The organism is Rhodoplanes sp. SY1 (assembly GCF_046000175.1).
In the GTDB taxonomy this organism is placed as follows: Bacteria; Pseudomonadota; Alphaproteobacteria; order Rhizobiales; family Xanthobacteraceae; genus Rhodoplanes.
In genome coordinates this window covers 1-56,310 of record NZ_JBEOMB010000023.1, presented here as the reverse complement: position 1 = coordinate 56,310, position 56,310 = coordinate 1, and the positions used below count along the sequence as shown (strand labels likewise).

Genomic DNA, 56,310 nt, shown 5'->3' with positions numbered 1-56,310 from the left:
CGACGAGGGATCGGCCCCCTCGCAGGAGTAAGGCGCGCCTGCTTTCGACCCGCGCTTCGCGAGCCTCTTCCGAACAGAAAGACGTTCGACAAGAGCAACGCCGTCACCCCCCGAGGTGACGGCGTTTTTTTGATGCTTCCGCTGGAGGGCGAGCGCGCGGAGCTTCGGCGCCCTGCCCTCAGCGCCGGCGCGCCGGCAGCAGCCGCAGCAGCAGCAGCGAGCGCGCCGTCACCTCGTAGTCGTGGCCGAAGTCGAAGCGCTCGAGATCGTCCTCCTCCGGCTCGATCGTCTCGACATTGGTGTCGATCAGGCGGAGCCAGCCGCGACCGCCCGCGACCTCCGGCAGCGTGAACTTCACCGGGATCTCGGCGGCGTTGACGATCAGCAGCATGGTCGCGTCGTGGCCGAGCCGGCGGATGCCGGTCTCCTGGGCGCGGCCGTCGAAGATCACCCCCATGCACTTGGCGTAAGGATCGTCCCACTGCTCGGATCCCATCTCGGTGCCGGCCGGCGTGAGCCAGGTCACGTCGCGGATGCCGAGATCCTCGTTCCACTCGCCGGTGAGGAAGCGATTGCGGCGCAGGATCGCGTAGTCTCTCCGGATCGCGATGACGCGCGACGTGAAGTCGAAGAGGGCCTGCCCTTCCGGCGTGAGATTCCAGTCGACCCAGCTGATCTCGTTGTCTTGGCAGTAGGCGTTGTTGTTGCCGTGCTGGGTGCGGCCGAACTCGTCGCCGGCCGTGATCATCGGCGTGCCCTGGCTGAGCAGCAGGGTCGCCAGCAGATTGCGCTTCTGGCGCTCGCGCAACGCCTTGATGTCGGGATCGTCGGTCGGGCCTTCGGCGCCGTGATTCCAGGTGTAGTTGGCGTTGTGGCCGTCGCGGTTGTCCTCGCCGTTCGCCTCGTTGTGCTTGTCGTTGTAGCTGACCACGTCGTTCAGCGTGAATCCGTCGTGTGCCGTGATGAAGTTGACGCTCGCCCACGGCTTGCGGCCGCGGCGATTGAACAGATCGGCCGAGCCGGTGAGCCGGCCGGCGAACTCGCCGATCTGCCCTTCGTCACCCTTCCAGAACTTTCGCATCGTGTCGCGATAGCGGTCGTTCCACTCCGCCCAGCCGGGCGGGAAGCGGCCGACCTGATAGCCGCCCGGCCCGCAGTCCCACGGCTCGGTGATCAGCTTGACCGAAGAGAGCACCGGGTCCTGCCGGCACGAATCGAGGAAGCCACCCCCCTCGTCGAAGCCGTAGGGCTCGCGCGCCAGGATGGTGCCGAGATCGAAGCGGAAGCCGTCGACCCGCATCTCCGCCACCCAGTAGCGCAGCGAGTCGGTGACCATCTGCAGCACGCGCTGGTGCGAGAGGTTCAGCGTGTTGCCGGTGCCGGTGTCGTTGATGTAGTAGCGCGGCTGGTCGGGCAGCAGGCGATAGTAGGCGGCGTTGTCGATGCCCTTGAACGACAGCGTCGGGCCGCGCTCGTTGCCTTCCGCCGTGTGATTGTAGACGACGTCCAGGATCACCTCGATGCCGGCGTCGTTGAGCCGTGCCACCATTTCCTTGAACTCGGAGAAGGCGAAGTCCGGCACGGCGGCGTAGCGGCGCGCCGGCGCGAAAAACGCGATGGTGTTGTAGCCCCAGTAGTTCACCAGGCCCTTTTCAGTCAGATAGGTGTCGTCGACGAAGGTGTGGATCGGCAGGAGCTCGACGGCGGTGACGCCCAGATCGCGCAGATGCCGGATCACGCTCGGCTGGCACAGGCCTCGGAAGGTGCCGCGCAGCGGCTCCGGCACGTCAGGATGCAGCTTGGTGAAGCCCTTGACGTGCATCTCGTAGACGATGGTGCGGTCCCACGGCACTTTGGGCGAGCGCACGTCGCCCCAGGTGAAGGCGGGATCGACGACCCGACCTTTCAGATTGTTCGGAGCGCTGTCGCGCTCGTCGAACGTGGTGTCGTCGCCGCTCTCGAGCTGATAGCCGAACAGCTCGGGGCCCCACTTGATCTGGCCGAACACCGCCTTGGCGTAGGGGTCGAGCACCAGCTTGTTAGGATTGAAGCGATGCCCGTTCTGCGGCTCGTAGGGGCCGTGCACCCGGTAGCCGTAGATGGTGCCGGGCCGCGCGTCGGGCAGGAAGCCGTGCCACACCTCGTCGGTGAACTCCGGCAGCTCGATCCGCTCGAGCTCCGTCTCGCCGGCGTCGTCGAACAGGCAGAGCTCGACCTTGGTGGCGTGCGCCGAGAACAGCGCGAAGTTGACGCCGAGCCCGGTCCAGGTGGCGCCGAGCGGATGCGGCGAGCCTTCGCGAATGCGCGTCGCGCCGGCGCTGGAGCGCGGCTTCACGGGCGTCGCCGCGGTCGGCGGGGTGACGTGCTGGGTCATCGCTTTCGGTCTCCACCGGAGGATCGAGGGCGTCCGGCGGCTCGGCGACGCACCGCCCTCCGCGGCCCCGATCGGGGCGCGAGAGCGCTTCGCGTCTGAACGCCGGGAAGTTCGGACGACGGCCACGGAGGAGCATGATGATGCTCCCCGGCCGGCGACTCTCAACCGGCCCGCTCCCGGAAAGTTCCATCCGGCGATCTCGCGGCGCAGCGACCTCCCCTTGCGCACGACCGCACGGCACGGCGGCACCGTTTCGGCCGCGGCGCGTTGTCTTGCGCGGCGCCCCTCCGGTCCTCCGACCGCGGGCGGACCACGAAGGAGCGAGACGACATGGCCGACCGTGTGGCCGACAACGGGCGCGGCGCTGCGCAGATCCCCTCGGCCGATAGCCCGACGCTGGCGGAGCTTCTGACCCTCGCGGTCGGCGTCGTGGTGGTCGCCGCGCTCTATCTGGGCCGCGACGTGCTGGTGCCGATCACGCTCGCGGTGCTGCTCACTTTCGTGCTCGCGCCGCTGGTGCGGGCGCTGCGCTGGATGCGGCTCGGGCGGGTGCCGGCCGTCATCGTCGCCGTCATCGTCGCGCTCGCCGTGTTGTCGGCGATCGGCGCCGTGATCGCCAGCCAGATCGCGAGCTTCGCCCAGGATCTGCCGCGCTACGAGACGACGATCCGGGACAAGGTCGAGGTGGTGCGCGAGCAGACGCTCGGGCGCGTGACGCGGCTGATCGCGCAGCTCGAGCACATGCGCCCCGACGCGGCCGGCGAGCCCGCCGGGGCGCCCACGCCCGCGCCGCAGGAGCAGAGCGGCCAGAAGCCTGCACAGAACGGCGGTCAGAACGGCGGGGAGTCGGCCCAGCAATCGCCACTGGCCCTCGCGCAGCAGTGGGTGTCGCCGGTGCTCAGCCCGCTCGCGACGCTCGGCATCGTGCTCGTCTTCGCCACCTTCATCCTGCTGCAGAAGGAGGATCTGCGCGATCGCTTCATCCGGCTGTTCGGCTCGCGCGATCTCCACCGCACCACGGTGGCGCTCAACGATGCGGGGCGGCGGCTCAGCAAGTTCTTTCTCACACAGCTCGCGCTCAACACCGGCTTCGGCGTGCTGGTGACGGTCGGGCTCTGGTTCATCGGCCTGCCGAGCCCGGTCCTGTGGGGCATCGTCGCCGCCCTGTGCCGCTTCGTCCCCTATGTCGGCGCCTGGATCTCGACCCTGCTGCCGCTCGCGGTCGCAGCCGCGGTCGATCCCGGCTGGACCATGTTCTTCTGGGTGCTGGCGCTGTTCCTCGCCACCGAGCCGTTGCTGGGCCAGGTCGTCGAGCCGGTCGCCTACGGCCACTCGACCGGCCTGTCGCCCGTGTCGGTGCTGATCGCGACCGTGTTCTGGACCTGGCTGTGGGGCCCGATCGGCCTCGTCCTGGCGACGCCGCTGACGCTCTGCCTTGTCGTGCTCGGCCGTCACGTCGAGCGACTCGAGTTTCTCGACGTGCTGCTCGGCGACCGGCCGGCCCTGACCGCGACCGAGACGTTCTACCAGCGCATGCTCGCCGCCGATCCGGACGAGGTGCAGGACCAGGCCGAGATCCTGCTGAAGACACGATCGCTGTCCGCCTATTACGACGAGGTGGCGTTGCGCGGCCTCGCGCTCGCCGCCGAGGATTCGTCACGCGGCGTGCTCGGGCCGGCACGCATCCGTGCCATCGCCGACGCCGTGACCGAGCTGGTCGAGGAGCTCGACGACTATCAGGATCGCGCACCGGCCCCCGCCGTCGAGGGCGCGAGCCCCGTCCCGGTCGAGCCGGAGGGCGAGGACGACGCGCCGCCCGGTCGGTTCGCCCCGCCCCCGGAGGAACGCACTGGCGCCTGGGCCTGCCCGTCGCCGGTGCTGTGCATCGCCGGCGCGACGCCGCTCGACGAGGCGGCGACCGCCATGCTGATGCAGCTGCTCGGCAAGCACGGGCTCGGCGCGCGCCCGCTGGCGAGCGACCGCCTGTCACGCACCCACGTCGCCGCCCTGAACCCGGACGGGATCGCGTTCGTCTGCATCTCGCTCGTCGACTCGACCGGCCATCTCGCCCGCACCCGCTATCTGATCCGGCGCCTGCGGCGACAGCTCCCCGGCGTACGGATCCTGGTCGGCCTGTGGCCGGAGCGCGACGATTCCGCCGAAGGCGAGAGCATCCGCGCCACCATGGGCGCCGATTTCTACGTCGACTCGCTCACCGACGCCGTGAACGCCTGCGTCGACGCCGCAGCGGCGTCCGCTCCGACGCGGTCGGACGAGGCCGCAGACCGTCCACAGCCCGATGCGGAACGGCCCGTCACGCCGGTCCTGTCGATGGCGCCGGCCGCACCGGCGTGAAGCTCAGCCGAGATAGAGGATCCCGGGCAGCCAGGTCGCGAGGCCGGGCACGAGCCACAGGCCGACGAGCGCGAGGAGCTGGATCAGCACGAACGGGATCGCGCCGACATAGATGTGGGCCGTGGTGATCTCCTTCGGCGCGACGCCGCGCAAGAAGAACAAGGTGGGGCCGAGCGGCGGGTGGATGTAGGAGGTCTGCAGGTTCAGCGCGATCATCACGGCGAGCCACACCGGGTCGACGCCGGGCAGCTGCAGCAGCGCCGGGGCGACGATCGGCACGACGACGAAGATGATCTCGAAGGCGTCCATCACGAAGCCGAGCAGGAAGATCGCCAGCATCACGGTGAGCAGCGCTCCGGCCGTACCGCCCGGCAGGTCGGCGAGCGCGCGGTGGACGAGATCGTCGCCGCCGAGCCCGCGGAAGACCAGGCTGAACAGCGTCGCGCCGATCAGGATGAGAAAGATCATGCTGGTCACCTCGGCCGTGCGGGCCAGCACCGGCACGAGATAGTTTTCACGATGGACCCGCAGCACGGGCTGCAGCAGCAAGGCTGCCGCGACGACGAGCAGCGCAGCCGGCACGAGAGCCACGGGGTCGCCGGCGAGTAGGCCGCGCGGATCGAAGCCGCGCTCCGAGACGAACCGCAACGCGGCAATCACGACCGCGATCAGGACGAGCCACGGCACCCAGGCGCGCGGATCGGGCCGCGCCGCGAGCAGCATCGCCCCGAAAGCACCGACCGCGGCCGCCTCGGTCGGCGTCGCGAGACCGCCGAGGATCGAGCCCAGCACGGCGACGATCAGCAGGATCGGCGCGACCAGGACGGCGAGCGTCCGGCGCGCCAGCGCGAGGCCGCGCGGCGCATCGGGATCGGGCGGGATGGCCGGCGAGGATTTCGGCGCGACGATCGCGACGCCGATCAGGAAGACGAGATAGAGCGCGACGAGCCCGAAGGCGGGCACGATGGCGCCGGCGAACAGATCCGCGACCGTGACGGACTGCGGCGCGAAGTTGCCCTGCGCGAGCTGGGCCGCCTGATAGGCGTTGCTCATCTGGTCGCCGAGCAGCACCAGCACGGTCGCGGGCGGGAAGATCTGGGCGAGCGTCGCGGTCGCCGCCACGGTGCCGGCGGCGAGGCGCTTGTCGTAGCCGTGCCGCAGCATGGTCGGCAGCACGATCAGGCCCATCGTGACCGTGGTGGCGCCGACGATGCCCTTGGCGGCGGCGAGCAGCACGCCGACGATCACGACCGCGACGGCGAGCCCGCCGCGCAGCGCGCCGAACAGGCGGCCCATCGCCTCCAGGAGATCCTCGGCGACGCGCGAACGCTCCAGCATCACGCCCATGAAGACGAACAGCGGGATGGCCAGCAGCACTTCGTTGGTCATCACGCCAAAAATGCGCTGGGGCAGGGCGCCGAGCAGGCTCGGCGCCATCACGCCCAGGACGTCGCCGATGGCGACGAAGATCAACGCGACGCCGGCGAGTGTCAGCGCCACCGGGAAGCCGATCATCAGCAACGCGACGGCGGTGACGACCATGGCGATCGCGACGAGGCTCTGGAGGTCCATGGTCACGCGTCCACCGCCGCGTCGGTGTCGCCGCGCAGCACCGCGAGCGCGCGGCAGAGCTGGGCGACGCCCTGACAGAACATCAGCACGGCGAAGAGCGGGATCAGCGTCTTGAGCAGAAACACCAGCGGCAGGCCGCTCGCCTCGCGCGAGCGTTCCATCAACGCCCAGGAGCGCGCCGCATAGGGCACCGACAGCCACAGCAGCACGATCGCGAACGGCACCAGGAAGACGAGCGTGCCGAGCGCGTCGACCCAGGCACGGCGCCGCGGCGCCATCGTCGCGTAGAAGATGTCGACCCGCACATGGCCGCCACGCGCCAGCGTGAAGGCGGCGGCCAGCAGGAACAGTCCGGCGTGGGCGTAGACGGCCGTCTCCTGCAGCCACAGCGAGCCGAGGCCGAGGGCGTAGCGCAGCAGCACAACGGCGAGCTGGACGAGCACGACGACGAGCGCGCCCCAGGCGGCGAGCCGGAACACGCCGCCGGTGACTCGGTCGATCACGTCGGCGACCGCGATCAGGCGGCCGCCCGCCGGCGCGCCGCGCGGCGCGGGCGGCGGAAACAGAACGGGTGAAACGAAACCGGGACCGGACATGGCGCCTTATACGCCGGTCCGGCCCCGGGACAGAAGGCCGCGCCGCGTGGCGCGGCCGTGCGTCGCGTCAGAGCAGCCCGCAGCCGCAGCCGAGCGTCCAGCTGCGGCCGTCGTCGCCGACCACGGTCGGCATCGCGTCGGCGATCATGGCGGCGGCGAGCGCGCGGCCGTCGTCGGGTCCCGACCCGAGCCCCGCGTGGCGCGGCCCGAAGTCCGCCGAAGCCTGCCGGCCATAGCCCGCATAGTGCTTGATCGGCAGCCAGTCGGGGGCGACCGCGAGCGCCGTCGGCGCGAGGCTCGCGAACGCGCCTTCGCCGTGGACGATCTTGCCACCCACCATGGTCATGGCCGCGCTCATCTGCGAGATGCGGTTCTCCGGCACCGCGAAGTAGTCCTCGTTGAGCACCGCGATATCGGCCCACTTGCCGACCGAGATCGTGCCCTTCTTGTCCTCCTCACGGGTGATCCAGGCGCCGTTCGCCGTGTAGGCCTTCAGCGCTTCCTCGCGGCTGAGCAGATTGCGGTCCGAGGCGTGGCGCAGCCCGCCGACCGTCTTGCCGGTGACCAGCCACTCGATGCCGACCCACGGATTGTGGCTCGCGGCGCGGTTGCCGTCGGTGCCGAGGGCGTAGGGGATGCCCATCTCGCGGATGCGGGCGAAGGCCGGCGCGTCGGCGGCCGCGTCCATGCCCCACTTCTCGACATAGGCCTCGCCGTCGAGCGACATGCGGTTCTGGATGCCGAGGCTGCCGCCGAGCGCCTGCAGCCGCTCGAGCGAGCGCGCCGAGATGCCCTCGCAATGCTCGAGGCCCCAGCGCAGCTTGTCGACCGGCACCTCCTTGTGGACCTTCTCGACCACGCCGAGGATGCGGCTCGCCGTGAAGTCGAACGAGGCGTGCATGCGGAACGGCCAGCCGTTCTGCGCCACGAAGGTGAGAACCTCGGCGAGCTTCTCCTCCATGATCGGCGGCTGGCGGATCGGATCCTTGGCGAAGTTGGTGTTGTCGCCGGCCGCCCACACCGTGTACTCGCCGGCGCCGGAGAGCCGGAAGTAGTCGTCGCCCTCGTAGAGCTTGGCGGTGGCGAGCCAGCCCTTGTAATCCTCGATCTCACGACCGGGGCGCTGCGCCATCAGGGTGTAGCCGATGCGCACGGTGAGCGCCTTGTCGGCGGCGAGCTTGGCGATCGCCTGATAGTGCTCGGGATAGTTCTGGCCGCCGCCGCCGGCGTCGATGAGGCTGGTCATGCCGAGCCGGTTCAGCTCGCGCATCATGTGGCGGGTCGAGGTGACCTGATCCTCGGGCGACAGCTTCGGGATCTTGCCAAACACCGAGAGCAGGCTCACGAGGCTCGTCGTGGCGATGACGAGGCCGGTCGGCATGCCGCTGCCGTCGCGGGCGATGACGCCGCCGAACGGATCCGGCGTGTCGCGGTTCCAGCCGAGCGCCCGCAGGCCCGCCTTGTTGACGAAGCCGCGGTCGTAGAGATGCATCACGTAGCACGGCACGTCGCCGGTCGCCGCGTTGATCTCGGCGAGCGTCGGCAGCCGCTTCTCCTTGAACTGGTGCGGCGTCCAGCCGCCCATCACCTGCACCCAGTGCGGCGCCGGCGTGCGGGCCGCCTGCTCCTTCAGCATCTGCAGGGCGAGCGCGAGCGAGGGCACGCCGTCCCAGCGGACCTCCTGCGAGTAGGTGAGGCCGCCGCGGATGAAATGCGTGTGGGCGTCGTTGAGGCCCGGGATGACGGTCCGGCCGCCGGCGTCGACGATCTTGGTCGCGGGGCCGCGGAACGTCTCGAGGTCACGCCGCGCCCCGACGCCGACGATCTTGTCGCCCGCCACTGCGATCGCTTCCGCACGCGGCGTCTTGGGATCGAGCGTCACCACCTTGGCGTTCTCGATGATGATGTCGGCCTTGCCGCCCTGCGCGCCGCTCTGCGCGACCGCGGCGGTCGGTTCGATCACCTTGGCGGCCGCATAGAGGCCGCCCATCGCGGCCGCGCCGCCCAAGAAATGGCGTCGCGACAACGAGGCCGCCGAGAAGCCGAACGGTTTTGTAGCGCAGAACAGGCACATGTTTCCTCTCCGGGTCGTCTTCGTTGCACGGACGCGAAAGCGGGGCGCGTCCGAATACGTTTGTTGGCGCGGAGAGTGCGTGAGCGCGGCGGCGCGGTCAACAGCGAGAATGCCGCGACGTGACAGATCACGATCGCGGCGCGCACGACAGGTCTGGATCGTGAAATAACGAAAGGCCCGCCGCGCGGAGCGCGACGGGCCGGAAAGAGACACGTAGGGAATGCGCGTGAAGCGCCGCTCAGCCGGCGGTCTTCAGCACGTGGTCGGCGATCTCGGCGCGGGTCGCGACATGGACGTCGTCGCGCTCCATCACGGTCTTGACGATCGCCTCGTAGGCCCAGGCGCCCGACGGGCGGCCGAAGACGTGACAATGTGCCGTCACGTCGATCACCAACGCCTGATCCTCGCTCGCCAGCACGTTCGCGAGCAGGTCGTCGAACATTGTAACAAAATCGCGCGGCGAGCGGCCGAATCGCATGGCGTGCGGGAGATCGTTGATCTCCATGGTGAGCGGGATCGCGACGATGCGGCCGTTTTCGCAGGTTTGAATATAAGGCCGCTCGTCGTCGAACACGTCGCCCTGCCACAGATAGCCGGCCTCGATCAGCAGGCGCGAGCCGTCGCGCGAGGGCGTGCCGCGCGGGCTGATCCAGCCGACCGGACGCTTGCCGGAGACGCTCTCGATCGCCTGCGTGGTCTTGTCGATGTCGGCCTTCGCCTGCTCGAGCGTCAGGGTCGCCGGGATCACGTCCTGGGCCCAGGCATGGGCGACGATCTCGTGGCCCTCCTCCACCATGCGCTTCAGCACGGCGGGGGTGCGCTCGGCGAGCACGCCGGACGTCATCACGCTGGCGCGGGCCTTGTGGCGCCCGAGGTTACGCAGCAACCGATCGATGCCGCGGGCGACGCCGTAGTGGCCCCAGGAGAGCGCGTTGGTGTCGAAGGCGCCGGCCGGCAGCGGGTTTCCCATCGGGCCGACGCCGGGCGCCTTGCCGTCCGACCACGCCTCGTAGGCGAGGTTGAGGATCACGGCGACGTGCCGGCCGCCAGGCCAGCGGAAGCCGGTGTCGAGACGGGTGACGCGCGTGTCGCGCGCGACGAAGTCGAGCTCGGCGGACATGGGATCTCTTCGATGGCGGGAACGGGGGGCGGAACCAGATCGGGTGGCCGAACTATAATGTGGCCCCGGCGCCCGTCCACCCCGCCCGCTGCATTGCTTCCGCGCCGTCCGGCCGCGCCGGTTCGCCTTCCGAAACGCGACGGACCGCGATCAGTCCCGCACCAGCGCGTGCACGGCGAACCACTTCTGCGGGTCCGTCCAGGTCGTCGCGACCCGCCAGCCGGCGCCGGAGGCCAGCGTGCGGAACAGATCGGGCGTGTACTTGTAGCTGTTCTCGGTGTGGATGGTCTCGCCGCGGCGGAAGTCGAAGCAGCGGCCGTCGACCCGGACGCGCTGGCGCGCCTTGCTGGCGAGATGCATCTCGATCCGGTGCTGCTCGCGGTTGTAGACGGCGCGATGCCAGAACGCCGAAAGATCGAAGTTGGCGCCGAGCTCGCGATTGATCCGGCGCAGCAGATTGAGATTGAACTCGGCCGTGACGCCGGCGGCGTCGTTGTAGGCGGCGACGAGGACGTCCGAGTCCTTCACCAGGTCGACGCCGAGGATCAGCCGCGCCCCCGGGCCGAGCAACGCGCCGGCGTGACGCAGGAAGGCGGTCGCCTCGTGCGGCTCGAAATTGCCGATGGTCGATCCCGGAAAGAAGCCGACCTTGGGGGCGGTCGCCACCTCGGCCGGGAGAGGAAACGATGCCGTGAAGTCGGCCACCACGGGCAGCACCTGCAGTCCGGGCATCTCGCGCGACAGCCGCGCCGCCTGACCGCGCAGGAACGCCTCGGAGATATCGACCGGCACGAAGGCGCGCACCGGAGCGGCGTCGAGCAGGATGCGCACCTTGGTCAAGGCGCCGGCGCCGAACTCGACCAGCACCGCATCCTGCGGGATGAAGGCGGCGATCTCGGCCGCCCGCGCGGTCAGGATGCTCGTCTCCGTGCGGGTCGGATAGTACTCGGGCGTCCTCGTGATCGCCTCGAACAGCTGAGAGCCGCGCTCGTCGTAGAAGTACTTCGGCGGAATGGTCTTCGGATCGGCCGAGAGGCCCGCGACGACGTCGGCCAGGAAGGCGCGGTGCGCCGTATCGTCGACGGGAAGCGTACGCGGCAGGCGAACATGGGCGGTCATCGGGGGTCCTCGATCGATCCGGGGCGCGGGCCGGTGACGCGCGCCGTTCAGGCCGGGAAGCTCGCCAGCCGCACGCCGGTGAACTGCCAGCGCGCCGACGGCGGGAAGAAGTTGCGATAGGTGGCGCGGGCGTGGCCCGGCGGCGTGGCGAGCGAGGAGCCGCGCAGCACCATCTGGTTCACCATGAACTTGCCGTTGTACTCGCCGAGCGCGCCGTCGGCGGCCCGATAGGCCGGATAGGGCGCGTAGGCGCTGCGGGTCCACTGCCAGACAACGCCGAACGCATCGGCGAGTTCGCCCGAGCGCGCCGCGACCTCCCACTCGAACTCGCTCGGCAGATGACGGCCGGACCAGCGCGCGAAGGCTTCGGCCTCGTAGTAGCTGACGTGACAGACGGGCGCGGCGGGATCGACCGGCACGAGGCCGCCGAGCGTCATCACCTGCCAGCGTCCGTCGTGCTCGCGCCAGTGGCCGGGCGCCCGCCAACCCTCGGCCTGCACGGCGGCGTACCCGTCGGAGAGCCACAGGGCGGCGTTGTCGTAGCCGCCGTCGCGCATGAAGGCGAGCCAGTCGTCATTGGTGACGAGCCCGCGCGCGATCGCGACGGGTCCGACCAGCACGCGATGGGCGGGGCTCTCGTTGTCATAGGCGAAGCCGCCACCCTGGTGGCCCACCGTATGGATCCCCTCCGGAATCATCAGCGTGCCGGGCGCGCGCGCGGCCGCGCGCCAGCGCCAGTCCGGATCGTAGGCGGGCAGGCACGGGTTCTCGGAGAAGGCGTGCAGGATGTCGGTGAGCAGAAGTTCCTGGTGCTGCTGCTCGTGGTTGAGGCCGATCTCCACGATGGTCGCGATCTCGGGCGTCAGCGCCGTCGCGTCGGCGAGCAGCGCGTCGATCGCCGCGTCGACATGGGCCCGGTAGGCCGTGACGGTCGCGACGTCGGGCCGCGTGATCATGCCGCGACGCGGCCGCGCGTGGCGCGGCCCGGCGGCGACGTAATACGAGTTGAACAGGAACGGAAAACGGTCGTCGAAACGCCGGTAGCCGGGCGCGTGCGGCTCCAGCAGGAACTGCTCGAAGAACCAGGTCGTGTGCGCGCGATGCCACTTGGTCGGGCTCGCGTCCGGCATCGACTGGATCACCTGGTCTTCGGCCGACAGGGGCGCCGCGAGCCGCTCGGTGTGCGACCGCACGGCCCGGACGGCGTCGCGCAGGTCGGACGGGCGCGCCCCGGCGGTCGCCGGCGCGTCACGGGTCGCCGCGTCGTCGGCCCCGACGCGGTCGGCGGGCCGGGGTCGGGTCGAGGCGCCGCGGCGCGGCGTGACGGCCGTCGTGCTCATTCTGGTGTCCGATCGCGGTGGGGCGGGTCGTGGCACAGTCGGGAGGCATGGCGAACCCGATACCGCCCGTTCACCGTGAACCCGCGCGGCGCGCAGGGGTTCCCGCCCGGCGCCAGCCCGACGCCGAGGTCTTCTCCATCTAGGCGCGAGGCGCGCCTCCGTCACCGCACGCTGCGATCACCGGCGGACACGAGACGGTGATCGGCGCGCGCGTTTCGGGGACACCGCCGGTTCCGGGCCGGGAGAGCATCGCGGCCGCCAGCCTCCATCCCGCGCCCCCTGGTCGCGCCGGGCCGCTTGTGCTCTATGACGGTGAACCGGCCGCCCCGCTGCGGCGGCCTCCTTCCTCCGGACCGTCCCGCCACGGTCCCGGCCAGACGAAATTCGCCCGATGCTCGACACCAAATCCCTGCCGCCCGGCCCCCCCGCGGCGGACGCCCACCTCCATCCCGAGACCCGCCTGGTGCACGGCGGCACCCTGCGATCGCAGTTCGGCGAGACGTCGGAGGCGTTGTTCCTCACCCAGGGCTTCGTCTACGACCGCGCCGAGACCTGCGAGGCGCGGTTCAAGAACGAGGACCCGGGCTACCAGTACACGCGCTACAGCAACCCGACGACGACAATGTTCGAGGACCGGCTGGCGGCGCTGGAGGGCGCGGAGGCGTGCCGCGCCGTCGCAACCGGCATGGCGGCCGTGAACGGCGCCATCATGGGGCTCGTGAGGGCCGGCGACCACGTGGTGGCGCCGCGCGCCATGTTCGGCTCGTGCCGGTGGATCATCGAGGAGATGCTGCCGCGCTTCGGTGTGACCTCGACACTGGTCGACGGCACCGATCTGGACCAGTGGCGGCGCGCGGCCGCGACGCCGAGCACCACCGTGTTCTTCCTCGAGACGCCGTGCAACCCGACGCTCGAAGTGCTCGACATCGCCGCGATCGCCGAGATCGCGCACGCGGTCGGGGCGCTGCTGATCGTCGACAACGTGTTCGCGACGCCGCTCTACCAGCGGCCGCTGGCCCTCGGCGCCGACGTCGTCGTCTATTCGGCGACCAAGCACATCGACGGCCAGGGCCGCTGCATGGGCGGCGCGATCCTCGCGTCGAAGGCGCTGATCGAGGAGCGCATCCAGCTCTATCTGCGGATGACCGGCCCGGCGATCTCGCCGTTCAACGCCTGGGTGCTGTTGAAGAGTCTCGAGCTGATGCCGGTGCGGCTCGCCCGCGAGACCGAGACGGCCGGCAGGCTCGCCGACGCGATGCTGTCGATTCCCGGCATCACCAAGGTGATCTATCCGGGCCGCGAGGACCATCCGCAGGCCGACGTGGTCGCCCGGCAGATGAGCGGCGCCTCCACCCTGATCGCCTTCGACGTGACGGGCGGCAAGGAAGGCGCCTTCCGGTTCCAGAACGCCCTGAAGCTCGTCTCGATCTCCAACAATCTCGGCGACGTGAAGAGCCTGATCACGCACCCGGCGACGACGACGCATTCGCGCTTCAAGCCGGAGGAGCGCGCCGCGCTCGGCATCGCCGACGGCACGCTGCGCCTCTCGGTCGGCCTCGAGCACATCGACGACCTGCTGGCCGATCTGAAGCAGGCGGCGACGGTGCTTTGAATGCACCGCGACAGCAACTCTCCGCCCTCATCCTGAGGAGCGGACCGCAGGTCCGCGTCTCGAAGGACGAGGGCGGCCGCTGAACCGGCCGCATGGTTCGAGACGCGCTCCTGCGGAGCGCTCCTCACCATGAGGGGCGAGGCGGAGCAAGTCCGCCCCGAGCCACCTGCCCTACCCCTACTCCACCAGACATCCGCGCAGGCCCGCCGTGACGGCTTCGCGGTCGAGCTTCTTGCCGATCAGCACGATGCGCGAGGCGCGCGGCTGCTTGCCCCACGGATCGGCGGAGCGGATTTCCATCAGGCGATGGACGCCCTGGATGACGTGACGCCGGGCGTCGCCCGCCATCGCGACGATGCCCTTGAGCCGGAACACGTCGTCGCCGTGCGCGGCCAGGAAATCCCGCAGCCACGCCTCGAGCTTGTCGCGATCGAACGACCCCGGATCGACGAACGACATCGTCTCCAGCCCGGGGTCGTGCTCGTGATGGTGATGATGGACGTCGAGGAACTGCTCGTCGGCGGCGAGCGTCTTCGAGAGGTCGAAGGCGCCGATGCCGAGAATCTTCTCCAGCTCGACCTTGGCGTAGCTCGACCGGATGATCTCGGCCGTCGCGTTGAGGCCGCGCATGCGGCTCTCGATCGTGGCGAGCTCAGGCTCGTCGACGAGATCGACCTTGTTGACGATCAGCCGGTCGGCCGCGACGATCTGATCGACGGCCTGGTTGTCGACGCCGTGCAGATCCGGGTCGTCGAGATGCCGGCCGATATGCATGGCATCGACCAGCGTGACGATGCCGTCGAGGCTGACCTGCTTCGCCACCTCGGCGTCGACGAAGAACGCCGCCGCGACCGGGGTCGGATCGGCGATGCCGGTCGTCTCGACCAGGATGTGATCGAACTTCTCGCGACGCGCCATCAGCTTCTGCAGCACCTCGATGAGGTCCTGGCGGACGCTCGCCGTGCAGCAGATGCAGCCGTTGGTCATCTCGTAGATCTCCTCCTCCGAGGTGAGGACGAGACCGGAGTCGATGTTCACCTCGCCGAACTCGTTCTCGATCACGGCGATGCGGTGGCCGTGCCGCTCGGTGAGGATGTAGTTCAGCAGCGTCGTCTTGCCGGCGCCGAGAAAGCCCGTGAGGATGGTGACGGGGACGGGCGTCTGATTGCTGGTGTCGGTCATTGTCTCACCCGGCAGGGCTGGAATTCTGTCGTTTCTGATTCAGACCCTCATCCTGAGGTGCTCGACCGCAGGTCGAGCCTCGAAGGATGCGGCCCCGGATCGGCGGGCCGTCGCCCTTCGAGGCCGCGCTTCGCGCGGCACCTCAGGGTGACGGAGAGAGACCGGTCACGCCGCCTGCGCGCCCTCGCGCTCGGCGAGCGCAGAGAGAATCTGCTCCGGCGTGATCGGATAGTGGCGGAAGCGCACGCCGATCGCGTCGTGGATGGCATTGGCGATGGCGGGGCCGATGGCGATGATCGGATCCTCGCCGACGCCCTTGGCGCCGAACGGCCCGCCGTCGGACGGCGCCGTCTCCAGGATGATGGTCCGGATCGGCGGCATGTCCATGGCGAGCGGCATCTTGTAGTCGACGAAGCTCGCATTGAGCGGCCGGCCGTCACGATGATCGACCACGAAGTCCTCGCTCAGCGTGTGGCCGATGCCCTGCTGGATGCCGCCCTCGATCTGGCCGGCCGCCGCGATCGGATGGATGATCTTGCCGATCTCGTGCACGGGCACGACCTGCAGCACGGTCACGTGGCCGGTCTCGGTGTCGACCTCGACCTCGACGAAATGCGCCGCGAACGAATACGACTTGGTCGGGTGATAGCTGCCCTCGCCGAGGAGCTGCGGCGCCGGGATGCCCTTCTCGGCCGCGATCGCGTCGCGCACCGTCATCGACAGTCCGGGCACGCCCTTCACAGTGATGACGCTGTCCTTGATCTCGAGATCCCCGGCCGCGACCTCCATCTTGTCGGCGGCGCGCGCCAGAACCTTCGCCTTCACCTGCGCGGCCGCCATCTGGCAGGCGCGACCGGCCATGAAGGTGGTGTGGCTGGCGAAGGCGCCGATGTCCCACGGCACCACGTCGGTGTCGCCGTGCACCACGGCGACGTCGTCGAACGTCACGCCGAGCTCCTCGGCCGTGATCTGGGCGAGCGCGGTGTGCGCGCCGGTGCCCAGCCCGGTGGTGCCGGTCATCAGCGTCACCGAGCCGTCCTCGTTCATGCGGACGACCGCGTTGCCCTGCTCCTTGATGCCCGGATAGGCGGAGGAGCCGTGCATCTCGCAGCCCATGCCCCAGCCGCGGCGCAGCCGGCTGGCCTTCGCCGAAGGCCGTGACGCGGACCGCGAGGCCCAGCCGGTCTCCTCCATGCCGCGGCGGATGCAGTCTTCCAGCCCATGGCCCGTGAGCGGATGATTGGAGGGCGCGACGTCGCCCTCGCGCACCGCGTTCTTCAGCTTCAGCTCCGCCGGATCCATCCCGAGCGTCTCGGCCGCCTCGTCCATCAGGATGTCGAGGGCGTAATAGGTCTGCACCACGCCGTAGCCCCTGAAGGCACCGGCGATCGGCGTGTTGGTGTAGACGCAGCGTCCTTCCAGCCGCACGTTCTCGCAGCGATAGAGCGAGGTCAGCGCCGCGGTGCCGACCGCCGTGACGCCCGGCCCGTGCGAGCCGTAGGCGCCGCTGTTGAACACCACCTTCGCTTCGCGCGCCGTGATGGTGCCGTCGCGCTTGAACCCTTGTCTGATCCATACGGTTCCAGGATGCCGCGTGCGGCCACCCAGAAACGTCTCCTTCCTCGAAAACTCCATGCGCACCGGGCGCCGCGTGCGTTGCGCCAGGAGCGCGCACAGGAACTCGTGCTGGAAAAGATCCTGCTTGGCGCCGAAGCCGCCGCCCATGTGATCGACCAGCACCCGCACCTTGTTGAGGGGCAGGCCCAGCACCTCGGCGAGCGTGCCGCGCACCATGAAGGGGCTCTGGGTCGACGTCCAGATGGTCAGCTTGCCGAGCGGATCCCACTGGCAGACGCAGACGTTCGGCTCCATGTAGGCCGGCGTCGGCCGGCCCATGCCGTACTCGCCCTCGACGATCACGTCGGCCTCGGCGAAGCCTTTTTCAACGTCGCCGCGCGTGACGACAAAGGGCGGCAGAACGAGATTTCCGCCGGGGCCGACGTCGTGGATCATCGGTGCGTCGGGCTTCAGCGCGTCCTCGACCGTGAACACGGCCGGCAGCGGCTCGTATGTGACCTCGATCAGCTCGCAGGCGAGCTCGGCGATCTCCTCGGAGGTCGCGGCGACCGCGGCGACGCCTTCCCCGTAGTAACGGACCTTGGTGTCGAGGATGTACTGGTCCTGCGTCACCGACGCGGAGCGCGGATGCGGCGAGCCGTAGTGCAGCACGCGCGGCACGTCGGCATGGGTGAGGATCGCTTTCACACCGGGCAGGGCCAGCGCCTTGCTGGTGTCGATCGACACGATGCGGGCATGCGCCACGGTGGCGCGCTTCATCTTGCCGTGCAGCTGGCCCGGCAGGACCACGTCGCCCGCATAGACGGCGCCGCCCGTCACCTTGCCGAGCGTGTCGGTGCGCTTGACGCTCTTGCCGATCACTGAAGTCATGGCCGCCCTGTTCCTCGCACCTCGTGTCCCGGGCGGAGCGCGTCACACCGTGACGCGCTCAGACCCGGGACCCAGTTCTCGCCCGTCCGCGCTCCTGGGCCCCTGGGTCCCGGCTCGGTGTCGCAGCGGACTGCTGGTCCGCTACGACACGTCCGGGACACGAGGCCCACGGACGTCACGTCCTCACAGCTTCCGGTCCGCCGCCGGCGGCAGGTACTTGTTGGTGAACACGTCGATCGCGAAGGGCTTGTTCTTGTACGCGTAGGTGACGCCGATCTGCTCCACCGACTTGGCGAGACGGGCCGGGTCGACGTCGCCGACGCCGTTCTGCTTCACCCACGGCGTGACCACGTGCTCGCGCAGCACCAGCTCGAGCCGCTCGCGCTCCGTCTTCTCGTCACCGGTCTCGTAGCGCTTCATCACCGCCTTCACGGCGGTCGCCGGATCCTTCACGGTGTCCTGCAGGCCCTTGATGGTGGCCCGGATGAAGCCCTTCACGGCCTCCGGATTGTTCTTGAGGAAGTCCGGATTGACGATGATGCCGTTGCCGTAGAGCGACAGGCCGTGGTCGGACATCACCAGCATCTGGATCTGGTCGGCCGGAATGCCCTTCTGCAGCAGGTTGAAGTGCATCGAGAACGTGAAGCCCGTGATGGCGTCGACCTTGCCGTCGGCGAGCATCGGCTCGCGCACCGGGAAGCCGATGTTCTCGATCTTCACCTTCGACTCGTCGATCGCATTGGCCTGGACGAAGGCCTTCCACTGCGCGAAGGCGCCGTCGGCCGCCGGCGCGCCGAGCACCTTGCCCTCGAGGTCTTTCGGCTTGGCGATTCCGGTCTTCTTCAGCGTCCCGATCGCGAAGGGCGGGCGATCGTACAGCATCATCACGACCTTGATGTCCTTCTCGGGATTCTGGTCGCGGAAGCGGACGACGGAGTTGAGGTCGAAGAACCCGAGCTGATGAGTGCCGACCGCGACGCGCGGAATGCCCGACACCGAGCCGGCGCCGGTGTCGATCGACACGTTGAGGCCCTCGGCCTTGTAGTAGCCCTTGTCGATGGCGACGAAATACGGCGCCGTCGGACCCTCGAACTTCCAGTCGAGGGCGAACTTGATGTCGGTGTCGGCCAAGGCGGGCACCGCCGCGACGGCGGCGAGCAGCGAGGCGACGGTTCCGGCAAGAACTGATCTGATCATGTCTGACGCTCCCGGGAATCCCGACGGGGATCCACTGCCGTCTTTGCAGGCAAACCACATGCCATTGTACGGGCCACGGTTCGCCTCGAATTCCGCGTTCCGGCGCCACGGCGTGCCGCGACCCGCGGCAGCGCCGTCGACGGCCTGCATGTTATTCAGGCGCCGTCCGGGCCGGCCGCGGCCATCTGCCGCGCCGTCACCTGGATGGCCTCGACGATCTTGGTGTAGCCGGTGCAGCGGCAGATGTTCCCGGCGAGGCCGAAGCGGATCTCCTCCTCGGTCGGGTTCGGGTTCTTGTCGAGCAGCGCCTTGGCCATCACGATGATGCCGGGCGTGCAGAAGCCGCATTGCGAGGCGCCGAGCGCCATGAAGTTCTCCTGCAGCGGGTGCAGGCGGTCGGGATCCGGGGCGATCCCCTCGATCGTCGTGACGCTGCGTCCGTCGGCCTCGACGGCCAGCACGAGACAGGAATTCACCGGCACGTCGTCGAGCAGCACCGTGCAGGCGCCGCAATCGCCGACGTCGCAGCCCTTCTTGGTGCCGGTGAGGCCGGCCTCGTTGCGCAGCACGTCGAGCAGCGTGCGCGACGGCGCGACGACGAGCTCGCGCGCTTCGCCGTTGATCGTGACGTTGATCGGAACGCTAGAGACGGTCGTGGTCGAGATGGTCATCACCGGGTCTCCCCGCAGGCCCGCGCCCACGCCGTCGCGACGGCGCGGCGCGTCAGCACCTCGACCATGGCGCGGCGATAGTCGGCGCTCGCCCGCACATTGCTGATCGGCCGCGAGTCCTCACGCGCCATGCGGCCCGCTGCGGCGATCGTCGTCTCGTCGGGAACGGCGCCCTCCAGCGCGGTCTCGGCGGCGCACGCCCGGATCGGCGTCGGCGCCACGGCACCGAGCACGATGCGCAGGTCGCGGCAGACGTCGCCGTCGCGGCGCAGCGACACCGCGACCCCGACGGTCGCCAGCTCCATGGCGCGGCGGCGGCCGTGCTTGATGTAGTCGGCACCGCTCGCGGCAGCCGGCGGCGGCAGCACGAGGGCGGTGACGATCTCGCTCGGACCGAGCGCGGTCTTGCCCGGACCGGTGAAGAACTCCTCGAGCGGCAGGCGGCGCGGCCCGCTCGGGCCCACCATCTCGATCGTCGCGCCGCAGGCGATCAGCGGCGGCAGCGTGTCGGCCGATGGCGAGGCGCGACAGACATTGCCGACGACGGTCGCCCGGTTCCTGATCTGGATCGAGCCGATTTCTTGCGCGGCCTGCGCTACAGCCGGATAGAGGCGCTGGACCGCGGGCGAGGTCTCGATGGCGCGTACCGTCACGAGCGCGCCGATGCGAAGCCCCTGCGTCGCGTCGCAGACGAGATCGCCGAGGCCCGGCACCTTCTTGATGTCGACGACGACGGCCGGCCGGCGAATGCTTTCCTTGATCTCCACGAGCAGATCGGTGCCGCCCGCCATCAGGTCGGCCGTGCGGCCGTGCTGCGACAGGAGCGCGATCGTCTCGTCGAGAGTCTTCGGTTGAAAAAAGGCGAAGGGATGCATGGGACGCCGCGCCGGACAAGGGAACGACGGGCGAGGATGTCTCCCCGCCCGCCGCATTGGACGATGACTCAGGCCGGAACCGTGGGACGCGGCTCGACCATCGCATAGGTGTCCTTCAGGCGGGCCAGCGCCTCTTCCTGGGTGCGCGGCGGCGGCGTCGTCGGGATACCGCAGATGCGAGCGATGTTGTTGCCCATGTAGTCCTCGAGGCCGTCCTCGTCGAGATTGATGCCGTGGGGCGGCGGCGAGCACAGCACCTCGAGCTCGCGCAGCCACATGCCGGGCTCGTTCGGCGGCGAGTCGGTGCCGAACACGATCTTGTGGCGGGGCAGCTCGCGGGCGAACTCGACGATGCGCGACTGGAAGCACCAGCCCGACTCGCAGACGACGTTCGGCGTGTCCATCGCCATCCAGAACGCCTCGAACGAGTAGTTGCCGCCGGTCTGGATGCCGAAGTGGCCGATGATGAAGTTCACCATCGGGAACTCGCGGATCACCGGATAGAACATGGTCGGGATCGTATAGGGGCCGTCACCCGTGTGGATCAGCACGACGACGCCCAGCTCGGCGCACTTCTTCATCGCCGGGCGCAGCCAGTCGAGCGCGCGGTCGGGCCGGTAGCCGTGCATGTTGGCGTGCAGCTTCAGCATCTTGAAGCCGTACTCCTTCACGTGGAACTCGAGCTCGGCGGCACCGTTCTCGGGGCCCCAGCGCGGGTTGAACGTGAAGTTGCCGATGAAGCGGTCCGGATACTTCTGGCACAGCTCCGCGATGTAGCTCATGTAGTCGCGGATGCCCTCGCGACCCATGCGATTGCCGTCGCGGTAGCCGGTGTTGCCGGGCGGCGGCTGGATGAAGCCCATGTCGATCCGGCGCGGCTTGCCGTTGATCATGTAGGGGCCGTCCATCATCTTCAGCAGGCGCTCGCCCGTGAAGGGCGTGCCGGTGTGGCGCCACGCCTCGTCGACCAGGTTGGTGGGATGCAGGTGGGTGTCGATGATCATCGGGCTCTCTCCGAAATGCGTCAGGCCGCTTCGCGCTGCTTGCAGGCGGCGAGATAGGCCTCGGCCTCCTCGCGGCTCTTCGGCGGGGCGGTCGGCTCGAGCCCGATCATCCGGGCGACGTTGTTGCCGAAGTAGTCCTCGAGCGTGTCCTCGTCGAGGTTGAGGCCCTGCGGCGGCTCGGTGCACAGCACCTCGAGATGGCGCAGCCACATGCCGGGCTCGTTCGGCGGCGTGTCGGTACCGAACAGGATCTTGTTCTTGGGCAGATCCTTGGAGAACTCGACGATGCGCGACTGCAGGCACCAGCCGGACTCGCAGAAGACGTTCGGGTTGTCCATGGCGAGCTGGAACGGCTCGAAGCAGTAGACGCCGCCGGTCTGCACACCGAAATGCGCCATGATGAAGTTCACGGTCTTGTACTTGTACATGATCGGCGTCCACTCGTTGGGGATCGAGTAGGGGCCGTCACCGGTGTGGAGCTTCACCAGCACGCCGAGCTCGGCGCACTTCTCCATCGCGGGCTGCAGCCAGTCCATGGCGCGGTCGGGACGATAGCAGTGCATGTTCGCCTGGAACTGCACCATCTTGAAACCGTGCTGCTTGACGTAGCGCTCGATCGCCTCGACGCCGTTCTTCACGCCGTAGCGCGGATTGTAGACGAAGCAGCCGATGAACCGGTCCGGATACTTGCGCACCAGCTCGAGCGTGTAGGCCATATACTCGTCGATGCCGTCGCGGCCGGCCTTCTCGAGCACGCCGTCGGTGTAGAGCGTGTTGCCCTGGGGCGGCTGGATGAACGCCTTGTCGACGCGGCGCGGCTTGCCGTTCACCCAGTAGGGGCCGTCCATCATCTTCAGCAGGCGCTCGCCCGTGAACGGCTCGCCGTCATGCCGCCAGGCGAGGTCGACGATGTTCGTCGGGTAGCAGCTGATATCGATGATCATCAGATCACTCCTTGCGGATCGCAGGGGTCGCAGGCGGGACGGGACGCGGGCCGTGTCGGGGCTGCGCCGCAGGCGGCCGTGCGGAGGCACGGCGGGTGCGGACGACTTGCACGACATTCACGTACGCGGAGATCACGCACGCGAAGATCACGAAACCGGGTGGACGGCACGGTGAGCGTCCGGTCGAGACGAGTTGCGACGAGATCGAAGTTCGGCAGCGCAAACAAGCAGCGCGAACTTCACGTGTCTGTCAGCAATCTCCGACCGAACCGGCACTCGCACGCGGGTGGCGCAAGTGTTATATTGTTCGGCTGACCGCTTCTACCGACGTTCGCGTTGCATAGACGAACGGTCCGGAGCGGTCAAGAACAGGCACAGTGCGGGACGACGGGGTCGCACGGGATTCGAAGCAGATGATGCCGCACGCCGGCGCCGCGCGGGTCGGAACAATGATGAACATCTCGTTACACGACACGGATCGTGTTGCGGGATGGGCCTCGCGCATCAGGATCGTGATGGTTCACCGCGGTGAAGCGCATCGACGTGAGAAGATCCGTCGCGCAGACCGTGACAATCATGTGTTGATCGGCCTCGGTGGTCTCCCGGATACCGAGAGATACGTGTTTCCTGTATTTCGACACTCGCAGATGCTGTCGTGTCTGCGGATTTTTTGTGCAGATGTGACGTGACCATGCGCTGCGGCAGATCCGCGACGCATGTGCGGTCGAAAGGACCGCGGGACGATCGGTGCCGAGGGCGAGCGCGGTCCGGATGCGGATCGCCCGAGCCGGTGTGGAGCAGACGCGGCCGGCGTAACGGCTGCTGCACTGCGAAACGAGACGGCGCGGACCGACGGACCAGCAGGGCAAGAAGCCGGACCCCTGCGACGGTGGTGCGCGACGTGACGGACCGCGAAGGCGCCGTCACCTCACGACATCGCCGCTCCGTGCCGCGGGCCGGAGTTGATCGGCGCGGCGCGCACCTTTTGTGTCAGGGAGCGGGTGCCGCAACGCGGCGTCCGACCGGTCGGGCCGGGTCGCCGAGACCCACCCCCGAGACCAAGACCGCACCGATGGAGCAGAACACGTGGAACATCTTCGTCCGAACTATCTGCGCGACGTCGCCTACATCTCCCGCGACTGGATCGAGCGGCACGGCCTGCATCCGGCCGTCGGCGTCGCCATCGAGGTCGCGGCCGAGATCGAACTGCCCGAGGATCGCTCGCCGAGCCAGATCGTCGAGGGGCCGACGCCCGAGGAGCAGGTGATCATCGAGCGCCTGGTGCGCGCCTATATCGCGAGCGGCGTGTTCCCGCCGTCCGACGAGAACACCTACGGCTTCGCGAACTGGGAGTTCACCATCGAGCAGTGAGGACGAGCCGCGGAATCCGCCGCGCCGTCGTCGGAAGCGAAGCAGACCCGAAGTGAAGCAGAACGCGGGATCGGGCGCGCCGGCAGAAGCCGGCGCACCCGCGATTGTTTCGGCGTGACCGTGATCACGGACGCTTTCGCGCGAGCGCGCCCGCGTGCGCGGTGCCGAGCGATCAGCCGGCGCGCCGGTACGACTCGTAGCGCGGCTCCCACATCTGTTCGCGCACCGCCTCCTCGGCCCGGGACGGGTCGAAGCCGGGCGCCAGCCCCTCCGCGTAGGCCTGCAGCGCGACCGCGACGCCGACCTTGGCCGACACCTCCCGCAGCGCGCTCACCGGCGGCAGCAGCGTGCCGTTCGGATCGCTGCGCGCCGGCGACATGTCGGCGAGCGCCCGCGCGGCGGCCAGGAACATCGTGTCGGTGACGCGGCGCGCCCGCGCCGTCACGATGCCGAGCCCCATGCCGGGGAAGATGTAGGAGTTGTTGACCTGGTCGATGTGGACGGCGCGGCCGTTCACCGGCACGGGCGCGAACGGGCTGCCGGTGCCGATCACGGCGCGGCCCTCGGTCCAGGCCATCACGTCGGCCGGCACGGCCTCGCTCTGCGAGGTCGGGTTGGAGAGCGGGAACACCACGGGCCGCGCGACGTGCTTGGCCATCTCGCGCACCACCGTCTCGCTGAACAGACCGGTCTGCCCGCTGGTGCCGATCAGCATGGTCGGCTTCACGTGGCGGACCACCTCCTCGAGGCTGATCGCCTCGCGGCTCTCCACGGTCCAACCCATGACGTGCTCGCGCGTGTGGGCGAACGGGACCTGATACGGCTGCAGCCGGTTGCTGCCCTCGAGCAGCAGGCCGCGGCTGCCGAGCAGATAGAAGCGCCGGCACGCCTCCTCCTCCGACAGGCCGTCCTGCACCATCGCCTTGACCAGCAGCGACGCGATGCCGGAGCCGGCGCCGCCGGAGCCCGCCATCACGATGCGCTGCTCCTTGAGGGTCTGGCCGGCGGCCCGCACGGCCGACAAGAGCGCGCCGCAGACCACCGCCGCGGTGCCCTGGATGTCGTCGTTGAACGTGCAAAGCCGGTCGCGATAGCGCTCGAGCAGGCGCGCCGCGTTGGGGCCGGCGAAGTCCTCGAACTGCAGCAGCACGTGCGGCCAGCGCTTCGCCACGGCGTCGACGAACGCCTCGATGAAATCGTCGTAGTCGGGGCCGCGCAGGCGCTCGTGCCGCCAGCCGATGTAGAGCGGATCCTCGCGCCGCGCCTGGTTGTCGGTGCCGACGTCGAGCATGATCGGCAGCGTGCGGGACGGATCGATGCCGCCCGCCGCCGTGTAGAGCGACAGCTTGCCGATCGGGATGCCCATGCCGCCGGCACCCTGGTCGCCGAGACCGAGGATGCGCTCGCCGTCCGTGACGACGATCACCTGGACGTTGTCGAAGCGGCGCTGGCCGAGGATCTTCCCGATCTGATCCTTGTAGGGCGGGCTGAGAAACAGGCCGCGCGGCCGCCGGAAGACCTGGCTGAACTTCTGACAGCCGAGCCCGACGGTCGGCGTGTAGACGATCGGCAGCATCTCCTCGAGATGCCGGGTCAGGAGCGCGTAATGCAGCGTCTCGTTGATGTCCTGCAGGCCGCGCAGGAAGACGTAGCGGGCGAGGTCGTCGGGCAGCTCGCGGAACGCCGTGATGCGCCGCTGGACCTGCTGGTCGAGGCTCGCGACATGCGGCGGCAACAGGCCGTGCAGCTCGAACACGTCGCGCTCGTGCTCGGTGAAGGCCGTCCCCTTGTTGAGGATCGGGTTCGTCAACAGCTCGTATCCGGATCGGTCGACCATGCGCATGATGCCTCCTGCCCGCTCGCGTCTCGCCTTCATGGGGGGTGCGTCACGGCCGACGCAGGCTTGCCCGACCGTGAGCCGGCGCGGCGAACCTCGCGACCGCGTCGCGATCGGACCGGCACCGAACAGCCGCCACGAATCCCGCATGGAGCCGCGGCGGCGCGCGTGTACGTCGCGCCGCCGCGGCGCCGTGTCAACTCTCCCGGTCTCGTCGCCGATATGAGTTTCGGGCAGAGGAACGCCTCGTCGGGCCGGCGATCATAGTCCTGATCAGGACCTTCGGATCCCCCGGCGGCGACGTGACACCGACGTGACGAGATCGCACAAGCGCCCGTGAACCGGGGCGATCCGCGACTCGCCCGGCGCGCCGAACGTACGCATGATCTCTGCGCCCGGGGCCAGGGAACGCGTCGGCGCGAGGACCGCGCGAAACGCCTGCATAGCGGCCATCACGTGTGCGGCGCCGGCGGCGATCCGCATCGACATCCGAAAATCCGTCCGGCCTCGCGGGCGTTTTGCCGGAATTCCGGACGTGATCAGCGCGGCGACATGATCAGCGCGCCTTCGAGATCACGTCGCGGGCCCAGTCGAGCGCGTGCCGGGGCAGGCTGGTGCGCTCGCCCTCGAAGTTCATCGGCCGAGTCGCGTCGAGCGCGAGCTTCGCCGACATGCCCTCGACCGACGACGGGTCGAGGCGATTGCAGAACACCTTCGGCACCATGAACATGTCGGTGTCGGCCTGGAACCGGGTGGCGAGCGCCCACATCACCTCGGTCTCGTCGAAGACGTCGATGTCGTCGTCCACGGCGACCGCGAATTTGATGTAGCTGTCGAGCCCCATCAGCAGCATCAAGGCCTGCCGGGCCTGGCCTTCCGCCGTCTTCTTGAACGACATGAAGGCGTGGAAATGCGTGCCGGACTTCGGATAGTTCAGCGCCTTCAGGGTCGGCACCATCTCCTTGAGCCGATGGAACACGTGCGCCTCGCGGGTGCAGCGGCTGAGCAGCAGATGCTCGGCCGAGTAGCCCGGGATGATGTCGAGGAAGATCGGCTTCGCCCGTCGCGTGATCGCCTTGACCTGGAAGACGTTGCGGGTCGACCGATAGGTCGAGTAGCCGGTGTACTCGCCGTAGGGGCCCTCGTCCTCGTGGACGCCGGCGAGGATCTCGCCCTCGATCACGTACTCGGCGTTCGCCGGCACCTCGACGTCGATGGTCCTGCACTTCACCAGCTCGACCGGCTGCTTCATCAGCGCGCCGGCGACCGCGAACTCGTCGACCTCCATGGCCACCTTGGCGCCGGCCGCGATGTAGATGGCCGGATGGCATCCGATCACGACCGCGACCTCGAGGTTCTTGCCGCGCGCCTCGCAGCGCTGCAGATGATCCCAGATGTGGCCGCGCGAATGCAGGCTGACGCCGAACTTCTGGGGCCCCTTGAGCTGCATGCGCTGGAAGCTGAGATTGCGCACGCCGGTGTCGGGATCCTTGCAGACCAGGATGCCGGACCCGATGTAGCGCCCCGCGTCCGCCTGGAAGTGCCGCGAGATCGGCAGCGTGCCGGCATCCGCCTCGTTGCCGAGCGCGACCACGTCGTGCACGGGCGCCGGTCCCGACGTGACGACCGCCGGCACGAGGCCCGCCATCGCCTCGGTCCAGGCCTCGGCGAAGCCGGTCGGCGGCGCCCCGGCCATGCGGGCGATGCGGGCGCGATCGGCGAACAGGTTCGACACCACCGGCCCCGAAAACCCGTCCGGCTTCTCGATGATCACGACCGGAGCGCGCTTCTGCGCCTCGAGCTCCAGCACCAGCGCGGTCGGCAGGAAGTCGAGGTCGGTCGGGGTGCTGATCACGAGCTTCTCGCTGTCGGGAAGCGCGCTCAGGAAGTCGGCGAGGCTCTGCATCGTAAAATCCGCGGGTTAGGTCACCGGGGCGACTCTCTTACATGGAGACGGGCACGCTTGCACGCGCCGGCGCAACGGGCTCGTGAGCGCGGCGATGTCGCCGACGGGCGGATGCAAACCGGATGTTAGGCAAATCGTTGGATCCTGGGAGCGGAGGAGGCGATCGGTGCCGGTCTCGGCACCGTCCGCAACCGTTCGACAAGGCGCAGGGAGGAAGACACTCGCATCCACCAGCCGACGGCTCTGCCCGCCAGAACGCATACCGGCCCGTCAGATGGCCCCGGATGCGCTTGCGTGGAACTTGCATAGCTATCGGAAAGACACCAGGAGACCCCCGATGCTGACTGCCATCATCGTGAACGACCGGGAGCCGCGCGCCGAGCTCGACTGCAGCGTGTGCGGCAAGAAGATCGGCCAGGGCTACACCCGCGATCTCGGAACCCGCATCATGTACGACTGCTTCCGCTGCTTCAGCATCGACGAGGTGGCGACCGAGGCCGTGATGGGCACGGGCCAGGCCAAGCGCGCCGCGCGGAGCTGAGCGAAGCCGAGCGTTCGGTTCGTCCGTTTTCGGACTCGCCGGGAACGGCCAAGTCGTCACGAGTGTCCTGCCCCGGACCCATCGCGAGCGCTGATAGGCGGCTCGACACAACCCTGACACAACCTGAGAGCGCAGGACCGTGGTAAAGTGATCCTCGCGCTGATGGGACGGTGCACATGGCCTACGCTTTCGATACGCTCGGTTACGCGACACGGCTGGCGGCCGCCGTGGCGATCCTGGCGGCCCTGCAGAAGCTCGGCTGAACGCACGTCGACCCCCCGGGGGTTGCCGGTTGCGGCCACCGCGGCATAGTGGCGCGTCGAAATCGATCGAAGGCCGCTCCCGTGTCGCCGCAGCCGCAAAAGCCCGCCGTCCTGTTCGTCTGCCTCGGCAACATCTGTCGCTCGCCGCTCGCGGAAGGCGCGTTCCGGGCCGAGGCGGACCGCCTCGGGCTCGACGTCGCGGTCGATTCGGCCGGCACCGGCGGCTGGCATGTCGGCGAGCCGCCCGACCGGCGCGCCCAGGCGGTGGCGCGACGCTACGGCGTCGACATCGGCCAGTGCCGCGCCCGCCAGGTCGGCCGCGACGATTTTTCCCGGTTCACCCACGTGGTGGCACTGGACGAGTCGGTGCTCGTCACGCTCCGGCGCATCCGCCCGCGCGACGCCACCGCCGAGATCCGGCTGCTGCTCGACTATGTGGACGGACGTGCCGGTGAAGGCGTCGCCGATCCGTATTACGGGGGCGACGACGGCTTCGAGATCACCTGGGCCGACGTGACGAGCGGCGCCGCGGCGCTCGCCCGGCGGATCGCCGGCGGATGAGCGCGCTCGCGTTCACCGGCGCGGCCCTGCTCGGTGGCCGCCTCGTCGTGGCGCATTCGCTCGGCGGCGGCGACCTCTCCGAGATCGTCCGCATCACGCTCGAGGACGGGCGCACCGCCATTGTCAAGAGCGGCCCGGCGCCGGCGACCGAGGCGGCCATGCTGCGCGCGATCGCCGCGACCGGCGCGCCGGCCCCGGCCGTGCTGGCGGCGAGCGACACTGCGCTGGTGATCGAGGTCCTGCCGGCCGGCGGCAGCGTCGATGCCGCGTGGGGCGACCTCGGCCGCATCCTCGCCCGCCTGCACGCCACGACCGGCGCGCACTACGGCTGGCCGGAGGACTATGCCTTCGGCCCGGTCGCCATCCTCAACGCCTTCGCCGACGACTGGCCGACGTTCTGGGGCGAGCGGCGGCTCCTGGTGAACGCGCCACACATCCGCGGCGCCCTCGCCCGCCGCATCGAGACGCTCGCCGCGGATCTGAGAAACCGTTTGCCGACGCGGCCGCCAGCGTCGCTGCTGCACGGCGATCTGTGGACCGGCAACGTGCTGGCCGACGGGGATCGCATCGCCGGGCTGATCGACCCGGCCTGCTACTACGGCCACGGCGAGGTCGACATCGCGATGCTGAGCCTGTTCGGCCGGCCGAGCCCCGCCTTCTTCGACGCCTACGGGCCGCTCGCACCCGGCCACGCCGAGCGGCTGGCGATCTACAGCCTGTGGCCGGCGCTCGTGCATCTGCGCCTGTTCGGCGCCGGCTATCGGTCGATGGTCGAGCGGTTCCTCGACGCCGTGGGGGCGTGAGCGGGCCGACGACCGGCGTCAGCGCGTGCTCAGCACGCGAAGAATCGCGCCGGTGAGACGCGCGAGATCGGCCTCGCCGATCGTGAAGGCCGGCGTCAGATAGACGATCCTGCCGAACGGCCGCACATAGACGCCCGCCTCGACGAAGCGCGCCTTGAGGGCCGGGATGTCGATCGCCTCGAGCTCGACCGCCCCGATGGCGCCGCGCACCCGCACGTCGACGACGCCCGGCAGATCGCGGCACGGCGCGAGCTGTTCGGTCAGCTGCGCCTCGATCGCCGCCACCTGGGCGAGCCGCGGCTCGCGCGCGAACAGGTCGAGCGAGGCATTGGCCGCCGCGCAGGCGAGCGGGTTGCCCATGAAGGTCGGCCCGTGCATCAGCGCGTGCATCGGATCGTCCGACCAGAAGGCCTCGAACACGCGCCGCGACGCGACCGTCGCGGCGAGCGGCATGGTGCCGCCGGTGAGCGCCTTCGACAGCGTGAGGATGTCGGGAACGACGCCGGCCTGCTCGCAGGCGAACATGGTGCCGGTGCGCCCGAAGCCGGTGAACACCTCGTCGAAGATCAGGAGCGTGCCGTGCCGGTCCGCAGCCGCGCGCAAACGCGTCAGCACGGCGGCGTCGTGGAACAGCATGCCGCCGGCGCCCTGCACCAACGGCTCGATGATGATGCCGGCGATCTCGTCGGCCCGCTCGGCGAGGAGGCGGTCGAGCGCCGCCGTGGTCTCGTCGTCGCGCGGCAGGTCGGCGACGATCTGCTCGGGCAGCAAGCCGTGGAACAGCCGGTGCATGCCCTCGTCGGGATCGCACACGGCCATCGTCCCGGTGGTGTCGCCGTGATAGCCGCCCCGGAACGCGACGAACCGCTTTCGGCCGCGCACCCCGGTGTTGATCCAGTACTGCACGGCCATCTTCATCGCGACCTCGACGGCGACCGAGCCGGAGTCGGTGAAGAAGACGCGGTCGAGGTCGCCGGGCAGCAGCGCGGCGAGCCGGGTCGCGAGTCGCGCCGCCGGCTCGTGCAGCAGGCCGCCGAGCATCACGTGCGGCATGGTGGCGAGCTGGTGCGCCACCGCGGCGGCGACGTGGGGATGATTGTAGCCGTGACAGGCCGTCCACCACGACGCCACGCCGTCGACCAGCTCGCGCCCGTCGGTCAGCACGATGCGGCTGCCGCGCGTCGCCGCGACCGGCAGCGGTGCCGGCGCGGTCTTCATCTGCGCATAAGGCAGCCAGACATGGGCGAGACCGTCCGCATGCCAGTCCGGGGCACCCTGCTCGCACTCGGTCACCGCGGCGAGACCGGTCCAGCGCGGCGGGCGGAGCGTGGCGGCTCGTCGTGACATGGTCGTCCTCCGCCTCACAACAGACCGAACTGCAGGAGCAGGAAATAGGCGGGAATCGTGACCAGGCCCATCACGGTGGTGAGCCCCGTCATGACCGCGATGTAGCCGGCGTCGGCGTTGTAGGCGCGCGCCGCGATCGACACCTGCGTCATCACCGGCATGGCGGCCTCGATGACGTAGACCTTGCGCATCAGGTCCGGAACCTCGATCAGCGACGTGACCAGGAGCACCACGGCCGGCGCGATCAGGAATCGCGCTGCGACCAGGATCCACATGTCGCGGCTCATCCGGACGGCCTTGAGGTTCGACACGTAGATGGCGATGCCGAGGAACAGCATGGCGAGCGGCGTGGTCATGCCGCCGAGATAGCCGAGCGTGCTGGACAGGAAGGTCGGCAGCTTGATGCCGCCGAGGATCAGCACGACGGCGAGCACCGAGCCGACCAGGGGCGGCGTGACGATGTTGCGCAGCGTCGACAGGCCGAAGGCCGGACGCGGCACCACGACGACGGAACCGTCGCGCTGCGCGGCGAAGCGCGGCCCGTCGAGGCTCAGCCCGTAGACGCCGATCGTCCAGAACAGCAGGGTCTGCACGAGATAGTAGATCACGGCGTAGGGGAGCGCCGCCTCGCCGAACAGCGCGACGTTCACGGGAAACCCGATGAAGCCGCTGTTGGAGACGAAGAACATCGCCTGGAAGGCGCCGCGCCGCTGCGCCGGCACGCGCGCCAGGAACGACACCGCGACGCCGATCGCCCAGACGGTCAGCATCACCACGAGCGGCACGGCGGCGGCCGTGCCGGCCTGCACGAGGTCGTGCCGCGTGTAGGACTTCGTCATGCTGACGATCATGTAGCACGGGATCGCGATCGTCATGGCGAGCCGCGAGAACAGCCGTCCCGTCGCCTCGTCGAACCAGCCGCGATGCGTGAGCCAGGTGCCGAGCGCGATCATCAGCATGCAGCTGAACACGCCGCTCAGGGATTCGAAGATGTCCATGATCGATGGTCGGCCGGGGGTGGCCGGGTGCAGGCGGGTGGTTCAGCCCGCCAGCCCGGCGATCCGGACCGTCTCCTTCCAGATCGGCCGTTCGCGGGCGGCCCGCGCGGCCACCTGCTCGGGCGTCGACGAGAGCGCGCGCGCGCCGACGACGGCGAAGCGCCGCCGCACCGTCTCGTCGGCCGCGATGTCGCGCATCGCTTCGGCGAGCCGATCGACGACAGCGCGCGGCGTTCCGGCCGGAACGGCGAAGGCCGCCCAGGATGTCATGTCGAAGTCCGGCATGCCGGCCTCGGCCATGGTGGGAACGTCGGGCAGGGCCGGCCAGCGCTGCGTGCCGGTGAGGGCGAGCGGGCGGATCTGTCCGCTCTCGATATACGCCATGTAGGACGTGAGATTGTCGATGGCGAAGGCGACGTCGCCGGACAGCATGGCGGGAATCGTCTGGGCGGCGCCGCGGAACGGCACATGCGTGGCGTCGATCCCGGTGCGGGCCGCGAACAGGGTGGGGAACAGATGCGTCGAGGTGCCCACCCCGGAGCTACCGAAGGCGAGCTTTCCCTTCTGCTTCGCCCAGGCGACGAACTCGGCGACCGTCGTCGCCGGCACGCGGGCCGGGATGACCAGCGCATTGGGCAGCTCGTAGATCAAGGAGACCGGCGCGAAATCGCGGTCCGGATCGGCGGCCGTCGGGCCGTCGATGAACGGGTTGATGGCGAAGTGGCCGACCGTCGCGGCGGCGATCGTGTAGCCGTCCGGCCGGCTCGCCACCATGGCGGCGACCCCGATATTGCCGGCGGCACCCGGCCGGTTCTCGATCACGAAGGTCTGGCCGAACCGCGCCTCCAGCCGCTCCGCGACGATGCGGGTGAGGAGATCGACCGAGCCGCCGGCCGGATAGGGCACGATCACGTGGACCGGCCGGTCCGGCCACACGGTCGGACCGCTCGCCCGCACCGTCGCGGCGACGATGCCGGCGGCGGCGGCCGCCAACCCGCCCGCCATCACGGTGCGCCGCGTCAGCAGCGATCTCGGGTCCATCTCGTGCTCTCCCGCAGCCGATCCGCTCGCCTCAGCCGTGGCAGGCCCGCCCGGTCAGCATCGGCTCGTCGCCGCAGCCGCAGGCCTCGGCCTCCGCCTCGGCCCCCTCGGCATCCGCCGAAAGGCCGCCCATCGGGCTCATGCCGAGCTTGCTCAGCAGCGCGAGATCGTGGTCGGGGCCGGGGTTCGGCGTGGTCAGCAGCTTCGGGCCGTAGAAGATCGAGTTGGCGCCGGCCAGGAAGCACAGCGCCTGAATCTCCTCGCTCATCTTCTCACGGCCGGCCGAGAGACGCACGAACGACTTCGGCATGACGATGCGGGCGACCGCGATGGTGCGGACGAACTCGAAGGCGTCGAAGTCCTTCTCGTCCTCCAGCGGCGTGCCCTTCACCTTCACCAGCATGTTGATCGGCACCGACTGCGGGTGCTCCGGCATGGTGGCGAGCGAATGGATCATGCCGACCCGGTCCTCGCGCGCCTCGCCCATGCCGACGATGCCGCCGGAGCAGACGTTGATGCCGGCCTCGCGCACCGCCGCGAGCGTGTCGAGGCGATCCTGGAAGGTGCGGGTGGTGATGATGTTGCCGTAGAATTCCGGCGAGGTGTCGATGTTGTGGTTGTAGTAGTCGAGGCCCGACTCCTTGAGCCGGAGCGCCTGCTCGGGCGACAGCATGCCGAGCGTCATGCAGGTCTCCATGCCGAGCTCCTTGACGCCCTCGACCATGGCGCAGACGACGTCGAGGTCGCGGTCCTTCGGGCTGCGCCAGGCGGCGCCCATGCAGAACCGCGTCGAGCCGGCCGCCTTGGCGCGGCGCGCCTCGGTCAGCACCTTCTCGACCTCCATCAGTTTCTCGGCCGGGAGCTTGTCCTTGTGGCGGGCGCTCTGCGGGCAGTAGCCGCAGTCCTCGGGGCAGCCGCCGGTCTTGATCGACAGGAGCGACGAGACCTGGATCTCGTGCGGATCGAAGTTCTCACGGTGGACCCGCTGCGCCTCGAACATCAGGCTCGGGAACGGCAGGTCGAAGAGCGCGCGAATCTCGGCCCGCGTCCAGTCGTTGCGAACGATGCCGCCGGCGCCGGGCGCGACGCTCGAGGCGAGATCGGTGGGGATGATGACAGTACGATCGTCCATGGGGCGAGACCTGATTTTGTCGTGTCGACGGCCGGGATACGGGGGTCGATCCCCCGGCCGCCGACGGGTTTTTACGGACTTTCGATCCGCTACGCTATCCGAACGTGCCGGCGGGCGTCGGCACACCTCTCTCGGCGGATCATCCGAAGATCGTCCGCATGATGATATAGCAGACCGACGGGCAGACCAGACAGCCGAAACCCGTATAGAAGGTGGCCGTCAGGGCGCCGTAGGGCACCAGGCGGGCGTCGGTGGCGGCGAGGCCCGCGGCGGTGCCGCTGGTGGTGCCCATCAGCCCGCCGTAGACCATGGCGGCCGCCGGGTTCGTCAAGCCGAACGGCTTGGCGAGCAGGGGCGTCAGGATCATCACGGCGATCGACTTCACCACGCCGGCCGCGATCGACAGGGCGATGATGTCGGAGCTCGCCCCGATCGCCGTGCCGGTGACCGGGCCGACGATGAAGGTCACGGCGCCGGCCCCGATGGTGGTGAGGTCGACGGTACCACGGTAGCCGAACGCGTAGGCGATGACGACGCCGACCACGAAGGCCACGAAGGTGCCGATGACCAGCGACAGCACGCCGGCGAGGCCGGCCTTCTTCAGCTCCTCCAGCCGCACGCCGTAGGCGGTCGAGATGATGCAGAAGTCGCGCAGCATGGCGCCGCCCATCAAGGCGAAGCCGGCGAACAGCGGCACGTCGGCGATGCCGCGCTTGCCGTTGGTCAGCATGCCGCCCACGAAGGCGAGGATCAGGCCGATGACGATGGCGACGGCGGAGCCGTGCACCCGCCCGCGGGTGATCTTGTCGGAGAACGCGTAGCACAGCCAGGTGAGCGCGCCGACGAACACGAAGGCGAAGATGAGCCCGCGCGGCTTCGTCAGCTCCATCAGGAAGACGTTGATCTGGTCCATGGTCCGCTCCTCAGGCCTTCTTCGCCTGCGCGCCGGCCGGAACGTCTTCGTCGCCGAACGTCGAGGTCGCCGCGCCGGCCCATGCCGACAGGATGCGGATGAACGGGAAGAGAACCACAACCGAGACGACCCCGGCGAGAAGGGCGACCAAGCCGCCGTTCAGCGCCGCGACGACGTTCTGGGTCGCCGCCATGGCGATGACGACCGGAATGTACATCGCGTTCCAGAACAGGATGCCCTGCTCCGACGCCTTGGGCATCATGCCCTTCTGTTTCAGCCAGTTCGTCAGAAACACCAGGATCAGCATCGCGAAGCCGACACCGCCGATGTCACCGTCGATCCCGAGCAGCTTGCCGAGGACGACGCCGATGGCCGTGCCCACGAACATGCAGATGCCGAGAATCATTACCCCGTAGATGACCATTGTTACCCCCAGTGGCCGTTTCGAGGATCATGGTCCGGAGCATGGCTCCGGACCGATCGCTTGTTATTCGATCACCATGATCAGCGCGCCCGGCTTCAGCCGGTCGCCGACCGCGACGCTGATCGACTTGACGGTGCCGTCGACCGGCGACACCAGCGGCGTCTTCATCTTCATCGCCTCGAGCACGGCGACCTCGGTGCCCTTGGCGACGGTGTCGCCGACGGCGACCTTCACGGCCTCCACCTTCGACGGCATCTTGGCTTTCAGATCCATGTGTCAGACTCCTGGTTGAAGTTCGAGTGCGGGGTTCGGAGCGCGGGACGTCGCCGGACACGGTCCGGAGCCGAGCGCCCGCAGCGCTTCGTCACGGTCGAGGAGACGCAAATCGGCCAGGCCGCGGCCCAGCACGGTGCGCGTTCCCGAAAGCAGCTCGGCGAGCTTGACGCCGTAGCCGTTGGCGAGATCGACCTCGGCGTCGAGCCGCAGCGCGTGCCGCTCCGCGATCGCGGATGCGGCGGCCGCGAAGCCGGCGAGCGCCGTTTCGTCCGGCGCGCGGACGACGAGGTCGAGATCGGAGCCCGTCTCGAGATAGGCGAGGCGGGTGGCGAGCTGGAGCGCGGTCGAGCCGAACACGCCGAGCGCGATGCCGTGATAGCCGGCGGCATCGCACAGCGCGTCGAGCGCCGGGCCGACCGCCAGGGTGCGGGGCCGCGGACCGGCCAGCACCTCGTAGGGCGACCATGTGGCGGCGACGGCGGCGAGCGGCGCCGTGATGCGGGCGCGCACGCGCGATCCGTCGTGACGGAACGGGAAGGCTACGCCGAGCTGGACGTGGCCGGCCGGCACGTCGCCCTCGGCCCGGCAGGCGATCCCGGGGATGTCGTTGTCGGCGAAGGCGGCGGCCGCCCAGGTCGGCAGCGGGGCGCGGCGGAACGGCGGCAGCACGCCGGCGGCGACCGCCTCGGCGAGATCCTCGCGCGCCTCCGCCGCGAGGAAGACCAGGGTGTGGCGGGGATAGGTCATGGCCCCCTTCACCGCGTCTTGCGCCAGACCGGATCGGTCTTGGCGGTCGCCTGGAGATCGATCTGGGCCTGCACCAGATCGTCGAACAGTTTTGTCGCGACCGGCCCGACGATGCGGATCGGTGCGGCAGACTTGCCGTCGGCCGCGGGCAGGCTCGGCACCAGCTCGAGCGCGGTGGCGGCGGCGCCGGTGACGAGGCCGGGCGGCACCTTCACGACCCGGCCCTTGATGCGCAGGATGGTGCGGGCGGTGCGCTCCACCGTCTCGGCGGCGTGCGGCGTGGCGCGCACCAGCACCTCGTATTCGGGATGCGTGCGGCGCCGACGATAGGTGATGACGCGGCCCTTCGGATTGCAGACGTGGCCGCTCTCCGCGTAAGGGAAGCTGTCGGCGGTCGGCAGGCCGCCGACGATCAGCTCGCGAAAGCCCTCGCCGGCCGGCGAGGCGACGAGACCGATGTCGTCGCGCAGCGGCACGCCGTCGAGCGTCAGCCAACCGTACTCCTGGCAGCCGTAGAGATCGTGGACCTTGTAGCCGCGCCGCTCGGCGACCGGCAGCAGGTCGAGGTCGAGGGGCGTGCCCGCGACCATGATGACGAGGTGCTCGGGAAGCCGGTCCGCGAGGCCGAGCCTGGAGGCCTCTTCCAGGCTGGCGCGGACGAACGACGACTCCCCGAGCACCAGGGCCGGCTGTTGCCGGCAGAGCGCGACGATGAACGCCTCGCGGCTGGAACGCTCCAGGAAGAACCAGTCGATCCCGGCGCGCTGCAGCCCCTCCCGCGAGAACACGTTCACGAGCGGCGGATACGTGACCAGCATCCGCTGCCCCGCCGTCGCACCGACCGTGTCGAGGACGCGGCGCGCGACGGCGCAGCGCTCCTCGATCTCGCTGAACGTCACGCCGACGATGTTCTGGAACGCCGACGATCCGGTCGTGAAGGTCAGGTAGGCGAGGTTGAGAGGAGTGTGGACCTCCTCGATCACATGGGCCGCCGTCGGCCCCGCGATGCCCTTGTCGGCGAGCGTCCGGCGCGGCATCTCGCCGAGCGACGGCACCGTCGCGAAGGCGTTCGCCATCTCTTCCAGATCGTCGAGCGGGTCGGACATCGCGGGGTCCTCCGGGACCTTCGGTCAGGCGGTCTGCGGCCGGTACGTGTCGGCCACGGACGCGAACTCCGCCGCCATCTTGGCGGCGACCTGCGGACGGGTGACGCGGCCGCCGCGGGCGGCCCCGAGCGCGGCGCGGCCCTGCGGACCGGTCGCCTCGCCCTTCGCCTTGGCGTCGCGCAGCGCGGCGACCTGCGCGACGACGACGCCGCGGAGATCCGGGATTTCCGGCACCAGCTCCTCGACGCCGCCGAGCTTGAAGAAGAACTGCGGACCGGCCGCGAACACCGGGTTGCTCTTGGAGAGATCCTCGAGCACCTCGATGTCCTTCTTGATGATTCGCGACACGCTGGTGAGCGGCATCACGTGGATCATCGTGCCGAACTTGGCGTCGAGCGCGACGATGCGGTCGGCCTGCAGGCCGTGGCACAGGAAGGCGCCCGAGATGGCGCGGCCGATGACGGCGGCGACGATCGGATGGCCGGCGAGGCGGGCCTCGGCGAGCGCCAGCTGATAGGCGCCCGTCGACTTGTTCATGCCGAAGATTTCCTCGACCTTGCCGGGGCCGTTCCCGGGCGTGTCGACGACCAGCACCAGCGGGCGCTTCTTCGCGGCCGGCTTGTCGGCGTCGGCCGCGATGGAGGCGTAGACGGCGGACGCCATCTTGTACCCCTCCTCCATGCCGATGATGCCGGCATAGACGACCGGGAACTTCTCGTTGAAGGCATCGGCGTCGGAGGCGATGACCGTGACGGTCTCGCCGGCGAGCTTGGCCGTGCCGACCACGGCGCCGGGGCCGTAGCTCTCGTCGGTGAACTGCTTGGCGCCGACGACGTCCCGCTCGAAGGAGCCGGGATCGACGATCATCTCGAGGGCGACCAGGCCTTGCCCGATCAGGGTGTCCATGGTGATCTCCTGATTGCTGCTGCGCGGCGCGGGCTCAGACCGAGAGCCGCTGCGCCTGCTTGCGGAAGTCGTCGACGGGCGCGTCGCCGAGCCCGGCCGGATCGTTGTTGCCGGCGCGGCGCCACACGTCGTAGGCGTCCTTCGGCTGCATCTCGGCGGCGAGCGCGACCAGACGCATCTGCTTCTCGACCAGCGCGACCGAGCCGATGCGGCGGAACTGCTCGAAGTCGGCGACCGGCAGCTTGCCGAGCTCGGCGAGCTGGGCCCGGAAGGCGGCGATGCGGTCGTCGACCAGGAAGTTGCAGTCGCCCATGATGTACTTGTGGCGGCCACCGGTGGTGCGATAGACGAGCGCGCGGTTGGACGCGTCGAACTCGTCCTTGCCCATCTCCTCCTCGATCACCTCGGGGCCGGTGAGGCCGAGGCGGCCGAACTCGCTCATCACGATCACGTCGGTCGCGGCGGCGACGAAGCCCATGCCGCCGAAGCAGCCGATGCGCGAGCCGATCAGCGCGACCACCGGCACCTTGCCGCGGGCGCGCTGGAAGGCGTCCATCACCTCGGCGTGCGCCAGCAGGCCGGCATTCGACTCGTGCAGCCGCACGCCGCCGGTCTCGAACGAGATCACCACCATCGGCAGCAGCTCGGGCGCGATCGACGGAGTCTTCGCCTTCAGCTCGTCGGCAAAAGCGATCGCCAGATCGATCGTCGTCACCATCTTGGCGCCGCCGACCTCGCCGACCGCGCCGCCGATGAAGCGGCCTTCCTGCGAGATCACGAAGATCGGCCGCTGACCGATCTTGCCGACGCCGGTGACGACACCGTCGTCGAACTCGACGGCTTCGCCGAGCGCGACCAGATGCGGGCTCGACATCCGGTCGAACGGACCGGCGAGCTCGGTGAAGGTGCCCTCGTCCACGAGGCCGATGGCGCGGTCGCGCGCGCTCGACTCGAGGAAGCTCCGGGCCTGCAGTTTGCTCCAGTTCGGCATGTCAGTTCTCCTCCGGCGTCACGCCGCGGTCTCGGCGAGCGCCTGCTGCAGCCGCATGGAGACGACGGCGGGCGAGGCGTTGTTGTCGTTGATGTCGATGGCGACGTCGGCGAGCTTGGCGCGATTGACGAAGGTCTGGACGACCTTGCGCCACACCGCGTCGAAGCCGCCGACCGGCGTCGTCACTTTCACCTTGACGCCGCCTTCGAGATCGCACGGCTCGAGGATCACCTCGAGGTCGCCGGAGCCGACCACGCCGTAGTGCACGGGCGCCGCCAGCCGCACCGTGGCGGCCTCGGCCTTGCAATCGAATTCGAGAGTGTTGAGGGCCATCGTGATTCTCCGTGGCTCACCAGTTCCGGAAACGGGCCGGCGGGTTGTAGAGGCCGCCCGACCAGTCGACGAGCTCGCGCATGTTGCGGGCCGCGAGCCGGTCGCGGGTGGCGGTGTCGGGATCGATGCCGAGATCCTCGGCCGTCTTGACGATGCCCTGGTCGCGCAGCCGGCGCGTCTCTTCGGGCTTCGCCTCGAGGCCGATCTCGGTGTAGCCGGCGACCGCGCGAATCGCCGCCATGCGGGTGTCGAGATTGCCGCAGCGGTTGAGGTAGGCGATGCCTTCCTCCGTGACGATGTGGGTCACGTCGTCGCCGTAGATCATCACGGGCGGCAGATCGAGCTTGGCGTTCTCGGCGAGCTTCCAGGCGTCGAGCTTGTCGACGAAGGCCGGGGCGCGCGCCTCGCCGAACGTCTCCATGCCCTGCACGACGAGCCGCTTGCCGCGCGGCATGTCGCCGATCAGCTCGCGCATGTTGGGCACCTCGCGGCCGCACTTGATCCACGAGTCGGTCGAGTGCCGGCGGCCCTTGGCGTCGCAGCCCATGTTCGGCGCACCGCCGAAGCCGGCGACGCGGTTGGCGGTCGCGGTCGAGGAGTTGCCGAAGCGGTCGATCTGCAGGGTCGAGCCGATGAACATGTCGAGCGCGTAGTGGCCGGCGGTCTGGGCCAGCGCGCGGTTGGAGCGCAGCGAGCCGTCCGGGCCGGTGAAGAACACGTCCGAGCGGGCGCGGACGTACTCCTCCATGCCGAGCTCGCCGCCGAAGCAGTAGATCGTGTCGATCCACCCCGATTCGATCGCCGGGATCATGGTCGGGTGCGGGTTGAGCACCAGCTCGGTGCACGCCTTGCCCTTCAGCCCCAGCTCCTCGCCGTAGGTCGGCAGCAGGAGCTCGATCGCCGAGGTGAGGAATCCGATGCCGTGATTGATGCGCTTCACGCCGTACTGGCCGTAGATGCCCTTAAGGCACATCATCGCGAGCAGGACGTGACGCTCGGTGAGGAGCCCCGGATCGCGGGTGAACAGCGGCTCGATGAAGAACGGCTTCGGCGACTGCACGACCGCGTCGATCCAGTCGGCCGGGATGTCGACGCGCGGCAGCTTGTCGACGATCTTGTTCACCTGGGCGATGACGATGCCCTTGCGGAACTTGGTCGCCTCGACGATGACGGGCGTGTCCTCGGTGTTGAAGCCCGTGTAGAGGTTGCCCTCGCGGTCGGCCTCGTAGGCGCAGATCAGCGAGACGCGCGGCGTCAGATCGAGGCAGTAGCGGCCGAACAGCTCGAGATAGGTGTGGATGGCGCCGAGCTCGAGCTTGCCCTCGCGGATGAACTTGGCGACGCGGCCGGACTGCGGGCCGCCGAAGGCGAAATCGAGCTTCTTGGCGATGCCCTTCTCGAACACGTCGAGATGGGCGGCGAGCGGCACCGACGACTGCACCATGTGCAGATCGTGAATCTTTGCCGGATCGACCTTGCACAGCGCCTCGGCCAGGAAGTCGGCCTGCTTCTGGTTGTTGCCCTCGACATTGACCTTGTCGCCGGGCCGGATCACGGCCTCGAGCAGCGGGACGATGTCCTCGGGCTTCACCTGCTTGCCGGCCCCGATGAAACGGGCGGCGGCTTCCATCCGCTGCGCCGTGTCACGCGCCAGCGTGTTCCATTGACGTTCGACTTTCATGTAGAACCCCCTTGAGGACGTGGTCATCGGCCCGCCGCGGCCGCCGCGATCGGCGGCCGGGCGTGGCGGATGTCTCCGGAATGGACGAGGTGGTCGTGCCCGGCGTCGTCGCGCAGCACGAGGGCGCCGTCGTTTGCGAGCGCGACGGCCGTGCCGGCGAGCGGCACGGCCGAATCGGAGACGACGACCCGGCGGCCCAGCGTGCTGGTGCCGCGCCGCCAGGCATCGGCGATCGGCGCGAAGCCGCGATCCTCGAGGATCGCGACCCAGGTCGAGAACGAGTCGAGGCAGGCGTCGAGGACGGCGGCGCAGTCGAACGCCCGGCCGGTCGCCGCCGCGAGCGAGGTCGCGATTCCGCGCAGCTCCGGCGGGAACGTCTCGGCTGCGATCGCGACGTTGAGACCGAAGCCGACGACGACGAAGTCGACGTCGCCGTCCGTCGTGGTCGCCGCCTCGGCGAGAATGCCGCAGATCTTGCGGTCGTCGATCAGGATGTCGTTCGGCCACTTGATCGCGGCGGGCACGCCGAGCCGCGTCACCGCGTCGTGCAGCGCGACGGCCGCCAGCAGGGTCGCCTTGGTCAGATCACGTCCGGGCGCCCGCCGCAGCAGGAGCGAGACGCAGAGGCTCTCGTCGCGACTCGAGAACCAGCTGCGCTCGCCCTTGCCGCGTCCGGCGACCTGCTCGTCGGCGACCAGCACGGTTCCGTCCACCGCGCCGCCACGCCCCAGCTCGATCAGCATCGCATTCGTCGAGTCGGCGACCGGGATGCGCAGGACGGTACGACCGATCCTGCGGTCCGGGCGATCGGCCGAGCCGAACGGCGCGACGAGCCTATCGTGAACCGGGGCGTGCACGGCGCGGATCCTCTTGTGCCTGTCGGCTCAGTGACCGGCGACCAGGCCGATCGTCGAGGCGAACACGCCGACCGCGATCGCCGAGACGATCAGGCCGCAGATGTTGGCGCCCATCGCGACCGGCAGGATCATGGCGTAGGGATTGGCCTCGCCGACGATCTTCTGGGCGATCTTCGCCGTGGTGGGCACGCAGGACACGCCGGCGATGCCGACGACCGGATTGAAGTTGCCGCGCGAGAGCGCCCAGATCAGCCAGCCGCCGAGCAGACCACCGATGCCGGAGAACAGGAGCGCCGTCATGCCGAGAACGAGCAGCAGCAGGACGCGGACGTCGAGCAGGGTCGAGGCCTCGCACAGCACGCCGAGCACCAGGCCGAGCAGCAGGGTCGACATGTAGGTGATCGTCTTCTCCAGGAGCTCCTGGTACGGCTCGATCTCGGCCTCCTTGATGGCGACGCCGAGGAAGAAGGAGAGCGTCAGCGGCGCGGCGACCGGGAGGAGCAGGCAGAGCAGCGCGGCGGCGACGATCGTGAAGATGAACTTCGACTTCTGCGAGACCTCGGGGAACTCCATCTCCACCTCGGCGCCGCGATACTTCGCCGGCACCAGCAGCTTGATCAGGTAGGGATAGCCCGCATAGGTGAGGGACAGGTACAGATAGGCGATGATCGAGATCGGGACGAAGAGGTCCTTCGCCATCACCAGCGAAGCGAACAGCACCATCGGGCCATCGGCGCCGCCGATCGAGCCCACCGCCGCCGCCTGGCCGGGCGTCAGCCCGCAGTAGTAGCCGATCACGAGGGTCACGAAGGTGCCGAGCTCGGCGAAGATCGCGATCGTGATCGAGGCCCACGGACGGGCGAGAATGAAGGTGATGTCCGACATGGCGCCGATGCCGAAGAACAGCATGCAGGCGACCAGCGAGTTCGAGAAGGCGAAGTTGTAGACGGGCTGCAGGAAGTAGATCTGCATCGCGTCGACCAGCGCGGCCGGCTCGGCGACCAGCGGGGCCAGCATGAGGGTGCCGATCTTCTGGCCCTCGAGGAACATCACGCCGGCGTTGACGCACATCATCGCGAGGCCCATCGGCACCATGATGAGCGGCTCGAGCGTGCGCTTGAAGCCCAGATAGGCGAGCCCGAACCCGACGACGATCAGGACGACGCGCATCACGGCGACGACCGGTTCCTGCGCGAACATCGTCGCGATGCCGGGAAAGATGGAGAGAAGCTGTTGCAGCATGGATTTAGGTCCTCGTATCTCGGTCGGGCGGCCGCGCGTCGCGGGCCGCCGAATCTCACTCGGCGCCGCTGCCGCTCATCAGCTTGTTCAGCAGGACGATCACGCCCATCACCGCATAGGCGATCACGGCCGTGATCGCGTAGGCGGCGATCGTGTAGACGATGACGTTCATCGACGGTCTCCGTTGGATTGAGTCTGGTGGTCGCCGCCGAGGCAGAACCTCCGCGTCGCGGTTTCGGGAAAGGTGCCGTGCTCGATCAGATGCGCGCCGACCGTCACGGAGAGCAGATCCGCCGCGCCGCCGGGGCTGACGCGCCGGGCGATGCAGGCCGCGTCGAGCCGCTCGATCGCGGCGACCCCCTCGGGCGTCAGCGCGCCGCCGAGATCCATCACGCGGCGCGCCTCGGCGCGCACGAAGTCGAGCGCCTCCGGGCCGCCGCGCCACATCACGGTGGTGTCGTCGGCGACGGCGATCAGCGCGATCAGCGCATGGACGAGCGCGCGGTCGAGGCCGTGGCCGGCGGCGAGCGCGGTGCGCAGCGCCGGCAGGCCGCAGTCGAGAACGGTGGGGAAGCCGGCCTCGACCTCGCCCCGGATGCCGAGCGTGCCGTGACGCCGGAACAGAATCTCGCCGGCGGTGTGCGGCGTGCCGGTGCGGCCGTGCAGTTCGCGCGCACACAGGCCTTCGGTGATGGCACCGACGGTGCGCAGCACGTCCTCGGCGCGCAACGTGTCGGCGCTCCGGCTGACGCAGCCGGCGGCGGCGGCGAGCAGGCCGGCGCAGAACAGCGCGCCGCGCTGGGTGTTGACGCCGTTGGTCGCGCCGAGCAGCGCGGCGTCGTGATCACGTCCGACGGCGCGGACCGCCGGCAGCAGATCGACGAGCGCGCCGCGGTGCGAACGGCCGAGCGCCGCGCACTGGAACAGGCAGGGGGCGATCGCGGCCGAGGAGAGCATGAAGGTGCGCACGTCCATGTCGGCGTGCGCACCCATGGAGCGCGGCGTCACCAGGCCGGGTTTCGGGTGGGAGCAGACCTCGAGGAGCAGCCCGGCGAGCGCCGCCGAACCGATCCGCCATGCGGCGGCGTCGAGCAGCGCGGGACAGACGGGCGTATCCGGAAGGACGGGAGAGCAACCCACGACGACACTCCTGCGCTCGCGGATCCGGACGACATCGTCGTCGGATGCACGGAGAGCGCAGCGCGCGTGCCACAAGGCACGTCACGGCTGGAGAAACACCGTCGCTAGGTTCGCGTGATCGCTCGGCGGGGATCGGATCGCCTCGGACGTCGCGTCGCCTGACCAGGGTCGTGAGACTCGGGGTCGTCGGACGGGCGCTCGAAGGATCCGCAGGAACTGTCGTGGCCGATCTCTGAGTTTCGCGTGCTCCGTGACCGCGGCCGTCCGTCACGGGACGGCGGCAATTTGTTCCTGCCGCCCCGAGCTGTCAATCGGCGACCGGGCAAGCAGAATCACGGATGGAGCGGGTTCGTCGGCGCTGATTCTAAAACGGGTTTCGACGAGCCCGGCGAAAAACGCACGGCCGAGATGATCAGGAGGAATGCGGCTTCATCGGCGCGGGAGAGAGCGGTATCTATTCGCGCGACGCCGGACGGGACGGCGTTCCCCCCTCCCCCGCATCCCGAGGTGATCCCCATGGACATCGCCACCGACCGCATCGGCAAGCTGGCCCTGATCACGGCCATGTCGAGCGACGACGAGGAAATCAGGATCAAGGACTCGCTGAAGAGCGACCCGCATGTGCGGCTCACCGTCACCTATGTGAGCGGCCGCAAGGGCGACATCGAGCGGGTGTTCGTGCGCTCGCTGATCGGCGCCGCCCTCAAGGCCGACACGGTGCCGGAGCGGGCCGGGCCGATCCACGCGATCATTCATGCGGGACTCGAGGCGTGGCACGGGCTCACGCACGCCGTGGTCGACAGCTCGAGCCTGAAGATCAAGGTCGCCATCGTGTCCGACGGCAAGTGGCTGGTGATCGCCGCCTACGGCGACTCGGCCATGCATCAGCTCACCAATCACGAGCGGATCGGCTTCGGGGCGATGCATCTCTGACCCGGCGCGGCGCCGCCTTCTTGGCCCCCAACCCCTTGTTAACGCTTCATTAACGACGTCCCGGGTTGCGCCCCGGTGTGGCAGAATTGACACCAATTTTTCTCGGGTTCGAGTCAGATTGCATCCACCAAAGACGAGGGGATGGACCAATGAAGAAGATCCTGATGGCGACGGTCGCGACCGTCATGTCGATTGGCGTCGCCGGCGCCGCGGACCTCTCGGCCCGCATGCCCATGAAGGCCCCGCCGCCCGTGATGGCGCCGGTGTTCTCGTGGACCGGCTGCTACATCGGCGGCTATGTCGGTGGCGCGTGGTCGGGTGGCGACTCGACCGCCTATCCGTACACGTTCGGCGCGGCCAACCAGTACGGCTATGCCTACAACACCGATTCGAGCTTCATCGGCGGCGGCACGCTGGGCTGCAACTGGCAGCCGATCGGCTCGCCGTTCGTGCTCGGCCTCGAGGGCGAGCTCGGCTATCTGAGCGTCGAAGGCTCTGCCTACGATCCGCTCCGTACTCCGGCCGGCAGCTACTGGGCGTCGAGCAAGGTCGGTGACTGGTACGGCATGATCACCGGCCGGCTCGGCTACTCCTTCGGCCAGGCGCTCCTCTACGCCAAGGGCGGCGTCGCCTTCGTCGGCGTCGAGAGCACCTACACGGTCCCGGGCGCCTCGGTGTCGATCAGCGACACGATCGCCACCTGGACGGTCGGCGGCGGCCTTGAGTGGGCGTTCGATATGAACTGGAGCGTCAAGGCCGAGTACATGTATATCGGCCTCGACGAGACGCAGGGCGCCTGCGCCTCGACCACGGTGGGGGGCGGCTTCGGCTGCTTCACGCAGGACGTCGGCGGCATCCACACCGCCAAGGTCGGCCTGAACTACCGCTTCGGCGGTGGCGCTCCGGTCATGGCGCGCTACTGAGCCGCGTCGACCCCTCCGGGCCGAAGTCCCAGCAGAGGCTGGTCGGGTGAAACGGCAAGGGCTCCGAGGTCTCCTCGGGGCCCTTTGCCGTTTCGTGTCACCGCGCCGCGCCCGGCCCGTCGCTTGCTTCTCCGCTCGCGGCAGCGCCCGGATGGAGGATTTGCGACAATGGCGACGGTGATCTTCTGGGAGAAGCCCGGCTGCGCCGGCAATGCGCGCCAGAAGGCGCTGCTGCGCGCCTCCGGCCACGAGGTCGACGTTCGTGATCTGCTGAGCGAAGCCTGGACGGCGGAGCGGCTGCGCCCCTTTTTCGGCGAGCGGCCCGTGACGGCGTGGTTCAACACGTCCTCGCCGCGGGTGAAATCCGGCGCCGTGGTGCCGGCCCTGCAGACGGCCGAGACGGCGATCGCCCTGATGCTCGCCGATCCGCTGCTGATCCGCCGGCCGCTGATGCAGGTGGGCGAACGCCGCGAGGCGGGCTTCGATCAGGCGCTGGTCGACGCCTGGATCGGCCTCGCACCGACCCGCCAGACCATCACGGACCAGTGCCCCAAGGACGACCCGCAGCACGCGGTCGCCTGCAAGGCCGCAGACGCGGCCGGCGCATCCTGATCAGCCGCCGGCCAGCGTTCGCACCACGGTCCCGAGACCGGCGAGCAGGTCGGCCGGGCCGGTCTCCACCACCAGGCGGAAGCCGAGATGGGCGGGCGGCACGCCGGCCGCACAGCCGCCGGTGCGGGGGTCGCGGATGAAGTCGGTCATGTAGGTGCGGTGCTGGCCCTGGACGACCCGGACGCCGCAGTTGACCGTGGTCGGCCGCGTCTCGCCGGAGGCCTCGAGCGCGGCCCGCACGAAGCAGCTCGCGGTCCACTCCCACACGTTGCCGGCGATGTCGGCGAGTCCCTTGGCGTTGGTCCCGAAGTGCCCGACCGGCTGCGGCGCCGTCGGGCCGGTCTCGCGCGCCGCCTCGGTCTCGTAGCGGGCGAGCCACGCCTTGGCCGGATCGGCGGTGTCGACCACCGGCAACACCTCGTCGCGCGCCCGCTCGGCGGCGGCGAACACCCACTCCGCGTCGGTCGGCAGCCGGTGGACGACGCCGGTCGCGCGGCTGATCCACGCCGCATAGGCGAGCGCGTCCCGGAAGCTGACGCCGACCATCGGCCGGTCGGCCGCCGTGCCGGCCTGCGGGACGCGCGGGCAGCCGCCGGCGTCGACGCAGGCGCCGTACTCGGCCGCCGTGACCTGCCGCGCCATGACAGCGAGCGGCCGCTCCTGTCGCCGCGCCTGCAGCGGCGCGACGACAGGGCGACCCGCGACCGTGATGTCGCCGGCGGTGCGGTAGGAGAAGGGGCCGGGCGCCAGCACGACGATCTCGTGCGGCAGCACCGGCGGCGCCGCGGGGGCAAGGACCGCGACGGCACCGGCCACCAGCGGCCCGGCGAGGGCGGCCGCGACCGCGGTGAGCTTCAGTCCCGACACGAGCAGCATGGCCGTTCCTCCGACCGCGGTCCTGCGGACCGACGCGGCGACTGCGCCGGTCCGCGGGGAGGCGCGGACGGCGCCATGTCACCGCCTCGCCATGTCACCGCCTCACTTCGTCACCGTCCGGGCGGCGGAGCCCACCTTGCCGGGCGTGATCGGCCCGGGCGGCGACACCTGCGTCATCAGATCGTCGTTCCAGGTGCCCTCGACCTTGAAATGCGCCGTGGCGCCGAGCTCCACCGCCTCGATCAGGTTGTGGTTCACGTAGGCGTAGACGCCGGGCTGCAGGAACGTGTAGAGGGCCGCGCCCGCCGAGCCGCCGCGGATGAACCAGGTCTCGAGATCCGTCTGCGGCGGGTTGCTGAACTTGCCGGTCTCCCACACGTGGTCGCCGTGGCCGCCGATCAGGTGCGGACGGGTGTCGCGGTTGGCCTGCGAGTGGACGATCATCACGGTCTCGCCGACCTTGGCCGTCATGGCGTTCTTGCCCGTGAGCGCGCCGACCCGGCCGTTGAACACGACGTGCGAGGGGATCAGCTTGCGCATCACCTCGGTCGTGTCGCTGTAGGACTCGGCGAGCGACTCGTAGCTCTTGAACTTTCCGGTCTCGTCGCGCGGGACGTAGAGGTCGTTCTCGCCGACATAGTAGATGCGGTCGTAGCGAAGCGGCTTGCCGGCGCGGTCCTTCAGGCCGTCGCGCGGCAGCACCATCACGGTGCCGCTCATGCCGGAGACGACGTGCCAGGGGATCATGCCCTCGGGGGCGCAGTGATAGACGAACACGCCGGTGCGGGTCGCCTTCCAGCGCAGCACCACCTGCTCGCCGGGGTTGACGTGGGTGAGCGCGCCGCCGCCGAGCGCACCGGTCGCCGAATGGAAGTCGATGTTGTGCGGCATCGTGTTGGTGTCGGGATTGACCAGCGTCAGCTCGACCTGATCACCTTCGTGCACCACCATCATCGGGCCCGGCATGGTCCCGTTGAACGTCATGGCGCGGAACTTGGTCCCCGCCTCGTCGATCACCACCTCCTTCTCCTCGATGACCATCCTGAACTGGACGATCGCGGGCTTCTCGGTCGTGGCCTGCTCGTGCGGATGGACGAAGGGCGGGGCGACGAGATCGACGGTCTTGCGCGGGAGATCGGGGCTCGCGGCGAGCGCCGGAGCGGCAGCCAGCAGGGCGGCCACGGCGGCGCCCATCAGTACGGACCTGCGGGTCATCGGACCCTCCTTTGTGCGTCGTTCCTTCGAAATCGATGAACGGACGCTAGGAGCGCGACGGCCCGGCTTCGTTGTGAAACGGCAATCAGCGGGGCGTCGCCGCGCGCGACGGCGGCGCTGCTTGCCGAACCGCAAACAGGGAGGGCGGAGCAGCATCAGCGGGCGGAGTCGACCCTCGTGCCCCGGACAAGGCGCGCCGGGCCGAAGGCCCGATGCGCCGCAGAGCCGGGGCCCCAGGGGCCACAGGGAGAGACCTCTCCTGAACAGCCCTGGGTCCCGGGTCACGACGCTATGCGTCGCGCCCGGGACAAGAGCCTCCTCAGTCGGCCCGTCCGTCGATGTAGCGGACGAACAGCGGGCGGCCGGCGAGGCCGCGGCCGAATTTTTCGGAGACGCGCAGCCGGTCGCAATCTTCGAGGCTCTTGGTGATGGCACGACGGTAGACGTCGCGCGTCTCCTTCGAGGCCCCCTTGGTGGCGTAGGTGACGGAGGGTGGCCCCATCAGGCTGCCGTCGCGGGAGAGGCCGAACCGCACCGTCATCTCCATGCCGGGCTTGCGCTCGCTCTCGGCCGGCGGCGTCCAGCAGGCGCGCAGCGCCGCGAACAGCTTTTGAACCGTGTCGACCGGGCCGTCGGCCTTCGCCGTGTCGGCCGGTGCGGGCTCGGTCTTCGCGGTGTGGATGGTGAGCCGCAGGCTGCTCGGCAGGCAGCCGCCGGTGCCACAGTCCGGCGCGGCGCCGCCGAGCGCCGCGCCGACTCCGGCGGTCCCCGCGCCGGCCCCGGCCGCCCCGCCGCGCCGGTCGCGGGCCGGCGGCGCGACCAGGACCGGGACATCGCCCGGCCCGCGCCGATACATCGGCACGTCGCGGGCAGCCGGTCCCGGCGCGATGCGGCCGCCGCCGATGCCGACGCCGCCCGGCGTCCAGCCCTGCACGGGCGCCCCTGGCGCGATCGGGATGCCGCCCGGCCCTGGCGTCGTGGTGAGCTGGGCCCGCGCGGCCGTGCCGGGAAGGCCGAGCAGGACGAGACCGGCGACGATGCCGATCATGGCGGATCGCCGGCCGGTCGCGGCGGCGCCGATCGTCTCCCGAGCGGTTCTGCGTCGCGTCATCGCCCGCCGCGTGATCGTGCGTTGAATCATCGTCTCTCGACTCATCCTGCCCCGGGCGGTCCTGCCGGTCGCCGGTCGCTCCGCGCGACCCTTCGGTTGACGAAGGTCAATCGCCGGCCGCCGGCCCGGTTCAGGCTGTGGCGGCCGGGCTCCTGTCCCGGTCTCGCGGGAACCGATCATGGCACACGACACCACGGTCCGGCGCATCGCCCTCGCCCTCACGACGAGCCTTTGGCTCGCCGCCGCCGGACCGGCCGCCGCGGCCGACTTCTGGCGCTGCACGGAGGGCCGTTGGACGGCAGTCGGGCAGCCGCGGCACCCGATGCCGGAGCGTCCCTGCGGCTCCCGCCTCGCGGTGCCGCGCGAGCAGGCCGGTTGCGAGGCCGCCGGCGGCCGCTGGGGGCCGGCCGGTCTCTTCCCGGCGCCGATCTGCCGGGTGCCGACCCGTGACGGCGGCCGCGTCTGCGCCGACAGCGGGGAATGCGAGGGGGAATGCCTGGCGGCGCCGACGCCGGCCGAGCGCGACCGGCTTCGCTCCGGCCGACCGATCGCCGCGACCGGCACCTGCACGCCGCACGTCCCGGTGTTCGGCTGCCAGGCCCGGGTGGTCGAGGGGGTCGTGCACGGCATCCTCTGCCGGGACTGAGCCGCCGCGCGCGCCTCGCGGCGCAGCGCCGGGCTCACGCCCATTCGGCGCGTGCCTCGGCGACGAGATCGACGCTGCCGCGCACCCCGATGTCGTCGAGATGCGCGTCCAGGAACGCGGCGGCGCAACGCCGGCCCTCGTCGCGCAGGAACTCGAAGAACTCGAAGTCGGTGGACATCCGGCTCGCCGCCGTGAGCTCGTGGCCGATCACGTCGAGGGCGATGCGGTGCAGATTGATCCGGCGGTAGGCGCCCGGCCCGGTGCCGTGCGGCAGGCGTCCCTCGTCGATCAGCCGCGCGACGAACTCGATGGCGCGCACCTCCGCCAGGAGAGACGAGTTGAAGTTGATCTCGTTGACGCGATCGAGGATCTCGCGCGACGTCAGCGGCGTCGTCCGCCGCACGAGCGGATTGAGCTGGACGATCAGCACGTCCTCGGTGGCGGTGGTGTGGAAGAACGGGAAGATCGCCGGATTGCCCAGATATCCGCCGTCCCAGTGCGGCACGCCGTCGATCTCGACGGCGCGGAACAGCATCGGCAGGCAGGCGGAGGCGAGGATCACGTCGGCCGTGATCTTGTCGCGCGAGAAGACCTTGAGCCGGCCGGTATGGACGTCGGTCGCCGAGACGAAGAGCTGCAGCGGCGCACAGGCCCGCACGGCCTCGAAATCGACGAAGCGCTCGATCAGCTCGCGCAGCGGGTTGATGTCGAGCGGCCGCAGGTCGTAGGGCGGAAGGAAGCGGCCCAGCACGTCGAACCACATCCCGATCGGCGACGTCTCCAGCGGGACGAAGGACAGGAGCCGGTCGAGCACGGTCCGCTGCAGGGCCGGCAGGCCGCCGGCCGTGCTGACCGCCCGCCACAGATCGGCGAGCCGACGCCGCGCCTCGTCGGGCCCGCCGCGGGCGAGGCCATCGGCCAACATCACGGCGTTGACGGCGCCGGCCGAGGTGCCGGAGATGCCCTCGATCTGCACGCGGCCGTCGGCGAGCAGGTGGTCGATGACGCCCCAGGTGAAGGCGCCGTGCGCGCCGCCGCCCTGCAGGGCGAGGTTGACGCGCTTGGCCGCGCCGGACGACGCGCCGGCGGGCGGGAAGGCGGGTGATTCGGCCGTCATGCCGGGACTCTACTCCGCCAGCGCCTCCTTGCGCTTCCTGAAAACGGTCGGCGACAGCAGCACCAGGATCAGCAGCGCGGCGACGCCGAGCAGCGTCGCACTGATCGGCCGCTGCAGGAACACGCCGAAGTCGCCGTCGGACAGCATCATGGCGCGGCGGAAGTTCTCCTCGAGCTGCGGCCCGAGCACGAGGCCGAGCAGCAGCGGTGCCGGCTCCGCCCCGACCTTGATGAAGAAGTAGCCGATCAGGCCGCAGGCCAGCATCAGCCAGATGTTGAACACGCTGTTGGCGATGCCGTAGGTGCCGATGCAGCACAGGAGCGCGATCGCCGGGAACAACAGCCGATAGGGGATCTTCAGCATCGACACCCAGATCCCGACCATCGGCAGGTTGATGATCAGCAGCATCAGGTTGCCGACCCACATCGAGGCGATGACGCCCCAGACGAGCTGCGGCTGCTCGGTCATGATCTGCGGACCCGGCTGGATGCCGTGCATCATCAGGGCGCCGATCATCAGGGCCATCAGGGCGTTCGCTGGAATGCCGAGGGTCAGCAGCGGGATGAAGCTCGTCTGCGCGCCGGCATTGTTGGCGGCCTCGGGCGCGGCGACGCCCTCGATCGCGCCGTGGCCGAACATCGCCTTGTTCTTCGAGATCTTCTTCTCCAGCGCATAGGCCGTGAACGGCGGCAGCGCGGCGCCGCCGCCGGGCAGCACGCCGAGGATCGAGCCGATCAGCGTGCCGCGCGTCATCGCCGGGAACGCCGCCTTCAGGTCGGCGAGGCTCGGGATCAGGTCGCGCACCTTCTGGCTGACCACCTGGCGGACCGGCGGGCGCTCCAGATTGGCCATGATCTCGCCGAGGCCGAACAGGCCCATCGCGACCGGCACGAAGTCGATGCCGTCGCCGAGCTCGGCGACCCCGAAGGTCATGCGGGCCGCGCCGGACGAGACGTCGATGCCGATCAACCCGAGCAGCAGGCCGAGCAGCACCATGGCCAGCGCCTTCATGACCGAGCCATGGGCGAGGATCACGGCGGCGAGCAGGCCGAGCACGAGCAGCGAGAAATACTCGACCGCCGTGAACTTCAGCGCCAGCACCGACAGCGGCAGGCTGAGCAGACAGATCACCACGGTGGCGATAGTGCCGGCGTAGAACGACGAGATGGCGGAGATCGCCAGCGCCGGCCCGGCGCGGCCGTTCTGCGCCATCTTGTGGCCGTCCAGGCAGGTGACGACCGACGAGGTTTCGCCCGGCACGTTGACCAGGATGGCCGTGGTCGAGCCGCCGTACTGGGCGCCGTAGAAGATGCCGGCCAGCATGATGAAAGCCGAGGTCGGCGCCAGCCCGAACGTGAACGGCAGCAAGAGCGCCACGGTCGGGATCGGGCCGATTCCGGGCAGCACCCCGATGGCGGTGCCGATGATCACGCCGATCAGGCAGTAGAGGAGATTGATCGGCTCGACCGCGGTGGCGAGGCCGAGCGCGAGATTGCCGAACAGGTCCATGGCGGTCGTCTCCTCACCAGGGCCAGATCGGCACCGGAAGCTTCAGGGCTTGGACGAACAGCAGCACGGCACCGACCGCCATGGCCCCGCCGAACAGCACCGTCTCCAGCGGCCGCGTCTCGCGGCTGGCGAAGCCGGCGATCACGATGGTGACGATCGCCGCGATCATCAGCCCCGCCGTGGTGACCAGCAGCGCGAAGGCGGCGACCGCCGCGAGGATGAACACGACCGCGCGAGGCTGCGGCGGGGCGATGCCCTTGAACGGCGCGAGAAGCCCGCGCACGACGAAGAACAGGCCGAAGCCGAGCACCGCGACGGCGATCGCCCGCGGCATGTAGCCCGGCCCCATGTTGGCCGCCGTGCCGACCCGCAGGCTCCAGGTCGCGACCGCCGTGAACACGGCGACCGCGACCAGGAACAGGCCGAACAGCAGATCCTGCAGATCGATCCGACGGCCAGCCATGGTGCTTCGCGCTCCCTCACTCGCCCTTGATGCCGTTCTCGCGGACGACCGCGCCGAGCAGCTTCACGTTGTCGGCGAACCAGGTACGGAACGCCGCCGGCCCATCGGCCTTCACGGTGCCGCCGAGATCGGCGATCTTCTGGGCGATGTCCGGGCTCGCGAGGATCGTCTTCAGCGCGGTGTCGAGCTTGGCGACGAGCTCGGGCGGCGAGCCGGCCGTCACCATCAGGCCCTGCCAAGTGCCGGCATCGCCGGCCGGCAGCTTGGCCTCGTCGAAGGTCGGGAGATCCGGCGCCGACTTGAGCCGCTCGGGACCCGAGACCGCGAGGCCGACGAGCTGGTTGTTCTTGACGAAGGGCAGCGTCGCCGTGACGCCGTTGAAGATCACCTGGCTCTCGCCCGCCACCACGGCGCGGGTCGCGGCGGCGCCGCCGCGATACGGCACGTTCTTCCACTCGATGCCGAGCGCCTTGGCGATGCGGATCGGGGTGACGTGATTCATGCCGCCGATGCCGGAGTTGGCGACCGCGAGCTTGCCCGGATTGGCTTTCGCGTAGCTGATCAGCTCGGCGACCGACTTGGCCGGCGTCGCCGGGCTGACGGCCAGCACATAGGGCGCGAACATGATCATGCCGACCGGCGCCAGATCCTTCTGCGGATCGAAGGTGAGGTCGGGGAACAGGCTCGGCGCCAGCGCCAGCGTGCCGACATCGAGCAGCAGCAGCGAGTGGCCGTCCTTCGGCGCCTTGGCGACCGCGTCGGCGCCGATGTTGCCCGAGCCGCCCGGCTTGTTCTCGACGACGACGGCCTGGCCGATCGCCTCCTGCAGCTTGGGCGCGATCAGGCGCGCCAGGATGTCGGAGGTGCCGCCGGGCGCGTAGGGCACCACGATGCGCACCGCGCGACTGAAATTCTGCTGCGCCTCGGCGGGCGCCGGCTGCAGGGCCGCGCCGGCGAGCGCCGCGGCGACGACGAAACACAACGGTCTGATCATATGCGTCCTCGTGATGGCCGGTCGGATGGAAGACGGTGTCGACGAGCGGACGCGCGAAACGACGATGAGCGGAACGAAGAGATCAGGAAAAGCGAGGAAGACGTAGGAGGACGGATGTCGTCGGTCGCGCGGCCGCGTCGGAAGTCGGACGAGTCGAGTCGTTCGGGTCTAGTCCGGGCCAGCGTTGTTCGAAATCCGGATGACCGCGTGGGCATGGTCGAATATTTCGCGAGCGAAGTCGATGGCGCGTTCGCGCCGTGCCGCTCGTCTCACGTCATACGTCGTATGATGTGGCAGGGACGACCAGATCACGTGATGATCGCGGGCGCGGTCGACGATGTGGTGTTCGGGGCAGCGCCGATGGTCACGCAGCGTCGACGGCGCGACGCCTCGTTCCCCGAGATACCGCCGCGGCCCTCGACCGGACTGCGCTCGCGCGGGCATCGGCTGCCGCGCACCCCCGATCGGACCGGAAAGGCGGCCGGACGTCTCCCACGAACCGGGTACGACGACGGCGGTTGTCCCGACGAGGCTTTCGCCATTCGACAGAGGGAGAGAACGATGGCACCGACCCGAAGCACGGACGCCCAGCCCCGACCCGGCGACGAGGCGCCGTCCGGCACGCCCGGCACCGGCGAGGCGATCTGCCCGGACTGCGAGGGCACCGGCCGCCGCGACAGCCGCGCCTGCCCGACCTGCCGCGGGACCGGCAAGGTGGTTCAGGGCATCGGCGGCGCCTGAGGGGCGGGTCGAGGCCAAGCACCGCGCCTGCCGCCGCGGGTGAGCGCACGCCAGGGATCGCAGCCGGTCGGGATGTGTAGCGCGACAGGACGTGCGCCGCGGCACCGCCTCGCGATAAGGCAGCACCCTCGCCCGCCCCGTAGAGGCGCATCGGGCGCCGTCACGTGTTGGATGCGTCCGCGATATCGGCGGACAACCCGAGCGTCGTCATCCCCGCGCCCGACCACGACGGACGCCAGCGCGACGAAGCCACGCTAGAGCGGAATCCGAT

52 protein-coding genes (1 of these 52 only partly in view) are annotated in these 56,310 nt (G+C 69.6%); 12 read left to right on the top strand and 40 right to left on the bottom strand.

The genetic code is table 11. The annotated features are described in order from the left end of the window. On the top strand, positions 1-31 hold the 3' end of the coding sequence (locus ABTU92_RS08145; protein ID WP_408089436.1) for a DUF4167 domain-containing protein. The gene continues 653 nt to the left of window position 1, outside the view; the window shows 31 of its 684 coding nt (coding positions 654-684); its start codon lies beyond the left edge, outside the window; the stop codon is at positions 29-31. Between the two features lie 147 nt (positions 32-178). Here the strand turns inward: ABTU92_RS08145 and glgX are convergent, their stop codons facing one another. Then, positions 179-2,374 carry a glycogen debranching protein GlgX gene (gene glgX / locus ABTU92_RS08140; protein WP_408089434.1) on the bottom strand — a complete coding sequence of 732 codons (2,196 nt, stop codon included), beginning with the start codon at positions 2,372-2,374 and terminating at the stop codon, positions 179-181. A 330-nt stretch (positions 2,375-2,704) separates the two neighbouring features. On the opposite strand from glgX, the gene ABTU92_RS08135 reads away from it, so the two are divergent. After that, on the top strand, positions 2,705-4,729 hold the full coding sequence (locus ABTU92_RS08135; protein ID WP_408089432.1) for an AI-2E family transporter: 2,025 nt from the start codon (positions 2,705-2,707) through the stop codon (positions 4,727-4,729). Between the two features lie 3 nt (positions 4,730-4,732). On the opposite strand, the gene ABTU92_RS08130 is transcribed toward ABTU92_RS08135, so the two are convergent. From ABTU92_RS08130 to egtB, 6 genes are all read right to left on the bottom strand, one after another. Next, positions 4,733-6,301 (bottom strand): TRAP transporter large permease subunit, encoded by a 1,569-nt coding sequence (locus tag ABTU92_RS08130; RefSeq protein ID WP_408089430.1) that lies wholly within the window; start codon positions 6,299-6,301, stop codon positions 4,733-4,735. A gap of 2 nt (positions 6,302-6,303) precedes the next feature. After that, positions 6,304-6,897 (bottom strand): TRAP transporter small permease subunit, encoded by a 594-nt coding sequence (locus tag ABTU92_RS08125; RefSeq protein ID WP_408089428.1) that lies wholly within the window; start codon positions 6,895-6,897, stop codon positions 6,304-6,306. 67 nt (positions 6,898-6,964) lie between these two features. Next, a complete protein-coding gene (locus ABTU92_RS08120) occupies positions 6,965-8,971 on the bottom strand; it encodes an amidohydrolase (protein WP_408089426.1) in 2,007 nt (668 codons plus the stop codon). Between the two features lie 238 nt (positions 8,972-9,209). Beyond that, a complete protein-coding gene (locus ABTU92_RS08115) occupies positions 9,210-10,091 on the bottom strand; it encodes a polysaccharide deacetylase family protein (RefSeq protein WP_408089424.1) in 882 nt (293 codons plus the stop codon). A gap of 150 nt (positions 10,092-10,241) precedes the next feature. Next, on the bottom strand, positions 10,242-11,210 hold the full coding sequence (gene egtD, locus ABTU92_RS08110; protein WP_408089422.1) for an L-histidine N(alpha)-methyltransferase: 969 nt from the start codon (positions 11,208-11,210) through the stop codon (positions 10,242-10,244). A 47-nt stretch (positions 11,211-11,257) separates the two neighbouring features. Next, positions 11,258-12,550, bottom strand: a complete 1,293-nt coding sequence (egtB, locus tag ABTU92_RS08105) for an ergothioneine biosynthesis protein EgtB (protein WP_408089420.1) — start codon at positions 12,548-12,550, stop codon at positions 11,258-11,260. A gap of 391 nt (positions 12,551-12,941) precedes the next feature. Here egtB and metZ point away from each other — a divergent pair, with 391 nt between their 5' ends. Beyond that, entirely contained in the window at positions 12,942-14,162 is a 1,221-nt protein-coding gene (gene metZ / locus ABTU92_RS08100; RefSeq protein ID WP_408089418.1) for an O-succinylhomoserine sulfhydrylase, read from the top strand. Positions 14,163-14,339: 177 nt separating this feature from the next. Here the strand turns inward: metZ and ABTU92_RS08095 are convergent, their stop codons facing one another. The 7 genes from ABTU92_RS08095 to ABTU92_RS08065 form a co-directional block, all read right to left on the bottom strand. Next, a complete protein-coding gene (locus tag ABTU92_RS08095; RefSeq protein ID WP_408089416.1) occupies positions 14,340-15,344 on the bottom strand; it encodes a CobW family GTP-binding protein in 1,005 nt (334 codons plus the stop codon). A gap of 165 nt (positions 15,345-15,509) precedes the next feature. Then, on the bottom strand, positions 15,510-17,792 hold the full coding sequence (locus tag ABTU92_RS08090; RefSeq protein ID WP_408089414.1) for a xanthine dehydrogenase family protein molybdopterin-binding subunit: 2,283 nt from the start codon (positions 17,790-17,792) through the stop codon (positions 15,510-15,512). A 183-nt stretch (positions 17,793-17,975) separates the two neighbouring features. Next, positions 17,976-18,989, bottom strand: a complete 1,014-nt coding sequence (locus tag ABTU92_RS08085) for an ABC transporter substrate-binding protein (protein ID WP_408089412.1) — start codon at positions 18,987-18,989, stop codon at positions 17,976-17,978. Positions 18,990-19,144: 155 nt separating this feature from the next. Continuing rightward, positions 19,145-19,660, bottom strand: a complete 516-nt coding sequence (locus tag ABTU92_RS08080) for a (2Fe-2S)-binding protein (RefSeq protein ID WP_408089410.1) — start codon at positions 19,658-19,660, stop codon at positions 19,145-19,147. Next, positions 19,660-20,535: an FAD binding domain-containing protein gene (locus tag ABTU92_RS08075; RefSeq protein ID WP_408089408.1), complete on the bottom strand. Its 876-nt coding sequence runs from the start codon at positions 20,533-20,535 to the stop codon at positions 19,660-19,662. Before ABTU92_RS08075 ends, ABTU92_RS08080 begins: the two co-directional genes overlap by 1 nt. A gap of 68 nt (positions 20,536-20,603) precedes the next feature. Next, positions 20,604-21,539 carry an amidohydrolase family protein gene (locus ABTU92_RS08070; RefSeq protein ID WP_111358298.1) on the bottom strand — a complete coding sequence of 312 codons (936 nt, stop codon included), beginning with the start codon at positions 21,537-21,539 and terminating at the stop codon, positions 20,604-20,606. 20 nt (positions 21,540-21,559) lie between these two features. Next, the gene (locus ABTU92_RS08065) at positions 21,560-22,483 is read right to left on the bottom strand and encodes an amidohydrolase family protein (protein ID WP_111358297.1); all 924 of its coding nucleotides are present in this window, start codon (positions 22,481-22,483) and stop codon (positions 21,560-21,562) included. A 1,086-nt stretch (positions 22,484-23,569) separates the two neighbouring features. On the opposite strand from ABTU92_RS08065, the gene ABTU92_RS08060 reads away from it, so the two are divergent. Beyond that, positions 23,570-23,854: a hypothetical protein gene (locus ABTU92_RS08060; protein ID WP_408089406.1), complete on the top strand. Its 285-nt coding sequence runs from the start codon at positions 23,570-23,572 to the stop codon at positions 23,852-23,854. 172 nt (positions 23,855-24,026) lie between these two features. On the opposite strand, the gene ABTU92_RS08055 is transcribed toward ABTU92_RS08060, so the two are convergent. From ABTU92_RS08055 to ABTU92_RS08045, 3 genes are all read right to left on the bottom strand, one after another. After that, the gene (locus tag ABTU92_RS08055; protein WP_408089404.1) at positions 24,027-25,697 is read right to left on the bottom strand and encodes an NAD-dependent malic enzyme; all 1,671 of its coding nucleotides are present in this window, start codon (positions 25,695-25,697) and stop codon (positions 24,027-24,029) included. A gap of 267 nt (positions 25,698-25,964) precedes the next feature. Further along, entirely contained in the window at positions 25,965-26,180 is a 216-nt protein-coding gene (locus ABTU92_RS08050) for a hypothetical protein (RefSeq protein ID WP_408089402.1), read from the bottom strand. Between the two features lie 67 nt (positions 26,181-26,247). Next, entirely contained in the window at positions 26,248-27,597 is a 1,350-nt protein-coding gene (locus ABTU92_RS08045) for a UbiD family decarboxylase (RefSeq protein WP_408089400.1), read from the bottom strand. Between the two features lie 337 nt (positions 27,598-27,934). On the opposite strand from ABTU92_RS08045, the gene ABTU92_RS08040 reads away from it, so the two are divergent. The 3 genes from ABTU92_RS08040 to ABTU92_RS08030 all read left to right on the top strand — a co-directional run bounded on the left by ABTU92_RS08040 (position 27,935) and on the right by ABTU92_RS08030 (position 29,765). Then, entirely contained in the window at positions 27,935-28,138 is a 204-nt protein-coding gene (locus tag ABTU92_RS08040; RefSeq protein ID WP_408089398.1) for a hypothetical protein, read from the top strand. Between the two features lie 344 nt (positions 28,139-28,482). Beyond that, positions 28,483-28,962: a low molecular weight protein-tyrosine-phosphatase gene (locus ABTU92_RS08035; protein ID WP_408089396.1), complete on the top strand. Its 480-nt coding sequence runs from the start codon at positions 28,483-28,485 to the stop codon at positions 28,960-28,962. Further along, positions 28,959-29,765, top strand: a complete 807-nt coding sequence (locus tag ABTU92_RS08030; RefSeq protein ID WP_408089394.1) for a fructosamine kinase family protein — start codon at positions 28,959-28,961, stop codon at positions 29,763-29,765. Before ABTU92_RS08035 ends, ABTU92_RS08030 begins: the two co-directional genes overlap by 4 nt. A gap of 18 nt (positions 29,766-29,783) precedes the next feature. On the opposite strand, the gene ABTU92_RS08025 is transcribed toward ABTU92_RS08030, so the two are convergent. The 16 genes from ABTU92_RS08025 to mdcB all read right to left on the bottom strand — a co-directional run bounded on the left by ABTU92_RS08025 (position 29,784) and on the right by mdcB (position 44,899). Next, positions 29,784-31,112 carry an adenosylmethionine--8-amino-7-oxononanoate transaminase gene (locus ABTU92_RS08025; RefSeq protein WP_408089392.1) on the bottom strand — a complete coding sequence of 443 codons (1,329 nt, stop codon included), beginning with the start codon at positions 31,110-31,112 and terminating at the stop codon, positions 29,784-29,786. 14 nt (positions 31,113-31,126) lie between these two features. Next, positions 31,127-32,110 carry an AEC family transporter gene (locus ABTU92_RS08020; RefSeq protein WP_408089390.1) on the bottom strand — a complete coding sequence of 328 codons (984 nt, stop codon included), beginning with the start codon at positions 32,108-32,110 and terminating at the stop codon, positions 31,127-31,129. 42 nt (positions 32,111-32,152) lie between these two features. Next, entirely contained in the window at positions 32,153-33,151 is a 999-nt protein-coding gene (locus tag ABTU92_RS08015) for a Bug family tripartite tricarboxylate transporter substrate binding protein (RefSeq protein ID WP_408089388.1), read from the bottom strand. 31 nt (positions 33,152-33,182) lie between these two features. Beyond that, positions 33,183-34,283, bottom strand: coding sequence for a biotin synthase BioB (gene bioB / locus ABTU92_RS08010; protein ID WP_408089386.1), 1,101 nt, complete (start codon positions 34,281-34,283; stop codon positions 33,183-33,185). A gap of 139 nt (positions 34,284-34,422) precedes the next feature. After that, positions 34,423-35,196: a malonate transporter subunit MadM gene (gene madM, locus ABTU92_RS08005; protein WP_408089384.1), complete on the bottom strand. Its 774-nt coding sequence runs from the start codon at positions 35,194-35,196 to the stop codon at positions 34,423-34,425. A gap of 10 nt (positions 35,197-35,206) precedes the next feature. After that, positions 35,207-35,620: a malonate transporter subunit MadL gene (gene madL / locus ABTU92_RS08000; protein ID WP_408089382.1), complete on the bottom strand. Its 414-nt coding sequence runs from the start codon at positions 35,618-35,620 to the stop codon at positions 35,207-35,209. A gap of 63 nt (positions 35,621-35,683) precedes the next feature. Then, positions 35,684-35,893, bottom strand: coding sequence for a biotin/lipoyl-containing protein (locus tag ABTU92_RS07995; RefSeq protein ID WP_408089380.1), 210 nt, complete (start codon positions 35,891-35,893; stop codon positions 35,684-35,686). Positions 35,894-35,896: 3 nt separating this feature from the next. Then, on the bottom strand, positions 35,897-36,643 hold the full coding sequence (gene mdcG, locus ABTU92_RS07990; RefSeq protein ID WP_408089378.1) for a malonate decarboxylase holo-[acyl-carrier-protein] synthase: 747 nt from the start codon (positions 36,641-36,643) through the stop codon (positions 35,897-35,899). 8 nt (positions 36,644-36,651) lie between these two features. Then, complete coding sequence (locus ABTU92_RS07985; protein ID WP_408089376.1) at positions 36,652-37,749, bottom strand: acyl carrier protein; 1,098 nt, start codon at positions 37,747-37,749, stop codon at positions 36,652-36,654. 24 nt (positions 37,750-37,773) lie between these two features. Next, positions 37,774-38,655, bottom strand: coding sequence for a biotin-independent malonate decarboxylase subunit gamma (gene mdcE / locus ABTU92_RS07980; protein ID WP_408089374.1), 882 nt, complete (start codon positions 38,653-38,655; stop codon positions 37,774-37,776). 34 nt (positions 38,656-38,689) lie between these two features. Further along, a complete protein-coding gene (locus ABTU92_RS07975; protein ID WP_408089372.1) occupies positions 38,690-39,646 on the bottom strand; it encodes a biotin-independent malonate decarboxylase subunit beta in 957 nt (318 codons plus the stop codon). 18 nt (positions 39,647-39,664) lie between these two features. Then, a complete protein-coding gene (mdcC, locus tag ABTU92_RS07970; RefSeq protein ID WP_408089370.1) occupies positions 39,665-39,979 on the bottom strand; it encodes a malonate decarboxylase acyl carrier protein in 315 nt (104 codons plus the stop codon). A gap of 16 nt (positions 39,980-39,995) precedes the next feature. Further along, positions 39,996-41,660: a malonate decarboxylase subunit alpha gene (gene mdcA / locus ABTU92_RS07965; RefSeq protein ID WP_408089368.1), complete on the bottom strand. Its 1,665-nt coding sequence runs from the start codon at positions 41,658-41,660 to the stop codon at positions 39,996-39,998. 23 nt (positions 41,661-41,683) lie between these two features. Continuing rightward, positions 41,684-42,517, bottom strand: coding sequence for a biotin--[acetyl-CoA-carboxylase] ligase (locus ABTU92_RS07960; protein WP_408089366.1), 834 nt, complete (start codon positions 42,515-42,517; stop codon positions 41,684-41,686). Positions 42,518-42,544: 27 nt separating this feature from the next. After that, positions 42,545-43,759 carry a Na+-transporting malonate decarboxylase, carboxybiotin decarboxylase subunit gene (madB, locus tag ABTU92_RS07955; RefSeq protein WP_408089364.1) on the bottom strand — a complete coding sequence of 405 codons (1,215 nt, stop codon included), beginning with the start codon at positions 43,757-43,759 and terminating at the stop codon, positions 42,545-42,547. Between the two features lie 168 nt (positions 43,760-43,927). Beyond that, positions 43,928-44,899, bottom strand: coding sequence for a triphosphoribosyl-dephospho-CoA synthase MdcB (gene mdcB, locus ABTU92_RS07950; RefSeq protein ID WP_408089362.1), 972 nt, complete (start codon positions 44,897-44,899; stop codon positions 43,928-43,930). A 516-nt stretch (positions 44,900-45,415) separates the two neighbouring features. Between mdcB and ABTU92_RS07945 the strand changes: the two genes are divergently transcribed. The 3 genes from ABTU92_RS07945 (at position 45,416) to ABTU92_RS07935 (ending at position 47,367) form a co-directional block, all read left to right on the top strand. Continuing rightward, complete coding sequence (locus ABTU92_RS07945; protein ID WP_408089360.1) at positions 45,416-45,832, top strand: HutP family protein; 417 nt, start codon at positions 45,416-45,418, stop codon at positions 45,830-45,832. Between the two features lie 149 nt (positions 45,833-45,981). Further along, positions 45,982-46,755 carry an outer membrane protein gene (locus ABTU92_RS07940; protein WP_408089358.1) on the top strand — a complete coding sequence of 258 codons (774 nt, stop codon included), beginning with the start codon at positions 45,982-45,984 and terminating at the stop codon, positions 46,753-46,755. A 168-nt stretch (positions 46,756-46,923) separates the two neighbouring features. Next, a complete protein-coding gene (locus ABTU92_RS07935; protein WP_408089356.1) occupies positions 46,924-47,367 on the top strand; it encodes an ArsC/Spx/MgsR family protein in 444 nt (147 codons plus the stop codon). Here ABTU92_RS07935 and ABTU92_RS07930 read toward each other — a convergent pair whose 3' ends face one another. From ABTU92_RS07930 to ABTU92_RS07920, 3 genes are all read right to left on the bottom strand, one after another. After that, positions 47,368-48,243, bottom strand: a complete 876-nt coding sequence (locus ABTU92_RS07930) for an SUMF1/EgtB/PvdO family nonheme iron enzyme (protein ID WP_408089354.1) — start codon at positions 48,241-48,243, stop codon at positions 47,368-47,370. Positions 48,244-48,345: 102 nt separating this feature from the next. Continuing rightward, the gene (nirK, locus tag ABTU92_RS07925; RefSeq protein WP_408089352.1) at positions 48,346-49,458 is read right to left on the bottom strand and encodes a copper-containing nitrite reductase; all 1,113 of its coding nucleotides are present in this window, start codon (positions 49,456-49,458) and stop codon (positions 48,346-48,348) included. Positions 49,459-49,777: 319 nt separating this feature from the next. Further along, on the bottom strand, positions 49,778-50,599 hold the full coding sequence (locus ABTU92_RS07920; protein ID WP_408089350.1) for a hypothetical protein: 822 nt from the start codon (positions 50,597-50,599) through the stop codon (positions 49,778-49,780). A gap of 148 nt (positions 50,600-50,747) precedes the next feature. On the opposite strand from ABTU92_RS07920, the gene ABTU92_RS07915 reads away from it, so the two are divergent. Further along, positions 50,748-51,215 (top strand): hypothetical protein, encoded by a 468-nt coding sequence (locus tag ABTU92_RS07915; protein ID WP_408089348.1) that lies wholly within the window; start codon positions 50,748-50,750, stop codon positions 51,213-51,215. Positions 51,216-51,249: 34 nt separating this feature from the next. Here ABTU92_RS07915 and ABTU92_RS07910 read toward each other — a convergent pair whose 3' ends face one another. Genes ABTU92_RS07910 through ABTU92_RS07895 form a run of 4 tightly spaced genes read right to left on the bottom strand, consistent with a single transcriptional unit; the run spans position 51,250 to position 55,298 of the window. Further along, complete coding sequence (locus ABTU92_RS07910; RefSeq protein ID WP_408089346.1) at positions 51,250-52,332, bottom strand: patatin-like phospholipase family protein; 1,083 nt, start codon at positions 52,330-52,332, stop codon at positions 51,250-51,252. Positions 52,333-52,341: 9 nt separating this feature from the next. After that, positions 52,342-53,841: a tripartite tricarboxylate transporter permease gene (locus tag ABTU92_RS07905; RefSeq protein ID WP_408089344.1), complete on the bottom strand. Its 1,500-nt coding sequence runs from the start codon at positions 53,839-53,841 to the stop codon at positions 52,342-52,344. A gap of 13 nt (positions 53,842-53,854) precedes the next feature. Next, positions 53,855-54,304: a tripartite tricarboxylate transporter TctB family protein gene (locus tag ABTU92_RS07900; protein WP_408089342.1), complete on the bottom strand. Its 450-nt coding sequence runs from the start codon at positions 54,302-54,304 to the stop codon at positions 53,855-53,857. Positions 54,305-54,320: 16 nt separating this feature from the next. Further along, a complete protein-coding gene (locus ABTU92_RS07895) occupies positions 54,321-55,298 on the bottom strand; it encodes a Bug family tripartite tricarboxylate transporter substrate binding protein (RefSeq protein WP_408089340.1) in 978 nt (325 codons plus the stop codon). A 561-nt stretch (positions 55,299-55,859) separates the two neighbouring features. On the opposite strand from ABTU92_RS07895, the gene ABTU92_RS07890 reads away from it, so the two are divergent. Continuing rightward, positions 55,860-56,039 carry a hypothetical protein gene (locus ABTU92_RS07890; protein WP_408089338.1) on the top strand — a complete coding sequence of 60 codons (180 nt, stop codon included), beginning with the start codon at positions 55,860-55,862 and terminating at the stop codon, positions 56,037-56,039. The last annotated feature ends 271 nt before the right edge of the window (positions 56,040-56,310 follow it).

Coding starts and splice junctions, on each gene's coding strand:
- glgX (WP_408089434.1), bottom strand. CDS start 2,374: ATGACCCAGCACGTCACCCCGCCGACCGCGGCGACGCCCGTGAAGCCG.
- ABTU92_RS08135 (WP_408089432.1), top strand. CDS start 2,705: ATGGCCGACCGTGTGGCCGACAACGGGCGCGGCGCTGCGCAGATCCCC.
- ABTU92_RS08130 (WP_408089430.1), bottom strand. CDS start 6,301: ATGGACCTCCAGAGCCTCGTCGCGATCGCCATGGTCGTCACCGCCGTC.
- ABTU92_RS08125 (WP_408089428.1), bottom strand. CDS start 6,897: ATGTCCGGTCCCGGTTTCGTTTCACCCGTTCTGTTTCCGCCGCCCGCG.
- ABTU92_RS08120 (WP_408089426.1), bottom strand. CDS start 8,971: ATGTGCCTGTTCTGCGCTACAAAACCGTTCGGCTTCTCGGCGGCCTCG.
- ABTU92_RS08115 (WP_408089424.1), bottom strand. CDS start 10,091: ATGTCCGCCGAGCTCGACTTCGTCGCGCGCGACACGCGCGTCACCCGT.
- egtD (WP_408089422.1), bottom strand. CDS start 11,210: ATGACCGCCCATGTTCGCCTGCCGCGTACGCTTCCCGTCGACGATACG.
- egtB (WP_408089420.1), bottom strand. CDS start 12,550: ATGAGCACGACGGCCGTCACGCCGCGCCGCGGCGCCTCGACCCGACCC.
- metZ (WP_408089418.1), top strand. CDS start 12,942: ATGCTCGACACCAAATCCCTGCCGCCCGGCCCCCCCGCGGCGGACGCC.
- ABTU92_RS08095 (WP_408089416.1), bottom strand. CDS start 15,344: ATGACCGACACCAGCAATCAGACGCCCGTCCCCGTCACCATCCTCACG.
- ABTU92_RS08090 (WP_408089414.1), bottom strand. CDS start 17,792: ATGACTTCAGTGATCGGCAAGAGCGTCAAGCGCACCGACACGCTCGGC.
- ABTU92_RS08085 (WP_408089412.1), bottom strand. CDS start 18,989: ATGATCAGATCAGTTCTTGCCGGAACCGTCGCCTCGCTGCTCGCCGCC.
- ABTU92_RS08080 (WP_408089410.1), bottom strand. CDS start 19,660: ATGACCATCTCGACCACGACCGTCTCTAGCGTTCCGATCAACGTCACG.
- ABTU92_RS08075 (WP_408089408.1), bottom strand. CDS start 20,535: ATGCATCCCTTCGCCTTTTTTCAACCGAAGACTCTCGACGAGACGATC.
- ABTU92_RS08070 (WP_111358298.1), bottom strand. CDS start 21,539: ATGATCATCGACACCCACCTGCATCCCACCAACCTGGTCGACGAGGCG.
- ABTU92_RS08065 (WP_111358297.1), bottom strand. CDS start 22,483: ATGATCATCGATATCAGCTGCTACCCGACGAACATCGTCGACCTCGCC.
- ABTU92_RS08055 (WP_408089404.1), bottom strand. CDS start 25,697: ATGCGCATGGTCGACCGATCCGGATACGAGCTGTTGACGAACCCGATC.
- ABTU92_RS08050 (WP_408089402.1), bottom strand. CDS start 26,180: ATGTCGATGCGGATCGCCGCCGGCGCCGCACACGTGATGGCCGCTATG.
- ABTU92_RS08045 (WP_408089400.1), bottom strand. CDS start 27,597: ATGCAGAGCCTCGCCGACTTCCTGAGCGCGCTTCCCGACAGCGAGAAG.
- ABTU92_RS08040 (WP_408089398.1), top strand. CDS start 27,935: ATGCTGACTGCCATCATCGTGAACGACCGGGAGCCGCGCGCCGAGCTC.
- ABTU92_RS08030 (WP_408089394.1), top strand. CDS start 28,959: ATGAGCGCGCTCGCGTTCACCGGCGCGGCCCTGCTCGGTGGCCGCCTC.
- ABTU92_RS08025 (WP_408089392.1), bottom strand. CDS start 31,112: ATGTCACGACGAGCCGCCACGCTCCGCCCGCCGCGCTGGACCGGTCTC.
- ABTU92_RS08020 (WP_408089390.1), bottom strand. CDS start 32,110: ATGGACATCTTCGAATCCCTGAGCGGCGTGTTCAGCTGCATGCTGATG.
- ABTU92_RS08015 (WP_408089388.1), bottom strand. CDS start 33,151: ATGGACCCGAGATCGCTGCTGACGCGGCGCACCGTGATGGCGGGCGGG.
- bioB (WP_408089386.1), bottom strand. CDS start 34,283: ATGGACGATCGTACTGTCATCATCCCCACCGATCTCGCCTCGAGCGTC.
- madM (WP_408089384.1), bottom strand. CDS start 35,196: ATGGACCAGATCAACGTCTTCCTGATGGAGCTGACGAAGCCGCGCGGG.
- madL (WP_408089382.1), bottom strand. CDS start 35,620: ATGGTCATCTACGGGGTAATGATTCTCGGCATCTGCATGTTCGTGGGC.
- ABTU92_RS07995 (WP_408089380.1), bottom strand. CDS start 35,893: ATGGATCTGAAAGCCAAGATGCCGTCGAAGGTGGAGGCCGTGAAGGTC.
- mdcG (WP_408089378.1), bottom strand. CDS start 36,643: ATGACCTATCCCCGCCACACCCTGGTCTTCCTCGCGGCGGAGGCGCGC.
- ABTU92_RS07985 (WP_408089376.1), bottom strand. CDS start 37,749: ATGTCCGACCCGCTCGACGATCTGGAAGAGATGGCGAACGCCTTCGCG.
- mdcE (WP_408089374.1), bottom strand. CDS start 38,655: ATGGACACCCTGATCGGGCAAGGCCTGGTCGCCCTCGAGATGATCGTC.
- ABTU92_RS07975 (WP_408089372.1), bottom strand. CDS start 39,646: ATGCCGAACTGGAGCAAACTGCAGGCCCGGAGCTTCCTCGAGTCGAGC.
- mdcC (WP_408089370.1), bottom strand. CDS start 39,979: ATGGCCCTCAACACTCTCGAATTCGATTGCAAGGCCGAGGCCGCCACG.
- mdcA (WP_408089368.1), bottom strand. CDS start 41,660: ATGAAAGTCGAACGTCAATGGAACACGCTGGCGCGTGACACGGCGCAG.
- madB (WP_408089364.1), bottom strand. CDS start 43,759: ATGCTGCAACAGCTTCTCTCCATCTTTCCCGGCATCGCGACGATGTTC.
- ABTU92_RS07945 (WP_408089360.1), top strand. CDS start 45,416: ATGGACATCGCCACCGACCGCATCGGCAAGCTGGCCCTGATCACGGCC.
- ABTU92_RS07940 (WP_408089358.1), top strand. CDS start 45,982: ATGAAGAAGATCCTGATGGCGACGGTCGCGACCGTCATGTCGATTGGC.
- ABTU92_RS07935 (WP_408089356.1), top strand. CDS start 46,924: ATGGCGACGGTGATCTTCTGGGAGAAGCCCGGCTGCGCCGGCAATGCG.
- ABTU92_RS07930 (WP_408089354.1), bottom strand. CDS start 48,243: ATGCTGCTCGTGTCGGGACTGAAGCTCACCGCGGTCGCGGCCGCCCTC.
- nirK (WP_408089352.1), bottom strand. CDS start 49,458: ATGACCCGCAGGTCCGTACTGATGGGCGCCGCCGTGGCCGCCCTGCTG.
- ABTU92_RS07920 (WP_408089350.1), bottom strand. CDS start 50,599: ATGATTCAACGCACGATCACGCGGCGGGCGATGACGCGACGCAGAACC.
- ABTU92_RS07915 (WP_408089348.1), top strand. CDS start 50,748: ATGGCACACGACACCACGGTCCGGCGCATCGCCCTCGCCCTCACGACG.
- ABTU92_RS07910 (WP_408089346.1), bottom strand. CDS start 52,332: ATGACGGCCGAATCACCCGCCTTCCCGCCCGCCGGCGCGTCGTCCGGC.
- ABTU92_RS07905 (WP_408089344.1), bottom strand. CDS start 53,841: ATGGACCTGTTCGGCAATCTCGCGCTCGGCCTCGCCACCGCGGTCGAG.
- ABTU92_RS07900 (WP_408089342.1), bottom strand. CDS start 54,304: ATGGCTGGCCGTCGGATCGATCTGCAGGATCTGCTGTTCGGCCTGTTC.
- ABTU92_RS07895 (WP_408089340.1), bottom strand. CDS start 55,298: ATGATCAGACCGTTGTGTTTCGTCGTCGCCGCGGCGCTCGCCGGCGCG.
- ABTU92_RS07890 (WP_408089338.1), top strand. CDS start 55,860: ATGGCACCGACCCGAAGCACGGACGCCCAGCCCCGACCCGGCGACGAG.